We start from the raw sequence: 57,091 nt of genomic DNA, 5'->3' as shown, positions 1-57,091 counted from the left end.
TGGGCACGCAGATGCTCGCCAAGGGGCACCATTTCCCGCGCGTCACCCTGGTGGCGATTCTCGATGCCGACGGCGGGCTGTTCTCCGCCGACTTCCGCGCCAGCGAGCGCATGGCCCAGCAGATCGTCCAGGTCGCCGGCCGCGCCGGGCGCGCCGAGGAACCGGGCCGCGTGCTGATCCAGACCCACCTGGCCGACCACCCGCTACTGGTGCAGCTCACCGAGCAGGGCTACTTCGCCTTCGCCGATCAGGCCCTCACCGAGCGCCGCTCCGCCGGCCTGCCGCCCTTCTCGCACCTCGCCCTGCTGCGTGCCGAAGCGCACAAGCCGGGGCAGGCCGAAGGTTTCCTCGACGAAGCCTGCGCCGAGGCCGAGCGCCTGCAGGCCACGCTCGGCCACGAAGTGGAACTCCTTGGTCCGGTGCCGGCTCCCATGGAACGCCGCGCTGGCCGTTACCGCGCCCAGCTGCTGCTGATGAGCGCCGCCCGTGCACCACTGCACCGCCTGCTCACGCCCTGGCTGCAGACCCTCGAAGGCATGCCCAGCGGGCGCCAGGTGCGCTGGTCGCTGGACGTGGACCCGATTGACCTGTTCTGACCGATGCACCGTACGGATAAAACCCTCCGGGCTTGCGCATCCGTCCTACATTGACTTCCATCAGCCGCGACAGATGGCACAGCGGCGAGACTGAACTCGGAGCGCTCCGCGGTTGGCAAGCCATGCCCGGCCACGGATAATGCGCGGTTCTGAGCCCGATAACCGGTCGCGCGCGCCGGATGCACGCGAGCACGGAGAAAACCATGAAAGACACGATTCGCCACCTGATCCAGCAAGCCCTTGTCAGCCTCACCGAAGACGGCACCCTGCCCGCCGGCCTGACGCCCGACATCCAGGTGGAGAACACCAAGGACCGAACCCACGGTGACTTCGCCAGCAACATCGCCATGATGCTGGCCAAGCCGGCCGGCATGAAGCCGCGCGACCTCGCCACCAAGCTGGTCGAAGCGCTGCCGCAGAGCCCGGAAGTGGCCAAGGTCGAGATCGCCGGCCCCGGCTTCCTGAACTTCTTCCAGGACCAGGCCTGGCTCGCCGCCAGCCTCGACAAGGCCCTGGCCGACGGCCACATCGGCGTACGCAAGGCCGGCAGCGCCCAGCGCGTGGTGGTGGACCTGTCCTCGCCGAACCTGGCGAAGGAAATGCACGTCGGCCACCTGCGCTCGACCATCATCGGCGACGCCGTCAGCCGCGTGCTGGAGTTCCTCGGCGACACCGTGATCCGCCAGAACCACGTGGGCGACTGGGGCACCCAGTTCGGCATGCTGCTGGCCTACCTGGAAGAACAACCGGTGGACGCCCAGGCCGAACTGCACGACCTGGAAGTCTTCTACCGCGCCGCCAAGAAGCGCTTCGACGAGTCCCCCGAGTTCGCCGACCGCGCCCGTGAGCTGGTGGTGAAGCTGCAGGCCAACGATCCCAAGTGCATCGCCCTGTGGACCCGCTTCAACGACATCTCCCTGTCGCACTGCCAGAAGGTCTACGACCTGCTGGGCGTGAAGCTGACCATGGCCGACGTGAAGGGCGAGAGCGCCTACAACGACGACCTCGCCCAGGTGGTGGCCGACCTGACCGCCAAGGGCCTGCTGGTCGAGAGCGACGGCGCGCTGTGCGTGTTCCTCGACGAGTTCAAGAACGCCGAAGGCGAGCCGCTGCCGGTGATCGTGCAGAAGGCCGGCGGCGGCTACCTCTACGCCACCACCGACCTGGCCGCCATGCGCTACCGCCACAAGGTGCTGCACGCCGACCGCGTGCTGTACTTCGTCGACCAGCGTCAGGCCCTGCACTTCCAGCAGGTGTTCGAAGTGGCGCGCCGCGCCGGTTTCGTCCCGGCCAGCATGGAGCTGGAGCACATGGGCTTCGGCACCATGAACGGTGCCGACGGCAAGCCGTTCAAGACCCGCGACGGCGGCACCGTGAAGCTGATCGACCTGCTGATCGAAGCCGAAGAACGCGCCTACACCCTGGTGAAGGGCAAGAACCCCGACTTCAGCGAGCAGGACCTGCGCCAGATCGCCCACGCCGTCGGCATCGGCGCGGTGAAGTACGCCGACCTGTCCAAGCACCGCACCAGCGACTACAGCTTCAACTTCGACCTGATGCTGAGTTTCGAAGGCAACACTGCGCCGTACCTGCTGTATGCGTACACCCGCGTGGCGAGCATCTTCCGCAAGCTGGGCAAGACCTACGACGAAGTGGGCGGCAGCATCACTCTGCAGCAGCCCCAGGAAATCGCCCTGGCCGCGCAGCTGGCGCAGTTCACCGACCTGCTCAACAACGTGGCGATCAAGGGTGTCCCGCACATCCTCTGCGCCTACCTGTACGAGCTGGCCGGCCTGTTCTCCAGCTTCTACGAGCACTGCCCGATCCTCACTGCCGAAGACCCGGCGCAACAGGAAAGCCGTCTGCGCCTCGCCGCACTGACCGGCCGTACCCTCAAGCAGGGCCTGGAGCTGCTGGGCCTGGAAACCCTGGAGCGCATGTAAGCACCCATGGCGAAGAAGAAACCCGCTCCCAAGCGCGGCGCCAGCCGCTACCAGGCCCCGGCCAAGAAGACTTCGGTCCCCGGCTGGGTCTGGCTGGTCGCCGGCCTGGCCATCGGCGGCTTCATCATGTTCCTGATGAAGCTGGAGCCGGGTCGCAACGACGTCAAACGCGAGAAGCCGGAGGCGCCCAAGACCGTGGTCGGCTCCAACAAGCCCTCCGGCACCGTACAGCCGCAGCAACCGGCCGCGCCGACCGGGGTGAAGCCCAAGTACGACTTCTACACCCTGCTGCCGGGCTCGGAAGTCGCCGTGCCGCCGGAAGCCGTGCCGCCGCCGGCCAAGCCGCAGCAGCCGGCGACCGTGGTCGCAACCAAGGAAGAAGCCGAGAAGATCGACACCCAGCGCGCCCTGGCGGCGCTGAGTGGGCAGAACCCGCCGCCACCCGCGGTGGTCAAGCCGGCAACGCCCGCCACGCCGCCCGCGACCCAGGTCGCCAGCGCGCAGAAGCAGGCCCTGCCGCAGGCTCCGGCCAGCGATACCGCGCCAGCCAAGCCGACGCCACCGCCGGCCGTGGCCGCGACCCAGTACTACCTGCAGGCTGGCTCGTTCCGCAAACAGACCGACGCCGACCACCTGCGCGCGCAGATCATCATGATGGGCCAGAACGCCCGCGTGGAGTCCGGCACCGTGCGCGACGAAACCTGGTACCGCGTCATGGTCGGCCCCTACGGCGACCGCGCCAAGGCCTCCGCTGCGCAGAAACAACTGGCCAGCAACGGTTTCAGCAACCTGCTGTTACAGCAGCGCCAGACCCGCTGAACCCCGGCCTCTGCAAGGCTTGCGCCGACGGGCGGCGCGCGAAATGCGCGCTACTCGTCCGGCGCAGGACTTGAACCCCGCCTTCCTAGTCCCCATCTGACTCTGCATTCGGGCACATCGCCCCGCTAGTGTGGAGTAAGACCCTTGACCACCATCGTATCTGTCCGCCGCAATGGCAAAGTCGTCATGGGCGGCGACGGCCAGGTTTCCCTGGGCAACACCGTGATGAAAGGCAACGCGAAGAAAGTCCGTCGCCTGTACCACGGTGAAGTACTGGCCGGCTTCGCCGGAGCCACCGCCGATGCCTTCACCCTCTTCGAACGCTTCGAGCAGCAGCTGGAAAAACACCAGGGCCACCTGGTGCGCGCCGCCGTCGAGCTGGCCAAGGACTGGCGTACCGATCGCTCCCTGAGCCGTCTGGAAGCCATGCTGGCAGTCGCCAACAAGGACGCATCGCTGATCATCACCGGCAACGGTGACGTGGTCGAGCCCGAGCACGGCCTGATCGCCATGGGCTCGGGCGGCGGCTTCGCCCAGGCGGCGGCGCTGGCCCTGCTGCAGAAAGGCAGTGACGACATGAGCGCCCGCGAGATCGCCGAGACCGCACTGAACATCGCCGGCTCCATCTGCGTGTTCACCAACCAGAACCTGACCCTTGAGGAGCTCGACAGCGCCGTCTAAGCGCTGTCGCTCCGGAGTAGCACGTCAAATGTCCATGACTCCCCGCGAGATCGTCCACGAACTCAACCGTCACATCATCGGCCAGGACGACGCCAAGCGCGCCGTCGCCATCGCCCTGCGCAACCGCTGGCGGCGCATGCAGCTGCCGGCCGAACTGCGCGCCGAAGTGACGCCCAAGAACATCCTGATGATCGGCCCGACCGGCGTCGGCAAGACCGAGATCGCCCGTCGCCTGGCCAAGCTGGCCAACGCGCCCTTCATCAAGGTGGAAGCGACCAAGTTCACCGAAGTCGGCTACGTCGGCCGTGACGTCGAGTCGATCATCCGCGACCTCGCCGATGCCGCGATCAAGATGCTCCGCGAGCAGGAAGTGCAGAAGGTGAAGTACCGCGCCGAAGACGCCGCCGAAGAGCGCATCCTCGACGCCCTGCTGCCACCGGCGCGCACCACCGGCTTCGGTGACGAACCGGCGCGCGAGGACTCCAACACCCGCCAGCTGTTCCGCAAGCGCCTGCGCGAAGGCCAGCTGGACGACAAGGAAATCGACATCGAGGTCGCCGACATCCCCTCGGGCGTGGAAATCATGGCCCCGCCCGGCATGGAAGAGATGACCAACCAGCTGCAGAGCCTGTTCTCCAACATGGGCAAGGGCAAGCGCAAGAGCCGCAAGCTGAAGGTCGCCGAGGCGATGAAGCTGATCCGCGACGAGGAAGCGCAGCGCCTGGTCAACGAAGAGGACCTCAAGGCCCGCGCCCTCGAAGCCGTGGAGCAGAACGGCATCGTCTTCATCGACGAGATCGACAAGATCGCCAAGCGCGGCAACGTCGGCGGCGCCGATGTCTCCCGCGAGGGCGTGCAGCGTGACCTGCTGCCGCTGATCGAGGGCTGCACCGTAAACACCAAGCTGGGCATGGTGAAGACCGACCACATCCTGTTCATCGCCTCGGGCGCATTCCACCTGTCCAAGCCCAGCGACCTGGTGCCGGAACTGCAGGGCCGCCTGCCGATCCGCGTCGAGCTGAAAGCCCTGAGCCCGAGCGACTTCGAGCGCATCCTCAGCGAGCCGCACGCGTCGCTGACCGAGCAGTACACCGCGCTGCTGAAGACCGAAGGCCTGGACATCGAGTTCGCCGCCGACGGCATCAAGCGCCTCGCGGAGATCGCTTTCCAGGTCAACGAGAAGACCGAGAACATCGGTGCCCGCCGCCTGCACACCCTGCTCGAGCGCCTGCTCGAAGAGGTGTCCTTCGACGCCGCCGACCTCGCCAGCGAGCACAGCGACAAGGCCATCGCGATCGACGCGGCCTACGTCAACGGCCACCTGGGTGAGCTGGCCCAGGACGAAGACCTGTCCCGCTACATCCTCTAAGCGATCCACATCGCTGCGACGGGGCGCCTCAGGGCGCCCCGCTGTTTTTCCGGCGGCGCTACAATGCCGACATCGCCGCCCAGGAGCCGTCCATGCGCATCCCTTCCGCCATCAAGCTGCACAAGGCCTCGAAGAAGCTTTCGCTGACTTACGGGGAGCAGTCGTACGAACTGTCCGCCGAGTTCCTGCGGGTGCATTCGCCCTCGGCGGAGGTCCAGGGCCACGGCAACCCGGTGCTGCAGGTGGGCAAGCTGAATGTCGCCCTGAGCAACATCGAGGCGGCCGGTCAGTACGCGCTCAAGCTGACCTTCGACGACGGGCACGACAGCGGCCTGTTCACCTGGGACTACCTCTACGAGCTGTGCATGCGCCAGGATGAGATGTGGGCCGACTACCTGGCGCAGCTGGAAAAGGCCGGTAAATCGCGCGACCCGTCGGAGTCCGTGGTCAAACTCATGCTGTAGGCCGCAGCGCCGCCCTTTCCGGCCGTGCAGGAGCGGGCTCCGTCCGCGATCGACCCCAGGCCGCGCCAAACCCATCGCGGATAAATCCGCTACCTACCGGAAATATCGCGCCGGAGCATGCCCTCTCCCCCGCCCTCTCCCTGAAGGGAGAGGGCGGGGGAGAGGGAAATCCCAAGCACGAACTTTCAGGGGAAGGCAGTTGCGCCTACGAAGATCCCCAGAGTCGCAATCCCTCTTTATCCCTGTAGGAGCGCCCCATGGGCGCGATCGCGGGCATGGCCCGCTCCTACAGGGAAAATTCGGTTCGTCAGTAAACCGCGCCTCCAACTCGTTCGATCTTTGCTCTGCGCCGCCCCCTGCGCACCAACCTTCGTCGGGCAATCGCGCCAGGGCACGCCATTTGCAACATTCCCGTTGCAGACTGCTGCGTGCAGGGTGGTCACCACGGGTTTGGCGAGATGCCCCCGCTCTAGGGCGCGTTTTCTAACTTTTCCCGACATACTCCCAGGAGTTGGCCCACGCTGCACCAGCTTGCGCGGCGAAGGAAACTCGGGTAACCAAGGCAGTGCAATGTACGGAGCTACAGTGCACAGAGCGTGGTTTCCTGATCCTCCAGTGATGCCGCCAAGTAGATGAATCGCGTGGAGCCCTCTCCACGTTCCGCAACCCCGAGAAGTACTTGGCCCTACGTCACCCAGGTGAGCCCCGCCAGTATGTGTCTCAGGACAATGGAGCGTCGCCGATGACCCAGAAGAACAACAGCGATCTACCCCAGCAAGCCGCGGAAAACACCCTGAACCTCAGCCCGGTGATCGGCATTCAGGGCAAGGACCTGCTCACCTCTGCCCGCATGGTGCTGCTGCAAGCGGTCAAGCAGCCGTTCCACAGCGCCAAGCACGTCGCCCATTTCGGCCTCGAACTGAAGAACGTGCTGCTCGGCAAGTCCGACCTCAAACCCTCGGACGACGACCGCCGCTTCAACGACCCGGCCTGGAGCCAGAACCCGCTCTACCGCCGCTACCTGCAAACCTACCTGGCCTGGCGCAAGGAGCTGCACACCTGGATCGGCGACAGTGACCTGTCCAGCCAGGACATCAGCCGCGGCCAGTTCGTCATCAACCTGATGACCGAGGCCATGGCGCCGACCAACACGCTGTCCAACCCGGCAGCGGTCAAGCGCTTCTTCGAGACCGGCGGCAAGAGCCTGCTCGACGGTCTTACCCATCTGGCCAAGGACCTGGTGAACAACGGCGGCATGCCCAGCCAGGTCAACATGGAAGCCTTCGAGGTCGGCAAGAACCTGGCCCTGACCGAAGGCGCGGTGGTGTTCCGCAACGACGTGCTGGAGCTGATCCAGTACAAGCCGATCACCGAAAGCGTGCATGAGCGCCCGCTGCTGGTGGTACCGCCGCAGATCAACAAGTTCTACGTGTTCGACCTGTCGCCGGAGAAGAGCCTGGCGCGCTTCTGCCTGCGCAACCAGGTGCAGACCTTCATCGTCAGCTGGCGCAACCCGACCAAGGCGCAGCGCGAGTGGGGCCTGACCACCTACATCGAGGCGCTGAAGGAAGCCATCGACGCGGTCCTGGCCATCACCGGCGCCAAGGACCTGAACATGCTCGGCGCCTGCTCCGGCGGCATTACCACCGTCACCCTGCTCGGCCACTACGCCGCCCTGGGCGAGAAGAAGGTCCACGCCTTCACCCAGATGGTCAGCGTGCTGGACTTCGAGATGAACACCCAGATCGCCCTGTTCGCCGACGAGAAGACCCTGGAAGCCGCCAAGCGCCGCTCGTACCAGTCCGGCGTCCTCGAAGGCAAGGACATGGCCAAGGTGTTTGCCTGGATGCGCCCCAACGACCTGATCTGGAACTACTGGGTCAACAACTACCTGCTGGGCAACGAGCCGCCGGCCTTCGACATCCTGTTCTGGAACAACGACACCACGCGCCTGCCGGCCGCGCTGCACGGCGAGCTGGTGGAGATGTTCAAGACCAATCCGCTGACCCGCGCAGGCGCCCTGGAAGTCTCCGGCACGGCCATCGACCTCAAGCAGATCACCTGCGACTTCTACTGCGTGGCCGGTCTGTCCGACCACATCACACCGTGGGAGGCCTGCTACCGCTCGGCGCGTCTGCTGGGCGGCAAGTGCGAGTTCATCCTGTCCAACAGCGGCCACATCCAGAGCATCCTCAACCCGCCAGGCAACCCCAAGGCCCGCTTCATGACCGGCCCCGAACTCTCGGCCGATCCGAAGGCCTGGCAGGAAAACGCCAGCAAGCACGCCGACTCCTGGTGGCTGCACTGGCAGAACTGGCTCGCCGAGCGCTCGGGCAAGACGCGCAAGGCACCGACCGCCCTGGGCAACAAGGCCCACCCGGCCGGCGAAGCCGCCCCTGGAACCTACGTACACGAACGATGAAAACAGAACTCCTCCCGCAAGCCGGCGCCGTGGACGACGCCAACACCCCAGAAGCGTCGCAGGCCGTGGAAGTGGCCGCGCCGACGAGCCGGCGCGCACGCAGCAAACCCAGCGCGGAGGAGATCCTGCCGAGCAAGGCGCCGGCGGCACAGCCCTTCGAGTTCCGCACCATCGAGCTCGACGGGCAGACCATCCGCACCGCCGTGCGTCCGGGCAAGAGGCACATGACGCCGCTGCTGATCTTCAACGGCATCGGCGCCAACCTGGAACTGGTCTTCCCCTTCGTCGCCGCGCTGGACCCGGACCTGGAGGTGATCGCCTTCGACGTCCCCGGTGTCGGCGGCTCTTCCACCCCCAGTACGCCGTACCGCTTCCCCGGTCTGGCGAAGCTGGCTGCGCGGATGCTCGACTATCTGGACTACGGCCAGGTGACGGCCATCGGCGTGTCCTGGGGCGGCGCCCTGGCGCAGCAGTTCGCCCATGATTACCCCGAGCGCTGCAAGAAGCTGATCCTCGCCGCCACTGCCGCCGGTGCGGTGATGGTGCCGGGCAAGCCCGCGGTGCTCTGGCGCATGGCCAGCCCGCGGCGCTACATCCAGCCGTCCTACGGTGTGCACATCGCCCCGGACATCTACGGCGGCGCCTTCCGCCGCGACCCCAAGCTGGCCATGGCCTTCGCCAGCAAGGTGCGCTCGTCCGGCAAGATGGGCTACTACTGGCAGCTGTTCGCCGGCCTGGGCTGGACCAGCATCCACTGGCTGCACAAGATCCGCCAGCCGACGCTGATCCTCGCCGGCGACGATGACCCGATCATCCCGCTGATCAACATGCGCATGATCGCCTGGCGCATCCCCAATTCCGAACTGCACGTGATCGACGACGGCCACCTGTTCCTGGTGACCCGCGCGGAAACCGTGGCGCCGATCATCATGAAATTCCTCCAGGAAGAACGGCAGCGCGCGATCATTCACCCCCGGCCTTTCACTCCGAAAGCCAGCTGAGACCAGCTGCGGCATCACAGCTTCGTCACAGTCAGTGGGCATCCTGCCTTGACCGATCGCTGCGCAGGCACTTTTTTTAAAGAGCCGAACAACAAACAGGCGTGTTCACGGGTATCGACACGTAGCGCCTGACTCGGGACCCGCGCTGCGGCCACCTTCGAAAGTGACCGCAGGGCAGCCCGGCTGCTGATCCGCTGCCCTGTTTTCGGGCAGCTGCCCTCTCGCATCGATACCCGTGCACATCCCTCGAACAGGCGGCAGGCGTCTGCAACGGGAGTTTCCCGATTCTGGTACAGGCCTTGCGTCGCCATTGTCAGGTCGGACCCTTCATGGAGTGCTGTTCATGCGAGAGAAAGCTGAGCCGGGTAGCGTCCCCGTCCCCACCCAGTACATGAATGCGCAGAGTGCGATGGTCGGCCTGCGCGGCAAGGACATGCTGTCCACCCTGCGCATGCTGGCGCTGCAGGGCGTGCGCCGGCCGGTGCATTCGGCCAAGCACCTGGCGGCTTTCGGCAAGCAGGTGGGCAAGGTGCTGATCGGCGACTCGCCGCTGCAGCCCAACCCGCAGGACGCTCGATTCCAGGACCCGTCCTGGCGCCTGAATCCCTTCTACCGGCGCACGGTGCAGGCCTACCTGGCCTGGCAGAAGCAACTGCTGGCCTGGGTCGACGAGAGCGACCTGAACAGCGACGACCGCGCCCGCGCGCGCTTCCTGCTGTCGATCCTTTCCGACGCCGCCTCGCCGTCGAACACCCTGCTCAACCCGCTGGCGGTCAAGGAGCTGTTCAACACCGGCGGACAAAGTCTGCTCAAGGGCGCCCGGCACCTGCTCGACGACCTGATGCACAACGGCGGCATGCCCAGCCAGGTCAACCGCAGCGCCTTCGAGATCGGCCAGAACCTGGCCACCACGCCCGGCGCGGTGGTATTCCGCAACGAGGTGCTGGAGCTGATCCAGTACAAGCCGATGGGCGAGCACCTGCATGCCAAACCGCTGCTGGTGGTGCCGCCGCAGATCAACAAGTTCTACATCTTCGACCTGACGACCGAGAAGAGCTTTGTCCAGTACGCCCTGAAGAACAATCTGCAGCTGTTCATGGTGAGCTGGCGCAACCCCGACGCTCGCCACCGCGAGTGGGGCCTGTCGACCTACGTCACCGCGCTCGACGAGGCCATCGACGTGTGCCGTTCGATCAGCGGCAGCCGCAGCGTCAACCTGATGGGCGCCTGCTCCGGCGGCCTGACCATCGCCGCGCTGCAGGGCCACCTGCAGGCGCGCCGGCAACTGCGCAAGATCGCCAGCGCCACCTACCTGGTGAGCCTGCTGGACAGCCAGGTGGAAACTCCGGCCGCGCTGTTCGCCGACGAGCAGACCCTGGAGACCAGCAAGCGTCGCTCCTACCAGCACGGCGTGCTGGACGGCCGCGACATGGCCAAGGTATTCGCCTGGATGCGGCCCAACGACCTGATCTGGAACTACTGGGTCAACAACTACCTGCTGGGCAAGCAGCCGCCGGCCTTCGACATCCTCTACTGGAACAACGACAACACGCGGCTGCCCGCCGCGCTGCACGGCGACTTCCTCGACTTCTTCAAGCACAACCCGCTGGCCCGCCCCGGCGCCATGGAAGTCAACGGCACCGCCATCGACCTGAAGAAGGTGGCGGTGGACAACTTCCACGTCGCCGGCATCACCGACCACATCACCCCGTGGGACGCGGTGTACCGCTCGGCCCAGCTGCTGGGCGGCGAGACGCGCTTCGTGCTGTCCAACAGCGGGCACATCCAGAGCATCCTCAACCCGCCGGGCAACCCCAAGGCCTGCTACTTCGAAAACGGCAAGATCAGCTCCGACCCGCGCGCCTGGTACTACGACACCAAGCGCCAGGAAGGCAGCTGGTGGCCGCTGTGGCTGGAGTGGATCCAGGAGCGCTCGGGCGAGCGCCGGCCGGTGAACTTCGAGTTGGGCAATGCCGAATACCCGGCCAAAGAGGCCGCGCCGGGGACCTACGTGCACGTGCGCTGACGAACGCAGGGGCGGGCAACCCATTGCGGGTTGTTCGCTCCGCGCCCACCAGTGGCACTGTTCTGCTTTGTTCTTCGTAGGAGCGAGCTTGCTCGCGAACCTCGCCGAAACACTCGGTACCAGGCGGTTCGCGAGCAAGCTCGCTCCTACAGTTCCCCGAAAGTTTGTGAGCGGGCAATTGCCGGCCGCCGCTTTGCGAAGCTATCGTCGGCCCCACTGCGGCTGGAACCTGAACACGGATGAAAACGCGCGACCGGATTCTCGAATGCGCCCTGCAGCTGTTCAACGAGCAGGGCGAGCCCAACGTTTCAACCCTGGAGATCGCCACCGAACTGGGCATCAGCCCGGGCAATCTCTACTACCACTTCCATGGCAAGGAGCCGCTGGTGCTGGCGCTGTTCGAGCGTTTCCAGGACGAACTGGCGCCGCTGCTCGACCCGCCGGAAGACGTCCGCCTGGGCGCCGAGGACTACTGGCTGTTCCTGCACCTGATCGTCGAGCGCCTGGCCCACTACCGCTTCCTCTTCCAGGACCTCTCCAACCTCGCCGGGCGCCTGCCCAAGCTCGCCCGCGGTGTGCGCGCCTGGCTCAACCAGCTCAAGCGCACCCTCGCTACCCTGCTGGCGCAGCTCAAGGCGCAGGACGAACTGCTCAGCGATACCGAAGCCCTCGGCCAACTGGTGGAGCAGATCACCCTGACGCTGCTGTTCTCCCTCGACTACCAGCGCATCCTCGGCCACCAGGGCGACGTCCGCCAGGTGGTGTTCCAGGTGATGATGCTGGTGGCACCGCACCTGCGCCCGGATTCGCAACTGATCGCCGAACGACTCGCCAAGCGCTACCTCGCACCCTGACTTTCCCCAGCAAGCCTTTCTCTTGAGAGAATGAAAACGCCCGGCGCGAGGCCGGGCGTGGGTGTTGCAGCAGACCGATCAGGCCTGGGACGGCGGCGTTGCCGGAGCAGCGGCGGACGGCGCCACGGCCGGTGCGGCGGCGGGGGCCGACGGAGCCGGGGTGACGGCCGGAGCGGCAGCCGGTTTTGCAGCGGCCGGCTTGGCGGCGGCTTTCGGTGCAGCGGGCTTCTTCACGGCAGGCTTCTTCGCCGCGGCCGGCTTGGCTACAGGTTTCGCAGCGGCAGGCTTGGCGGCAGCAGCCGGTTTTGCAGCGGGTTTGGCAGCCGGCTTCGCGGCGGCTTTCGCTGCAGCGGGCTTGGCGGCCGGTTTCGCGGCGGGCTTGGCCGCAGCCTTGGCAGCCGGCTTCGCGGCAGGCTTGGCAGCGGGTTTCGCAGCAGCCTTGGCAGCCGGTTTGGCGGCGGCTTTAGCGGCAGGCTTGGCGGCCGGCTTCGCTGCAGGTTTGGCCGCAGCCTTGGCAGCCGGCTTGGACGCCGCGGTCTTCACAGCGGGTTTCGCGGCCGGTTTGGCGGCGGCTTTCGCTGCGGGTTTCGCGGCGGCCTTGGCGGCCGGCTTGGCGACGCTGACGCCGGTGAGCTTCTCGATCTGCCTGGTGAGGCTGTCGACCTTGCTGTGCAGGTCTTTCACTTCACGGCTGCTCGGTACGCCCAGGCGCGAGATCGCGCTGTTCAGACGCTTGTCGAAGGCCTCTTCCAGCTCGCCCCACTTGCCGATCGCAGCGCCTTTGACGGCATCCACGCGCGCCTTCGCGGAACGGGTGGAGGTTTTCACCGCACCCTCGACTTCGGTCTTGGCCTGTTTCTCCGCCTTCTCGCCATCCTTCACGAGGGACTCGAATACCTTGCTGCCGTCCTTGCTGACCTTCGAGTAGGCCCCCAAGCCGGCCAGCCAGATCTGCCGCGAGTATTTCTCGATCTCGCCGATCCAGCCGGACTCTTTTTTATCGGTAGTTTTTCTGCCAGCCATCCTGCTCTCCTTATTGGGTTCTCGCGACACGCTCGAGCACTGCGCTCAGCTCATCCAGCTTAGCAGAGAGCGCCTCCACATCACGCCTGGAGGGAATTCCGATGCGATTGAGGGCGGAGGAAACGCGCGCGTCGAACGCCGCTTCGATCTTGTCGAAGTTCAGCTTCGCCTTGACGCTGTGCAGGCGGCCCTTGACGGTGTCGTTGGCGGCGTCGATCTGGGTGGTCACCAGCTCGCGGCCTTTCTTCTCCACGGACTCGCCGGACTTGACCAGCTCCTTGAAGTATTCGCTGCCTTCCTGGCCGACCTTGGCGTAGGTGCCCAGGCCTGCGAGCCAGATCTGCCGGGCGTAGTGCTTGGCATCGGTATAGAGGGAGGATTCGAGTTCTACGACTTTCTTCTTGCTGACAGCCTTGGCCATGGTGGCACCTCACAGAGTCGGATTCGATGATGTCGAATAGCTGCCCGCGAAAGGCGGGACTGTGGGCCAAGGTATCGGGGAAAATTAGAAAACACATACCAGGCTTTGCGGGAAAGCCCGCGCCGTCGGGAAACGGCATGGCCCCGCAGGGAGCGGGGCCGGAAGGGATCAGGCCAGGGCCTTGTCCAGCGCGCGCTCGATCTCGCCCTTGAGCAGGCCGCCCATGGCCGAGAGCATCAGGCCCAGCTTCACGTCCACCGCGACCTTGTCCGCGCCCACTTCGATGCGCCCGTCCACGCCGCTGCGCTTGAACAGCAGGGTGTCGCCCTGCCACTCGCTGCTCACGCCGTGCTCGCGGGTGAGCTTGTCGGCGAGCTTTTCCGCCTTGGCGCGGGCGGCTTCGAGGCCGAGGGAGTGGGAACGTTCGACGTGGATACGGGACATGCTGGAACTCCGCGATTGACTGACGCTGCCGATCATACGCGCCGCGCCGTATCGCCGCACCCTGCCGCCACGGTCACCGGGGCGGCGTTTTCCGTGCTTCCTGTTAGAATGCCCGCCACTGACTTCCAGGGTACAAACGCCATGAGCGAACCGCGCAAGCCCCAAGCCGGCCAGGACGGCGCCGATCCCACCACGCACTTCGGCTACAAGACCGTGCGTGAGAGCGAGAAGGCCGAGAAGGTCGCCGAAGTATTCCACTCGGTCGCCGCCAAGTACGACCTGATGAACGACCTGATGTCCGGTGGCGTCCACCGTCTGTGGAAGCGTTTCACCATCGAGCTGTCCGGCGTGCGCGCCGGCAACCGGGTGCTGGACATCGCCGGCGGCACCGGCGACCTGACCCGCCAGTTCTCCCGCCTGGTCGGCCCGACCGGCGAAGTGGTGCTGGCCGACATCAACGCCTCGATGCTCAAGGTCGGCCGCGACAAGCTGCTCGACAGCGGCGTCGCCGGCAACGTCAACTTCGTCCAGGCCGACGCCGAGAAGCTGCCGTTCCCCGACAACTACTTCGACGCGGTGACCATCGCCTTCGGTCTGCGCAACGTCACCCACAAGGACCAGGCCATCCGCTCCATGCTGCGGGTGCTCAAGCCCGGCGGCCGCCTGCTGGTGCTGGAATTCTCCAAGCCCACCAGCAGCCTGCTGTCCAAGGCCTATGACGCGTACTCCTTCACCCTCCTGCCGCTGATGGGCAAGCTGGTGACCAACGATTCCGAGAGCTACCGCTACCTCGCCGAATCGATCCGCATGCATCCCGACCAGGAAACGCTGAAGTCGATGATGGTGGAGGCCGGCTTCGACCGCGTCACCTACCACAACATGACCGGCGGCGTGGTCGCCCTGCACCGCGGCATCAAACCCTGATGACCCTGTTCCTGCAGGCCGCCCTGGCCAGCGCCGAAGCCACCGTCAACCGCGTGCTGCGGCTCGACGGCGTGGCCCTGCGGCGTCTCGGCCGGCTCGCCGGCAAGGTGCTGGAGGTGGACTGCCAGGCGCCCGCGCTGCGGCTGTTCATCCTGCCCGACGCCGACGGCCTGCACCTGGCCGCGCACCACGAGGCGCCGGCCGACTGCACCCTGGTCGCGCCGGCTGGCAGCCTGCTGCAGCTGGCCCTGGCCAAGGACAAGACCCGCGTCCTGCACAGCCCGGAAGTGACCATGGGCGGCGACAGCGCGATGCTGCTGGAGCTGGCCGACATCCTCCAGAGCCTGGAGCTGGACTGGGAATACGAAGTCTCCCGCTGGCTCGGCCCGGTGCCCGCGCACCTGCTCGGCGCGCGCCTGCGCGGCGGCATGGCCTGGGCCGGCGACAGCCTGGAGAGCCTGCGCCTGAGCCTCGCCGACTATCTCGCCGAGGAAAGCCGCAGCCTGGTCGGCCAGCACGAAGCCGAAGCGCGCTTCGCCGAACTGGACCAGTTGAAGATGTCCCTCGACCGCCTCGACGCGCGGATCAACCGCCTGACCCAGAAGATCAAGCCTGACGCATGAAGCTGCTCGCCTTCCGCCGCCTGCTGCGCATCCAGCGCGTAGCCATCCGCTACCGCCTGGACGACATGGTCCTCGAACTGCCGTTCCTGCCCTGGTGGCTGCGCCTGCTCGGCGGGCTGCTGCCCTGGCGCTGGCTGCCGCGCAAGCCGCTGGAGCTCAGCCGCGGCGCGCGCATCCGGCTGGCGCTGGAGGACCTCGGGCCGATCTTCATCAAGTTCGGCCAGATCCTCTCCACCCGCCGCGACCTGCTGCCCGACGACATCGCCCTGGAGCTGGCCTTCCTGCAGGACAAGGTGCCGCCCTTCCCGCCGGAACAGGCCGTGGCGCTGATCGAACAGCAGCTGGGCGCGAAGATCGAGCAGGTGTTCTCCCGCTTCGAGCGCGAACCGCTGGCTTCCGCCTCGGTGGCGCAGGTGCACACCGCGCAGCTCAAGAGCGGCGAAGAAGTGGTGGTGAAGGTCATCCGGCCGAACCTGGAGCCGGTGATCCGCTCCGACATCGCCTGGCTGCACATCCTCGCCCGCACCGCCGAGCGCATCTCCGCCGACGCCCGCCGCCTGCACCCGGCCGAAGTGGTCAGCGACTACGAGAAGACCATCTACGACGAGTTGGACCTGCTCCGTGAAGCGGCCAACTCCTCGCAGCTGCGGCGCAACTTCGAGGGCTCGCCGCTGCTCTATGTGCCTCAGGTCTACTGGGACTGGTGCCGCCCGAAAGTGCTGGTGATGGAGCGCATCTACGGCATCCCGGTGACCGACCTGGACACCCTGCGCGACCAGCGCACCGACTTCAAGGCGCTGGCCGAGCGCGGCGTGGAGATCTTCTTCACCCAGGTATTCCGCGACAGCTTCTTCCACGCCGACATGCACCCCGGCAACATCTTCGTCAGCACCCGCACGCCCTGGAGCCCGCAGTACATCGCGGTGGACTGCGGCATCGTCGGCAGCCTCACCGACGAGGACCAGGACTACCTGGCGCGCAACCTGATCGCCTTCTTCAAACGCGACTACCGCAAGGTCGCCCAGCTGCACATCGACTCGGGCTGGGTACCGGCCCAAACCAAGGTGAACGATTTCGAAGCGGCGATCCGCACCGTGTGCGAGCCGATCTTCGAGAAGCCGCTCAAGGACATCTCCTTCGGCCAGGTGTTGCTGCGTCTGTTCCAGACCGCGCGGCGCTTCAACATGGAAGTGCAGCCGCAACTGGTGCTGCTGCAGAAGACCCTGCTGAACATCGAAGGCCTGGGCCGCCAGCTTTACCCGGAGCTGGACCTGTGGACCACCGCACAGCCGTTCCTGGAACGCTGGATGCGCGAGCGCGTCAGCCCCGGCACCCTGCTGCGCAACGCCCAGCAGCACATCGAACAACTGCCGCACCTGGCGCAGATGACCCGCGACACGCTGGAGCGACTGTCCCGCGAGCCGCAGCCAGAAGCGCGGCTGAGCGGCACCCCGGCCGGTATGGCCAGTGCCTGGCCGGCGCGGCTGATTGGCGCAGTGCTGGTCGCCGGCGCCGCCGAAACCGGCCTGGCCACCCACAGTCTCGCGGCCTGGCCGGCCTGGGCGATGCTGGCCGGTGGTCTGTATCTGATTCTGCGCCGATAGCCAGTCGCCGCACTGGCTGGCACACTTAACCGCTATACAAAGTGGCTCCGGGCACTGCGCGTGCCCGCTGTACGGAACCCGAGATGAAAGACTGGCTGGACGAAATCAAGTGGAATGCCGATGGACTGGTGCCGGCGATCGCCCAGGACCATCGCACCGGCCGCGTGCTGATGATGGCCTGGATGAACCGCGAGGCCCTCACCCTCACCGCCGCCGAGAACCGCGCCATCTACTGGTCGCGCTCGCGCGGCAAGCTCTGGCGCAAGGGCGAGGACTCCGGCCACGTGCAGAAGCTGCATGAGCTGCGCCTGGACTGCGACGCCGACGTGGTGATCCTGATGGTCGAACAGCTGGGCGGCATCGCCTGTCACACCGGGCGCGAGAGCTGCTTCTACCGGGTGTTCGAGAACGGCGCCTGGCAGACCGTCGACCCGGTCCTCAAGGACCCGGATGTCATCTACTCCCACGTAGGTACAGGAAAACCCCATGAGCACTGATACCCTCGCCCGTCTGGCGGAAGTCCTCGAAGCGCGCAAGAATGCGGCACCGGACAGCTCCTACGTGGCCAGCCTGTATCACAAGGGCCTGAACAAGATCCTGGAGAAGGTTGGCGAAGAGTCGGTGGAAACCATTCTCGCCGCCAAGGACGCCGCCACCAGCGGTGATTGCACGGACCTGATCTACGAAACGGCCGACCTCTGGTTCCACTCCCTGGTGATGCTCGCCGCCCTCGGCCAGCACCCGCAGGCGGTACTGGACGAGCTGGACCGCCGCTTCGGCCTTTCCGGGCACGACGAGAAAGCCGCGCGCCAGCCGTCTGCCTGAACCCGACAACTTTGCGAGGAAAACAAGATGGGCATCTTTGACTGGAAACACTGGGTCGTCATCCTGATCGTCGTGGTCCTGGTCTTCGGCACCAAGCGCCTGAAGAACCTCGGTTCGGACGTCGGCGAAGCCATCAAGGGCTTCAAGAAAGCGATGAACACCGAGGAAGACGAGAAAAAGGACCCGAGCGCCGCCGCCGGCAACCCGCCGCTGAACCAGCCGCACACCATCGACGCCCAGGCGCAGAAGGTCGAAGAGCCGGCGCGCAAGGACTGATTCATGTTCGGTATCAGCTTCAGCGAACTGCTGCTGGTGGGTCTCGTCGCCCTGCTGGTGCTCGGCCCCGACCGCCTGCCGGGTGCCGCGCGCACCGCAGGCCTGTGGATCGGCCGGCTCAAGCGCAGCTTCAACGCCATCAAGACGGAAGTGGAGCGCGAGCTGGGCGCGGATGAAATCCGTCGCCAGCTGCACAACGAACACATCCTGCAGATGGAGCAGGAAGCCAAGAAGCTGATGGCGCCGCTGACCGACCTGCAGGAGCAGGCCCGGGAAACCTTCAACCCGCAGCAGCAGCCGGCCCAGCCCGACGGCCACAGTGCGCCTGCCGAGTCGCCCGCGGCTCCGAGCATCGCGCCCAACAGCCGCCTGAACAGTCTGCCGGGCGCGGGCCTCGCGCCTGCCACCGCCGAGCCTGCGGCCACCGTGCCGCCAGCCAGCCAGCCGGCTGAACCGACTGGTGCAAGCCAGCCGCCCGCTTCGCCCGAGACGCCGCGTACCCCATGAGCGCCGACAAGCCCGACCAACCCGAACACGACCAGGAAATGCCCCTGGTCTCACACCTGACCGAACTGCGCACGCGCCTGCTGCGCTGCGTGGTCGCGATCTTCGTGATCTTCATCGGCCTGCTGTACTTCTCGCAGAAGATCTACGCGCTGGCTTCCGAGCCGCTGCGCCGCTTCCTGCCCGAAGGCGCGACCATGATCGCCATCGACCCGGCGTCGGCCTTCCTCGCGCCGCTGAAGCTGACCATGATCGTCGCCGTGCTGTTCGCCATGCCGGTGATCCTCGCCCAGGTCTGGGGCTTCATCGCACCGGGACTGTACAAGCACGAGAAGCGCGTCGCCCTGCCGCTGCTGGCCTCCAGCATCGTGCTGTTCTACGCCGGCATGGCCTTCGCCTACTTCCTGGTGTTCCCGTTGATGTTCCACTTCTTCCTCGGCTCGGCCCCGGAAGGCGTGACGCCGATGACCGACATCAACAGCTACCTGGACTTCCTCACCCTGCTGTTTGCCTTCGGCGTGGCCTTCGAGATTCCCGTGGCCACCGTGCTGCTGGTGTGGATCGGGGTGGTCAACGTGGCCTACCTGAAGAAGATCCGCCCCTACGTGATCATCGGCTGCTTCGTCGTCGGCATGATCCTCACCCCGCCGGACCCGCTGTCGCAGACCTTGCTGGCAGTACCGATGTGGTTGCTGTTCGAGGCCGGCGTGCTGTTCAGCCACCTGATCCGCAAGCGTGGCCCGGAAGAGGAAGAAGAGTCCAAGGGCGACCAGCCTCCGGCCACCCGCTCGTGAACCTGCTGCTCCTCGCCGACGCCGACTTCGTGGCGGCGGACCGCGTGATCCTGCGCGACCGCCGCCTGACCCACCTGCAGGAAGTCCACCGCGCCGAAAGCGGCGACCGGATGCGCGTCGGTCGCCTTGGCGGCCTGATGGGCGAAGGCCGTCTGCTGCGCCTGGAAGCCAACGAGGCCGAGTTGCAGGTCAGCTTCGAGCAAGCCCCGCCGGCCAAGCTGCCGCTCACCCTGCTGCTCGCCCTGCCCCGCCCGAAGATGCTCCGCCGCGTGCTGCAGACCGTCGCCGCCATGGGCGTGCCGCGCCTGGTGCTGCTCAACAGCTACCGGGTGGAAAAGAGCTTCTGGCAGACCCCCTTCCTCGAACCCGAAGCGGTGCGCGAGCAGTTGATCCTCGGCCTTGAACAGGCCCGCGACACCATGCTCCCCGAAGTGATCATCGAGAAGCGCTTCAAGCCCTTCGTCGAAGACCGCCTGCCGGCCCTGGCCGCTGGCAGCCTGGGCCTGATCGGCCACCCCGGTCCCTGGCCGGAATGCCCGCGCGCGCTGAGCGAGCCGGTGACCCTGGCCATCGGCCCGGAAGGTGGCTGGATTCCCTACGAGGTCGACAAGCTGCGCGAAGCCGGTCTGAACCCCGTGCAACTGGGCGAACGCATCCTGCGCGTCGAGACTGCCGTCACCGCGCTTCTGGCACGACTGTACTAACGGAAAATGGCTAGAGGCCAGTAACCACGCGGCCTCCAGCGTGAACCACCAGTCAGAAAAATAACTCGAAACACTTCAGTTCCAGGCGGCGAAGCCGATATCAGCGGTACCGGTCGTTCCCACTCTGCGCATTTCCTGCTCAGCCATGCGTACCGGCCCCGTACAACCCTGGAGCGCCGCCTTCATGTTTCGCTGGTTCAGCAACCTCAGTGTCAAACTCAAACTCGCGTCCGGCTTCGGCCTGGTGCTGCTGCTCACCCTGCTGATCGCCCTCACCGGCTGGATCAACCTGGGCAACGTGATCAACCGTGGCGACAAGCTCGGCGAGATTTCCGAGCTGATCTCGATCGCCAAGGACCTGCGTATCGCCCGCCTGAAATTCCAGTCCACCCGCGCTCCGGAAGACGCCAAGTCGGTGGTCGATACGCTGGACAAGCTGGACCAGCGCCATCGCTCGCTGAACGAGAAGTTCACCGAGGCCGAGGACCGCCGGGTCATCGATCAGCAGCATGAGCTGAGCGTGGAGTACCGCAAGCTGTACAACCAGCTGCTGAAGTCCTTCGAAGAGCGCGACGCCGCCAAGCAGGTACTGATCCAGGCCGCCGGCGCCGTCAGCGAGGGCATGCAGAAGGCCGAGCAGAAGCTGGTCAGCAACGGCAGCGCCGAGGGCCTGCAACACCTGCAGGACCTCGCCGGCCTCGGTCGTGGCGTCATGCAGGCGCGCCTGCAGGTGATGGCCTATACCAGCACCGACGCGCAGAACCTGGAGCAGCCGGCCTTCGCCGGCCTGCAGAAGCTGATCGACGGCGTGAAGAGTGACATGAGCACCTCGCCGGCCGAATTGAGCGGTGAATTCCGCGCCACCCTCGACGCGCTGGAGACCTACCGCAATGCGCTGACCAACTACCGCAACGAGGTCAACGACAGCCAGGCTGCCCGCGACCGCATGCGCGACGCCGGCCAGCAGATCGAGAAGCTGAGCAACGAGTTGACCGCTACCCAGACCGCCAAGCGCGACGCCGGCGTCGCCCAGGCCAAGACCCTGCTGGGCCTGGCCGCGCTGATCGCCCTGGTGCTGGGCAGCATCGCCGCCTGGATCATCACCGGGCAGATCGTCACTCCGCTGCGCGACGTCCTTGGCCATGCCGAACGCATCGCCGACGGCGACCTCAGCCGTGACATCCCGACCAACCGCCACGACGAACTGGGCCAGCTGCAGAAGAGCATGCAGCGCATGAACCTGTCCCTGCGCGAGCTGATCGGCCGCATCCACGACGGCGTGACGCAGATCGCCAGCGCTGCCGAGGAGCTGTCCGCGGTGACCGAGCAGACCAGCGCCGGGGTGAACAATCAAAAGGTCGAGACCGACCAGGTCGCTACCGCCATGAACGAGATGGCCGCCACCGTGCAGGAAGTCGCGCGTAACGCCGAGGAGGCCTCCGAGGCCGCCTCCGCCGCCGATCGCCAGGCCCGTGACGGCGAAGGCGCGGTGACCGAAGCGGTGACCCAGATGGATCGCCTGGCCGGCGAAGTCGGCCGCACCAACGAGTCGGTGCTCAAGCTCAAGCGCGAAAGCGAGAAGATCGGCAGCGTGCTGGACGTGATCAAGGCGGTCGCCGAGCAGACCAACCTGCTGGCGCTCAACGCCGCCATCGAGGCGGCGCGCGCGGGCGACGCCGGCCGCGGTTTCGCCGTGGTGGCCGATGAAGTACGCGGCCTGGCGCAGCGCACCCAATCCTCCACCGAGGAGATCGAGGAGCTGATCGCCGGCCTGCAGAGCGGCACCCAGCAGGCCGTGCAGATGATGGAAACCTCCCGCGACCTGACCGTCAGCACCGTCGACCTGACCCGCCGTGCCGGCGAGCGCCTGGGCGCCATCACCCGCACCGTGTCGACCATCCAGTCGATGAACCAGCAGATCGCCGCCGCTTCCGAGCAGCAGAGCGCCGTGGCCGAGGAGATCAACCGCAGCGTGATGAACGTCCGCGACATCTCCGAGCAAACTGCCGCCGCCAGCGAGGAAACCGCCGCCTCCAGCGTCGAGCTGGCGCGCCTGGGCAACGAGCTGCAGGTACTGGTCAGCCGCTTCCGCGTCTGATCCGCCCGCTAACGAAAAAGGCCCGCGCAATGCGGGCCTTTTTTATTCGCCCCCGAACACAGCCCGGCGGCTTTTCGCTTTTCGTAGGAGCGAGCTTGCTCGCGAACAAGCCCCGCTGCGAAGGTGGTTCGCGAGCAATAACGTTGGCGTCCCCCTCGCTCCTACAGGCTTCGCCGTGCACCGCGCCAGAAACCCCGCGACATATTCCCGCCTTCAGTTTCCCGTTTCGCCGCCGATAGCCTCTGACGCACGAAGATGCGTCCCGACAATTCCGCCTCGCCTCTGCACATTCGTTCTTGCCAGCCACGGGCCGTCGATCCCGCGGCGACGTCTGCCTGGAGTTTTCGACATGTACGATTGGCTAGTGGTACAGCTGGGCCGCCTGAACGTCAGCCTGAAGCTGGTGGTGGGCTTCGGCATCCTCCTCTTCCTCACGCTGCTGGTGCTGCTCAGCGGCCTGCACAGCCTGGACAACCAGGCCGAGCGCGGCGGGCAGATGGCGACCATCACCGAACTCAACGACCTCAGCCAGCAGGCCAACCTCGCGCGCCTGCAGTTCGAGCTGGGCGGCGACCGCAGCCAGGCCGAGCGCGTCGAGCAGCACAGCACGAAGATGCTGGAGCTGATCGAGCAGCGTCTGAAAGGCAGCGATATCGATGCCAGACAGCTGGGCGCCGCACGCCAGGCCGTCAGCGAGTACCGCGAAGCCTTCGCCGCCCTGACCCGCGCGGTGGATCAGCGTACCCAGGCCCGCGCCACCCTGGTGGGCAGCGCACAAAGCGCCCTGCAGGCCTTCGAGGCGCTGGACAAGCAGCTCTTCGAGCTGCTCGCCGAACAACCCGGCGATGCCCAGCTGCTGCAGGGAGCGCGGGCCGTTGGCCAACTGCACCAGCAACTGCTGGTGGTGCGCTACCAGGTGCGCGGCTATGTCTTCGAGCAGTCGGCCAGCGCCGAACAGGCCGCCTTCGGCGCCTTCGACCAGCTGCGCGACGCCGGTGGCGCCCTGCAGAGCCAGTTGCCGGCCAGCGCCGCCGACGGCCTGAACACGGCGCTGAAGGACCTGCAGAACTACCGCAGCGGCATCGAGCACTTCCGCGACGGCGTGAACGCCACCCAGCAGGCGCGCAAGAGCCTGAGCAGCGCCAGTGAAGCCCTGCTCGCCGCCGCCACCCGCCTCTACGACGACACCCTGGCGCGCAATGATGCCGAGACCGCTGCCGCCAAGACCCGGCAGATCCTCATCGCCGTGCTGGCCCTGGCCTTTGGCTTCCTCTCCGGCTGGGCGATCAACCGGCAGATCGTCCGTCCGCTGTACGAGGCCCTGGAACTGGCCGAACGTATCGCCCAGGGCGACCTGTCCCAGGGCCTTTCCCGCGACCTCAACCTGCAGCGCAGCGACGAGCTGGGCCAGCTGCAGCGGGTGATGCTGCGCATGCGCGAAAGCCTGGCGCAACTGCTCGGCCATATCGGCGGCAGCGTCAGCCAGCTGGCCACCGCCGCCGACGAACTCTCCGCCGTCACCGAACAGACCCGTGCCGGGGTGAACAGCCAGCGCGTGGAGACCGAACAGGTCGCCAGCGCCATCCACGAAATGGCTGCCACCGTGCAGGAAGTGGCGCGCAACGCCGAGCAGGCCTCCGCCGCCGCCCAGCAGGCCGACCTGCAGGCCCGCGAGGGCGATCAGGTGGTGCAGGACGCGGTCAACCAGATCGGCCGCCTGGCCACCGAGGTGGACCGCTCCGCCGAGGCCATGGAGCTGCTGCGCAAGGAAAGCGAGAAGATCGGCAGCGTGCTCGACGTGATCAAGTCGGTGGCCGAACAGACCAACCTGCTGGCGCTCAACGCCGCCATCGAGGCCGCCCGCGCCGGCGAGGCCGGGCGTGGTTTCGCCGTGGTGGCCGACGAGGTACGTGGCCTGGCTCAGCGTACGCAGTCTTCCACCGCCGAGATCGAGGGCCTGATCGCCGGCCTGCAGCGCGGCGCCCAGGAAGCGGTGACGCGCATGGACGACAGCCGCCGCCTGACCGGCAGCTCGGTGGAGCTGACCCGCCGCGCCGGCGAGGCGCTGGGGGTGATCGCCCGCACCGTGGCCGATATCCAGGGCATGAACCTGCAGATCGCCTCGGCCGCCGAGCAACAGAGCAGCGTCGCCGAGGAGATCAACCGCAGCGTGGTCCAGGTCCGCGAGATCGCCGACCAGTCCGCCGCCGCCAGCGAGCAGACCGCCAGCTCCAGCACCGAGCTGGCGCGGCTGGGCAACGAGCTGCAACTGCAGGTGGGCCGCTTCCGCCTGTGACGCGCCAGTCGGTCGGTGCGCCCGCGCCGACCGACATCGGCAGGACAGTTGTCATGCGCATGGCGTAGGATCGGTCACTCGCCATATAGGGAGAGTGACCATGCGCCCGCTGACCATCGACCTCGACGAACTGGCCTTCGCGCTTGATACCCAGGGTATCGATCACTACCTCGACCTGTTCAGCGGCCAGGTGCTGCTGATCCCCGAAGAAGACCCCGACCCGGAGCTGGCCGAGCTGCTGCAGCGTGAGCCGGAGCGCCTGCTGCCCATCGATCCCTTGAGCAGCGGCCAGTCGCTGGACCTGATGCGCGATTTCCTCCGCGAAGTGCCCGAACCCCACGCCTATTCCGCCCTGGCCAACGCCATCGAGGGACGCAAGCCGTTCAAGGCCTTCCGCCATGTACTGATGGGTTATCCCGAGTTGCTGCAGGCCTGGTACGTCTACCAGGGCGAGCGCCTGCGCGAATGCGCGCTGGACTGGCTGGCGGACAACCAGATCCAGCCGGCCGGGCGCAGCCCCAGCGCTTACCTGTAGGCGGCCCCGAACACCGGCGTAATCCGTAGGGCGCATAACGCCTCGGGCGTTATCCGCCGCCAACACGGCGGATAACCCGTTCCGGGTTATGCGCCCTACGTCGCTGCGCGAGTGCCGTGCTCACCGGCGCCGCAGGAGCGGACGCCGTCCGCGATCGGCCATCGCCTGCACCGGACTCGCCGCGCACGCACCAACAAAAACGCCGCCCCGAAGGGCGGCGTTGTCGTTTCCAGCCGGTGAGGCTCAGCCTTTCGGCGGCTCGCTGGAGATCGGCTTGGCTTGCGCCGCCGTGGCCTGCCAGCCGCCGCCGAGGGCCTTGTACAGGTTGACCTCGCTGGTCAGCTGGTTGAGGCGGTCGGTGATCAGCTGCTGCTGGGCACTGAACAGCGAGCGCTGCGCGTCGAGCACGGTGAGGTAGTTGTCCACGCCGGTGCGGTAGCGCTTGTCGGCCAGCCGGTAGTACTCGCTGGTGGCGTCCACCAGCGCGCGCTGCGCCTGCAACTGCTCGTTGAAGGTGCCGCGCGCGGCGAGACCGTCGGCGACCTCGGAGAAGGCCGTCTGGATGGCCTTCTCGTACTGCGCCACGTTGATGTCCTTCTGCACCCTGGCCAGGTCCAGGCTCGCCTGCAGGCTGCCGGCGTTGAAGATCGGCAAGGTGATCGAAGGCTTGAACAGCCAGCTGCCGGAGCCGCCGTCGAACAGGCCGGACAGGTCCGGACTGAGGCTGCCGGCGTTGGCGGTCAGGCTGATGTTCGGGAAGAACGCCGCCCGCGCTGCGCCGATGTTGGCGTTGGCCGCCTTGAGCTGGTGCTCCGCCTGGAGGATGTCCGGGCGACGCTGCAGCAGGTCCGATGGCAGGCCCGCCGGCACGGTGGCCAGCAACTCGTCGGACAGCTGGCGGCCCTGGGGCAGGTCGCCCGGCAGACCGGAACCGAGCAGCAGCACCAGCGCGTTCTGGTCCTGCGCGACGAGACGGGTGTACTGCGCCAGGGTCGCCCGTGCGCTTTCCACCGAGGTCTGCGACTGGCGCAGGTCCAGGGCGGAAGCGACACCCACTTCGTAGCTGCGCTTGGTCAGGTCGTAGCTCTTCTGGTAGGTGCCCAGGGTGTTGCGGGTCAGCTCCAGCTGGGCCTGATCGGCGCGCAGTGTCAGGTAGGCGTTGGCGACGTTGGCCACCAGGCTGGTCTGGGTGCTGCGCTGTGCCTCCTCGGTGGCGAAGTACTGCTCCAGCGCCTGGTCACGCAGGGCGCGCAGGCGGCCGAACAGGTCGAGTTCCCAGGAGGTAACGCCCAGGGTCGCGCCATACTGGCTGCTGATCATCGAGCTGCCGGTGGTCGACAGGTCCGCCGGCAGGCGCTGGCGCGAGCCGGTAAGGCTGGCATCCACCGCCGGGAACAGGTCGGCCCGCTGGATGCGGTACTGCGCCCGGTAGGCTTCGATGTTCAGCGCGGCGACGCGCAGGTCGCGGTTGTTTTCCAGCGACACTTCGACCAGTCGCTGCAGTTGCGGGTCCTTGAAGAACTCGCGCCAGCCGATGTCGGCGCCGGCGTTGGCCGGCTGCGCCGCATCGTAGGCATCGCCCTGCGGATAAGCCGCGGCCACGGGCGCCTCGGGGCGCTCGTAGTCGGGGATCAGCGAGCAGCCGGACAATACGACGGCTGCGACTGCCAGGGACAAAAAGGACTTTCTCATATCAATGCCCCTTCTCGGTGGTTTCCTGTTCCTTGGACGCAGCGTCCTTGAACAGGGTACTGACCACCACGTAGAACAACGGCACCCAGAAGATCGCGAGGACGGTCGCGGTGACCATGCCGCCGATCACGCCGGTACCGATCGCGTGCTGGCTGCCGGAGCCGGCACCGGTGGAAATCGCCAGCGGCACCACGCCGAGGATGAACGCCAGGGAGGTCATGACGATCGGGCGCAGACGCATCCGGCAGGCCTCGATGGCCGCCTCGACGATGCCCTTGCCCTGCTCGTGCAGTTCCTTGGCGAACTCGACGATCAGGATCGCGTTCTTCGCCGACAGGCCGATGGTGGTCAACAGCCCCACCTGGAAGAACACGTCGTTGGACAGGCCGCGCATGGACGTCGCCAGCAGCGCACCGATGACGCCCAGCGGCACCACCAGCATCACCGAGAACGGGATCGACCAGCTCTCGTACAGCGCCGCCAGACAGAGGAACACCACGATCAGCGACAGGGCATAGAGCGCAGGGGCCTGCGAGCCGGACAGGCGTTCCTCGTAGGACAGACCGGTCCAGGCATAGCCGACGCCCTTGGGCAGTTGCTTGACGATATCCTCGACCGCCGCCATGGCCTCACCGGTGGAACGGCCCGGGGCCGGTTCACCGAGGACTTCCATGGCCGGCACGCCGTTGTAGCGCGCCAGTTTCGGCGAGCCATAACTCCACTCGCCGGTGGCGAAGGCGCTGAATGGCACCATCTCGCCGGAGCTGTTGCGCACGTACCACTTGTCCAGGTCTTCCGGGCTCATCCGCGCGTTCGGGCGGCCTTGCAGGTAGACCTTCTTCACCCGACCGCGGTCGATGAAGTCATTGACGTAGTTCGAACCCCAGGCGATGGAAATGGTGCTGTTGATGTCCGCCAGCGAGACGCCCAGCGCACTGGCCTTCTCGTCGTCGATCAGCAGCTTGTACTGCGGCTCGTCGTTCAGGCCGTTGGGACGCACGCGTTGCAGCACCGGGTTCTGCGCGGCCAGGCCGAGGAACTGGTTGCGCGCCTGCATCAGCACTTCGTGACCGACGCCGGCCTGGTCCTGGAGGAAGATGTCGAAGCCCACGGCGTTACCCAGTTCGAGTACCGCCGGCGGGGCGAAGGCGAACACCATCGCGTCCTTGAAGCTGAAGAAGTGCTGCTGCGCGCGCTGGGCCAGCGCGAACACGCTGTTCTCCGCGCCCGGACGCTCTTCCCAGGGCTTGAGCATGATGAACGCCATGCCCGAGCTCTGGCCGCGGCCGGCGAAGTTGAAGCCGGTCACGGTGAACACCGAGTTCACCGAGCTGCTTTCCTTGTCCAGCAGGTATTGGCGCATCGAATCCACCACCACCTGGGTGCGCTCGGCGGACGAACCGGCCGGGGTCTGCACCTGGGCGAACAGCACGCCCTGGTCCTCGTCGGGCAGGAACGCCGTGGGGATGCGGGTGAACAGGAAGACCATGCCGCCGAGGATCAGCACGTACATCAGCAGGTACGGCAAGCGGTGCTTGAGGATCGAGGTGACGCCGCGCTCGTAGCCGTGGGTGGTGGAGAGGAACGCACGGTTGAACCAGCCGAAGAAGCCGCGCTTGTGTTCGCCGTGGTCGCCCTTCTCGATGGGCTTGAGCATGGTGGCGCAGAGCGCCGGGGTCAGCACCAGGGCCACCAGTACCGACAGGGCCATGGCCGAGACGATGGTGATGGAGAACTGGCGGTAGATCACCCCGGTGGAGCCGCCGAAGAAGGCCATCGGCAGGAACACCGCCGAGAGCACCAGGGCGATACCCACCAGCGCGCCCTGGATCTGGCCCATGGACTTGCGCGCCGCCTCGCGGGGCGACAGGCCTTCCTCGGCCATCACCCGCTCGACGTTTTCCACCACCACGATGGCGTCGTCCACCAACAGGCCGATCGCCAGCACCATGCCGAACATGGTCAGGGTGTTGATCGAGAAGCCGAAGGCGGCGAGTACGCCGAAGGTGCCGAGCAGGACCACCGGCACGGCGATCGTCGGGATCAGCGTGGCGCGGAAGTTCTGCAGGAACAGGTACATCACCAGGAACACCAGCAGGATCGCTTCGCCCAGGGTCTTCACCACCTCATGGATGGAGGCGGAGACCACCGGCGTGGTGTCGTACGGGTAGACGATCTTCATGCCCTGCGGGAAGAACGGCTCCAGCGTGGCCAGGGTGGCGCGGATCGACTTGGCGGTATCCAGCGCGTTGGCGCCGGTGGCCAGCTTGATCGCGATGCCCGAGGCCGGCTTGCCGTTGAACTGGGCGTTGATGCTGTAGTCCTGGCCGCCCAGGGCCACATCGGCGACGTCCTTCAGGCGAACCTGGGAGCCGTCGGCGTTGACCTTGAGCAGGATGTCCTTGAATTGCTCGGCGCTCTGCAGGCGGGTCTTGCCGATGATGGTGGCGTTGAGCTGCTGGCCCTTCACCGCGGGCAGGCCGCCCAGCTGGCCGGAGGAGATCTGCACGTTCTGCGCCTGGATCGCTGTCTTCACGTCGCCCGGGGTCATCTGGAAGCTGTTGAGCTTCGCCGGGTCCAGCCAGATGCGCATGGCGTACTGCGAACCGAACACCTGGAAGTCACCCACACCAGCGGTCCGCGACAGCGGGTCCTGGATGTTGGAGACGATGTAGTTCGACAGGTCTTCCTTGGTCATGCTGCCGTCTTCGGAGACGACGCCGACCACCATCAGGAAGTTCTTCACCGCCTTGGTCACGCGGATGCCCTGCTGCTGCACTTCCTGCGGCAGGAGCGGCGTGGCCAGCTGCAGCTTGTTCTGCACCTGGACCTGGGCGATGTCAGGGCTGGTGCCCTGGTCGAAGGTCACGGTGATGGTCATGCTGCCGTCGGAGTTGGACTCCGAGGAGATATAGCGCAGATGGTCGAGACCGTTCATCTGCTGCTCGATGACCTGCACCACGGTGTCCTGCACCGTCTCGGCGGAGGCGCCCGGGTAGCTCACCTGGATGGCGATGGCCGGCGGCGCAATGGCCGGGTACTGGTTCACCGGCAACTTGAGGATCGACAGACCGCCCGCCAGCATGATCACCAGGGCGATCACCCAGGCGAAGATGGGCCGGTCAATGAAAAACTTCGACATTACGAATCCCCTTGATTAACCCTGCTTGGCCGGTTGAGCGGCGGCGGGCTTGTCCGCGGCACCCGCGGTGGGCGCCACGTTCTTCGCGGGTACGGCCTTGGCCTGGGCGCCCGGCTGGACGTACTGCAGGCCTTCGGTGATCAGGCGGTCGCCGGCCTTCAGGCCATCGCTGACCAGCCAATAGGCACCGACGGTGCGGTCGGCCTTGATGGTGCGCAGCTCGACCTTGTCCTCGGCGTTGAGCACCAGTGCGGTGGCCATGCCACGGAAGTCACGGGTCACGCCCTGCTGCGGCGCCAGGATGGCCTGCTTCTTGATGCCCTCTTCCAGCTGCGCATGGACGAACATCCCCGGCAGCAGCTCCTTGTTCGGGTTGGGGAAGATGGCGCGCACGGTCACCGAGCCGGTGCCCTGGTCAACCGAGACCTCGGAGAACTCCAGCTTGCCCTCGACGGGGTATTCGGAGCCGTCTTCCAGGTACAGCTTGACCTTGGCGGCGTTGTCGCCGGCCTTCTCCAGCTGCCCGGCGGCCAGCTCGCGGCGCAGACGGATCAGCGCGGTGGAGGACTGGGTAACGTCGACGTAGATCGGGTCCAGCTGCTGCACGGTGGCCAGCGCGGTGCTCTGGCCGTTCTGCACCAGGGCGCCTTCGGTGACGCTGGAGCGGCCGATGCGGCCGGAGATCGGCGAGTAGACCTTGGTGTAGCGCACGTTGATCTGCGCGCTGTCGACGGTGGCCTTGGCCTGCAGGTAGGCGGCCTGGGCGTCGGCGTACTGCTGCTTGCTCACCGCCTCGTCCTTGACCAGCTCCTTGTAGCGCTCGGCCTGCTGCTGGGTGGACACCAGATTGGCCTGGGCACTCTGCAGAGTCGCCTGGTAGGTGGCCGGGTCGATCTGGTACAGCTGCTGGCCTTCCTTGACGTCGCTGCCTTCCTTGAACAGGCGCTTGAGGATGATGCCGTTCACCTGCGGGCGAACTTCGGCGATGCGATACGCGGTGGTACGGCCGGGCAGTTCGGTGCTCAGGGTCACTTCCTGCGGTTGCAGGGTCACCACACCGACCTCGGGAACCGGTTTCTCCTGCGGGGCCTGGGCCTTGTCGCAGCCGGCAAGGGTGGCCATGGCGACGAGCAGGGCCGGAACCAGGGCGCGCATGGCTGGCTTTCGTTGCATATCGTTATCCTCGTGAGCAAAGCATCCGGGTTGGCTGTGGGCTTGCCGGTCCGGAAAAGCTGGCAAAAATACTTACATTCAGCTGTGTTTGTAAACGTCCGAAAGCCCTGAGGGAAACCTACTGAAACGATTTAGCCAATGGCTGATATCACAGTAGGTTTCCCGCAAGGCAGTCGCGGCGACGAACAAAGTTGATAACATCAACTAAAATACGAAAAAATGGTTGATCCGATCAACCTGATTTACACAAGACTTACCGTGACCGAGCCGATGACCCACAACGTGAATCCCGAGCTGCCACAGACCCTGATGAAGGTCCTCGACCACTTGCGCGAGAGCCTCCAGGACCAACTGTGTGCGGAGGGCATCGACCTCACGCCGCCGGACATCCGCCTGCTCGAACTGATCGGCGCCGATGCCGGCCAGAGCCTGCAGAGCCTGGGTCGCAAGATGTGCCGCGACAAGGCGCTGGTAACCCGCAAGATCCGCGAAATGGAGACTCTCGGCCTGGTGCGGCGCGAGCGCAACCCTGGCGATCAGCGCAGCTTCCAGCTGTTCCTGACCGAGGCCGGGTGCCGTGTCGACGAGCGCACCCAGGCCATCCTCGCACGGACCCATGACAGTCTGTTCGCGCCGCTGGACGACGAGGAGCAACGCACCCTCACCCAGCTCCTGCGGCAGTGCCTGCAGGGCCATGCAGACTGACTGCACAAACGAAAACGCCGGCATCCGCCGGCGTTTTCGCATCCTTGCGTCTTACTGACGCACCCCTTCGACCGACAGGGTCAGCTCGACTTCCTGGGAAGCCGGGCCGAGATCGCGCTGGATGTTGAAGTCCTTCAGCTTGAGGGTGGTGGTGCCGAGGAAGCCGGCACGGTAGCCGCCCCACGGGTCATCGCCCTGGCCAATCAGTTCAGCCTTGATGGTGACCGGCTTGGTCACGCCGTTCAGGGTCAGGTTGCCGGTGATCTCGGCATTCTTGCCGTCGGCCTTCACGCCGGTGGATTCGAAGGTCGCGGTCGGGTTCTTCGAAACGTTGAGGAAGTCCGCGCTGCGCAGGTGCTTGTCACGCTCGGCGTGGTTGGAGTTCACGCTGTTGGTGTTGATGGTCACCTTGACCTTGTCGGCGGACGGGTTCTTCTCGTCGAAGGTGAAGGCACCATCGAAGTCATCGAAGCGGCCATACAGCCAGCTGTAACCCAGGTGCTTGATGCGGAACTCGATGAAGGCGTGCTGGCCTTCCTTGTCGATCTTGTAGTCCGCGGCCATGGCCTGGCCAGCGGAGAACAGGGCGGTACCCAGCGCCAGAGCGGCGAACGTCTTCTTCAGCATTGAAGCAATCTCCCTTTGGGGTGAGGTGTTATTTCGCGGCACGACCGAGCATGCGCACCAGGGTCGCATCGTGGTCGAGGAAATGGTGTTTGAACGCCGCCAGGGCGTGCAGCACGGCCAGCACCACCAGGGTCCAGGCCAGGTACAGGTGGATCACGCCGGCGATGTCGGCCTGGTCGGTGATGCCGCTCAGGGTGGCGGGCACGTCGAACCAGCCGAACACGCTGATGGGTTTGCCTTCGGCGGTGGAGATCAGGTAGCCGGCGATGATCACGGCGAACAGCAGGGCGTAGAGCGCCAGGTGACCGACCTTGGTGGCCAGGCGGGTCAGGTTGCCGTGGTTGGCCGGAGTCGGCGGCGCCGGGCTGATGAAGCGCCACAGCACACGCACGATCAGGGCGATGGCCAGGAGGATGCCGATGCTCTTGTGGATTTCCGGGGCGCGGTGGTACCAGGTGTCGTAGTAGTCCAGCTCGCGCATCCACAGGCCCAGGCCGAACAGGCCGAAGACCACCAGCGCACTGCCCCAGTGCAGGAGCAGGCTGACCAGTCCGTAGCGAGCGGGGGAATTACGCCATTGCATCGATCGACATCCTTGAAAACGGGAATTCAAGACTAGCGGTTAATCCATCGAATAAAAGCAGAAAAATCTGCTTTGAAACATCGACTGACAAGATAGATCCCGGTCTGAAACGCCCGTCCCAGAGCCAGAAACGACAATGCCGGCTTTCGCCGGCATTGTCTGGGTAGAGCAGGTTCGATCAGAACGGCAGCCAGGACATGATGCCCTTCTTCTCGCCCTTGGCATCGGCCGGCTTGTCGCTGGCAGCCGGGGCCGGAGCCTTGGCTTCCAGTACCGGGGCCTTGCCCGACTGCAGGTCGCGCACCTGGCTTGCCGCGCGCTTGCCGCTGCGCAGGGCGCCTTCGATGGTGCCCGGGTACAGCGCATCGGTGTGCTCGCCGGCGAACACCACGCGGCCCACCGGGCGCTCCCAGACGCGCCAGAAGTTGGTGACGTCGCCCGGGCCGTAGGTCACGTAGGAGCCACCGGTACCGGCGTCGGTGCTGTAGCGGCGCATTTCATAGCCGGAATAGGCGCCGCGCATCTTCGGGTAGAACTTGTTCATGCGGATCAGCACCTGCTCCAGCACCTGACGGTCGCCGAAAGCCTGCATGACGCGGGCATTGTCGCCGGACAGGTTGATCAGCACGTTGGCGCCGCCCTTCACCGCCGGTTCTACCCAGATCATGCCCAGGCCCTGGTCACTGAAGATCTCGCCGGACAGGCGCGACTTGTCGTCCCATACCGGGCTCTTGAACTTCATCAGGATCTGGTCGCGCCAGGCGTACGGCATGTTGGTGATCGAGGACTGCTGCGGCGCGGTCAGGCCGGGGGTCATCGGGATCTTGCCAACAGCCGCCAGCGGGACGCTCAGCACCACGTAGTCGGCGGTGTAGCCGGTGGCGCCGACCTTGACGGTCACGCCGTCCTTGTCCTGGGTGATGCCGGTGACCTTGGCGTTGGTCTTGATGGTCTTGAGCTGCTTGGCGAAGGCCTGGGCCAGCACCTGACTGCCACCGGGCAGGCGCGAGGCACGCATGTCGCGGTCATCGACGTTGCGGTAGACCCGACCCTGCTGGGCGAAGTACAGCAGCGACAGGCGCGAGGGCTCTTCGTAGTGCGAGCGGATGCGCTGGTTGACCAGCAGGCGCGCGACCGGCGACAGGTTCAGCTTGTCCAGCCAGCGGGCCACGGTCAGCGCGTCCAGGGCCTGGGTGGTCTTGGTCGCCAGCGGATTGAGCGGATCGTCGATGGATGCCGAGAGGTCGTCCAGGGACTTCTCGAAGCGCTCCAGGTCAGCGGCGACGGCGGGCATCTTGGCCTTCAGGTCGGCGCTGGTGTAGTAGAGGCCGTCGATCAGGTAGCTCGGGGTACGGACGAAATCAGGAGCCGGCACCGAGGTCACCTTGAGGGTGCTCAGGTAGCCATTGAGCGTCGGCTGGACCTTGTTGTTGCCGATCCACTCGCTGGTGGCCAGGCCCGAACGCCCACCCACCTGCGGCTTGGCTTCCAGCAGGGTGACCTGCCAGCCCGCCTGCTGCAGCTCATAGGCCGAGGAGAGGCCGGCGAGACCGCCACCGATCACGATGGCCGTCGGTTGTTTGTCCTTGCCCAGCGCCACTGCGCTGAACGCCCCCAGAGCGACCAACGCGGCAGCGCGCAGCCATCCCATCTTCATCGACCAGATCCCCAGAAAAGTGCAAAGGCGCGAAGCATACGTGAGCGCCCGAATGCCGAATAGCCGTGTTGGTCGGCTGCGTACGGCATGTGTCGTAGGACGTGTCCTTGTTCATCTCAGGTGCATTGCATAGGCTTGCCCGACCTGAGCGAGCGACAGTGACGAAGAGGAGTACCGCCATGGGCCTGAATGCCGAGTGGATGCAGCGCGATCTCGAGGTGCTGTGGCACCCCTGCACCCAGATGAAAGACCACGAACGCCTGCCGGTGATCCCGATCCGCCGTGGCGAGGGCATCTGGCTGGAGGACTTCGAAGGCAAGCGCTACATGGACGCGGTCAGCTCCTGGTGGGTCAACGTCTTCGGCCACGCCAACCCGCGCATCAACCAGCGCATCAAGGACCAGGTGGACCAGCTGGAGCACGTGATCCTCGCCGGCTTCAGCCACCAACCGGTGATCGAGCTGTCCGAGCGCCTGCTGCGCCTGGCGCCGGCCGGCTTCTCCCGCGTGTTCTACGCCGACAGCGGCTCGGCCGGCATCGAAGTGGCGCTGAAGATGAGCTACCACTACTGGCACAACCTCGGCCAGCCGGAGAAGAAGCGCTTCATCACCCTGACCAACAGCTACCACGGCGAAACCGTGGCGGCGATGTCGGTGGGCGACGTGGCGCTGTTCACCGAGACCTACAAGTCGCTGCTGATGGACACCATCAAGGTGCCGACCCCCGACTGCTACCTGCGCCCCGAAGGCGTGAGCTGGGAGGAACACTCGCGGACGATGTTCGCCGCCATGGAGCAGGCACTGGAGCAGCACCATAAAGAAGTGGCGGCAGTGATTGTCGAGCCGCTGGTGCAGGGCGCCGGCGGCATGCGCATGTACCACCCGGTCTACCTCAAGCTGTTGCGCGAGGCCTGCGACCGCTACGGCGTACACCTGATCCACGACGAGATCGCCGTCGGCTTCGGCCGTACCGGCACGATGTTCGCCTGCGAACAGGCTGGCATCACCCCGGACTTCCTCGTCCTGTCCAAGGCGCTGACCGGCGGCTACCTGGCGATGAGCGCGGTGCTCACCACCGACAAGGTCTACCAGGCCTTCTACGACGACTACGCCACCCTGCGCGCCTTCCTCCATTCGCACACCTACACCGGCAACCCGCTGGCCTGCGCCGCCGCGCTGGCGACCCTGGACATCTTCGAGCAGGACAACGTCATCGAGGCCAACAAGGCCCTGGCGGCGAGGATGGCCAGCGCCACCGCGCACCTGGCCGACCACCCGCACGTCTCGGAAATCCGCCAGACCGGCATGATCCTCGCCATCGAGATGGTCCAGGACAAGGCCAGCAGGACGCCCTACCCGTGGCAGGAACGTCGCGGCCTGAAGGTCTTCCAGCACGGCCTGGAGCGCGGCGCGCTGCTGCGCCCGCTGGGCAGCGTGGTGTACTTCCTGCCGCCGTACATCATCACCCCCGAGCAGATCGACTTCCTCGCCGAGGTCGCCAGCGAAGGCATCGACATCGCCACCCGCGACAGCGTGAGCGTGAGCGTGGCGGTCAGCGAGCGCTTCCCCGAGCATCGCGATCCGGGCTGATAGCCGCGGCAGGCTTCAGGCGACAGGCTGCAGGCGATACACTGGCCAGCCTGTCGCCTGCTGCCTGAATCCTTGACCATGCGCCTCTCCCGCTTTTTCATCGACGCCCCGCTCTCCCTCGGCCAGCACGAGCTGCCCGAAGCCCAGGCCCACTACATCGGCCGCGTGCTGCGGCACACGGCCGGCGACGCCGTGCAGCTGTTCGACGGCTCGGGCCGCGAGTACCTGGGCGAGCTGATCGAAGTGGGCAAGAAGAACGTCCGCGTGGAATTGCGCGAAGCCTTCGACGGCCAGGCCGAATCGCCGCTGCACACCCATCTGGGACAGGGCCTGTCCCGTGGCGAGCGCATGGACTGGGCAATCCAGAAGGCCACCGAACTGGGCGCCAGCGAGATCACCCCGGTCGTCAGCGAACGCTGCGAAGTGCGCCTGAAGGACGAACGCGCCGACAAGCGCATGGCCCACTGGCGCCAGGTGGCGATCAGCGCCTGCGAACAATGCGGCCGCTCGGTGCTGCCGGTGCTCAACGCGCCGGTCACCCTCGGCGAATGGCTGGCGAGCTGCGAGGCGCAACTCAAGCTGGTGCTGCACCCGGTAGCCGAACCGCTGACCAGCCATGACAAGCCGTCCAGCCTGGCTTTCCTGATCGGCCCGGAAGGCGGCTTGAGCGATGCGGAAGTGGAGCAGGCCAAGAGCGCCGGATTCCACGCTGCTCGCCTCGGCCCGCGCGTGCTGCGCACCGAGACTGCTCCGGTGGTGGCGCTGAGTGTGGCGCAGCAGCTTTGGGGCGATTTCTAAGCGCTTCGGCGTAGGGCGGGTTCGCGAGCAAGAACCAGGCGTCCCCCTCGGCCCTACGAAAAGCGCACCGAGCCCTCCGGCTGGCTGTAGGAGCGAGCTTGCTCGCGAACCGCCTGTGCTCTGAAGCATCCGGCGGATCAGATCCCCCGCAATGCCAACCCCGCCAGCACCAGCAGGACCACACCGCACAGCGCATGGCTGACCCGGTGCCAGCGCGGCGAGGCATTGCGCCGCAGCCAGTCCACCAGTGCCGCGCAAAGGAAGCAGCAGAGCACCGAGGCGGTCATGAAGCCGGCGAAGAACACCAGCGAATCCGCCAGCGACGGCACGCCGTCCACCAGGCCGGCCATGGCGCCGCCCAGCGCGCCCCAGTAGACGATGTTCTTCGGGTTCGACAGCGACAGCATGGCCCCGGAAGCAAAGGCCCCGGCGTGATGCTCGCCGCTGTCGCCCTCCTCCATTACGCCGACCTCACGGGCATCGCGCAGGCTCTGTACGCCGAGCCAGGCCAGGTAGGCCGCGCTGGCCAGGGTCAGCGGCAGGCGCAGGGTCTCGTGCCCCAGCAGCAGCGCGAGCCCGGTGAGGCCGATCAGCGCCCATACCGCGTCACCGATCAGCGAGCCGAACTGCACCAGCAGCGCCGGGCGGAAACCGCCCTTCAGGCCGCGGCGCAGGGTTTCCGCGAGGACTGCGCCGGGGGACAGGCAAAAGACGATGCCGAACAGCAGCGCGGCAAAGAACAGGGTCATGGGTCAGCTCTCGATCAACCAAGCGATGGCGTGATTGTGCCTGGGCCAAAGCGGCTGCACTTGAACCGGATTGCTCAGCGCAGGGCGCGCTGGAAGTGGCCCGGCGACACACCGTAGGCCGCGCGGAAGTGCCGGTTCAGGTGACTCTGGTCGGCAAAGCCCAGTTCATGCGCCACTTCGGTGGCCGGCAGGCCCACGCGCAGCAAGGCCTGGGCGCGCCGGGTGCGCAGCTGCATGGCCCACTGCCGCGGGCTCAGGCCCACCCGCTTCTGGAAGCTGCGCAGCAGGTGGAAGCGCGACAGGCCAATGTAGGCCGCCATTTCGTCGAGGCTGGGTTGTCGCGCCAGATCGGCGGCCAGCCAGTCCTGCAGATCGGCAATCCGACCGCCGTTCTCGCTGGCTTCTTGCGGCAGGCGTACGCCCATGGCGCGTGCGATCTCGGCCAGCAGCAGCGTCAGGCGCTCCTCGCCGCGTTGGCGAACGAAAGAGTCATCACCCAGCACACGCTCGACGGCGTCGGCCATGGCAGCAGCCAGCATCGGCTGGCGGTCGCTGGGGCGCTCGAATTCCAGGCGCTGCAGGCCGAGCATCGCGGCCAGCTGCTCTGGCGCGACGTAGAGGCTGACGAATTGCCACGGCTGGCCTTCGGCAACACCACCGCCCTGGATCTGTCCGGGGTTGTAGGTGGTGATGGCGCCAGGGCCGGCGTCGAAGGTGCGGCCATCCAACCACACGCTTTCCTCGCCGCGCAGGTTGGCGCTGATGACGAATTCGTCGTGGCTGTGGCGCTCGAAACGGTGGCCGCCGAGGGTGGCGCCGGCGACCTCGAAGCCGGGCTGCTCCCCCAACTGGACAAGGCGCAGGCCAGCGCTCATGGCGGACTCAGATCAGGCCGGAGTCGGCCAGCTTCTGCTCCAGCGCGGCCAGGTCGGGGATGCGCGCCTGGGCGTCGCCCAGGTCCACCGCGTCCAGCTCCAGCGGCGCCAGCGACACATCGGCGCGCTTGAGGTCGCTGCCGACCTTTACCGAGCGCGGGATGCCCTGCACCAGCAGGGCAAAGAACTTCACGTTGGGCCGTCCGCCCAGGGCGTTGACCACGATCACCCGCGCGCCGGGGCTGACTTCGGCCTGGCCGTCGGAGGCCGCCTCGAAGGACAGCAACGGCAGCCGCAGGTCACGCCAGGCCACCTGGCCCAGGTACCAGGACGGCAGGCCGTCCACCGGGTGCGGGGCACGGTAGGTGATCAGCTCGGCCACCGCCACGTTGGGCAGCAGCAGGTTGCGGTCGGCCAGCGGCACCAGCAGCGCGGTCAGGCTGCTGGGGGCGGTGTTGGCCGCGGCACCATGGGCAACAGCGCCAGTGGCAACGCCGGCATTGGCGACGGGAAGATCACTCATCGGTCCGATCTCACTGCGTGACTACGCCGACGCATTGTTCGGCGAGATGATTGACCAGCGCCGCCGCGAGTTCGCGCGGGTCGCCGGAAAGGGTGCTGTAGCCGCCTTCGCGCAGGCTGTCGGGCATGCTGGAACAGGCGCAGCTGTCGGCGCGCTGGGTCCAGATCGGCGCGCCCTGGCGGCGCACGTAGGCCGCGGCGGCGCTGCCATCGCTGCACATGCCGCTGAACACGATCACGCCACAACGATCGCCGTACTGCTGGGCGAGGTTGAGCATCATCTGGTCGATGGACGGGCTGTAGGGCTCCGGCCAGCTGCGATCCTCCACGCGCATGCGTGCCGAGCCGTCGAAGCCCAGTTCGCGGGAGATCGGCACCACCACCACTTCGCCGCAGCGCACCGGGTCGCCGTCGCGCACGCTGTTGACGTGCCACTGGCTGTGGCGGCCAACCGCTTGCGGCAGGTTGGCCTCGAAGGAAGCGTCGATGTGCTGGGCATACAGGAAGCCCACCGGCAGGCCGCCGGGCAGTGCATCGAGGAAAGTCTTCACGGCCGCCGGACCACCCAGCGAGGCGGCCAGCAGCCAGACCTGCGCCGCCGGTTCACCGGCCTTGAGCGGCGAGGCCGCGAGGTCGTCGGGCAGCGCCACGCGGGTCGGACGCTGTGCTTCGTCGAGCAGCGCAGCCAGGCTGCGGCCAACGCCAGCGCTGGGGTCGCCCACCAGCTTGCGCAACTTGGACACCAGACGGCGTTCCCAGCGCGGGTAATGTTCGGAGTGCCGCTCCGGAGCATGGCCTTCGCCGAACAGCACGGGGACCCGCGACTGTTCCAGCAGGTTGTCCACCAGCGGCGAATCTTCCTGTTGCGCCAGGTCGACCAGCCACAGGTCGGTCTCGCAGGCGTCCAGCTGCTCGCTTTCAAGGCGTGCCGGGTCGGCGTTGAGTACCACCTGGTAGCCATGGCCGGCCAGGGCCTGCGCCAGCACATGACGCTGCAGCGAGGTATCGGCGATCACCGCGATCCGCGGCGTGCTCTGCTCAGACATGGGCCTGCACCAGCTTGTGGATGTTCTCCAGCAGCTCGGATTCCTGGTACGGCTTGCCCAGGTACTGGTTGACGCCGATGGCCAGGGCACGGTCACGGTGCTTCTCGCCGGTACGGGAGGTAATCATGATGATCGGCAGGTCCTTCAGCTGTTCATCGTGGCGCACCAGGGTGGCCACCTCGAAGCCGTCCATGCGCGGCATCTCGATGTCCAGCAGCATGATGTCGGGCTTGTGTTCCTGCAGCTGGGCGATGGCGTCCACCCCGTCCTTGGCGGTGAGCACGTTCATGCCGTTGCGCTCCAGCAGGCGGCTGGTGACCTTGCGCACGGTGACCGAGTCGTCCACCACCATGACCAGGGTCGGGCGCTGGTGCTCGATTTCCGCGGCGGCCGGGCCGGCCAGCTGGCGGCGCGGGGCGTGCTGGACATGCTGCGCATGGAGCACGCGGATGGTCGCCAGCAGGTCGAGAATCACCACCACGCGCCCGTCACCGAGGATGGTCGCGCCGGAGATGCCGCTGACGCCGGCGAACTGCGCACCGAGGCTCTTCACCACGATTTCCCGCGAGCCTGCCAGGGCATCCACCTGCACTGCCACGGCGTGGTCCGCCGAGCGCACGAGGATCACCGGCAACGGCAGCGACTGCCCGACCAGCTTGGGATGCTGGCCGTTGTTGAGCAGGTCGCCCAGGTATTTCAGTTCATAGCTCTGGCCCGCGTATTCGAAGCTCGGCGCGGCGCCGGTCTCGTCGGCGGCAGCCTGCTCGTAGAGGGCTTCCAGCTCGTACGGGGAGACCCGCACGATACCTTCGATGGTGTTCAGCGGCAGGGCGTAGAGGTCCTCGCCGGAGAGCACCATCAGCGCACGGTTCACCGACACGGTGAACGGCAGGCGGATGTCGAACCGGGTGCCTTCGCCGACGCTGGAGTGAATGCTCATGGAACCGCCGAGCTGTTTCACCTCGGAGTTCACCACGTCCATGCCCACGCCACGGCCGGAAATCTGCGTGACCTTCTCGGCGGTACTGAAGCCGGCCTCGAGGATGAACTGCAGCACTTCGTGGTCGTTCAGCTCGCTGTCGTCGGCCATCAGGCCGCGTTCGATGGCCTTGCGGCGCACTGCTTCGAGGCGGATGCCGGCGCCATCGTCGGCGAGGGTCAGGAGGATGTCGCCACCCTCGCGGCCCAGGGTCAGGCGGATGGTGCCCTGCTCGGCCTTGCCGGCGATGCGGCGCGCCTCGCCGGACTCGATGCCGTGGTCGACCGCGTTGCGCAGCATGTGCTCCAGCGGCGCGACGATGCGTTCGAGCACGGTACGGTCCATCTCGCCTTCGGCGTTGCTGACCACGAACTCGACCTGCTTGCCCAGCTCACCCGCCACCTGGCGGACGATCCGGCGCAGGCGCGGCACCAGGCGGTCGAACGGCACCATGCGGGTGCGCATCAGGCCTTCCTGCAGCTCGGTATTGACCCGCGCCTGTTGCAGCAGCAGGGTCTCGGCGTCGCGGTTCTTGGCTGCGAGGGTTTCTTTCAGGTCGAACAAGTCGGAAGCGGACTCGAACAGTGCACGCGAAAGCTGCTGCAGCTGCGAGTAGCGGTCCATTTCCAGCGGGTCGAATTCTTCGTAGCCGGCGCGCTCGGCGTCGGCTTGGTGGCGCGAAAGGATCTGCGCCTGGGTTTCGGTGTCGAGGCGGCGCAGCTGGTCGCGTACCCGCTCGATGGTGGCGTCCATCTCGCCGAGGGTCGAACCGACGTCGCTCACCTGCTGCTCGACGCGACCGCGGAAGATCGAGGTCTCACCGGCCAGGTTGACCAGGCCTTCGAGCAGTTGCGCGGGCACCTTCACCAGTTCCTGCGGCGCGCGGCGCGCGGCGGCTTCCTGGGCGGCTTCCTGGGCACGGCGGACGAAGGGCAGCACCACCGGCGCATCGATGCGCTGCGGCACGGCCGCGGCCATGATGGCTTCGGGCAGTACCGGCAGGTTGACCGGGGCTGGCTGTTCGGCCACCGGTTCCTCGGCGATATCTTCCTGCTGGCTTTCGGCGCTCTCGACTTCACCCAGGTGCAGACGCAGCTGGTCGACTTCGGCCTGCAGGCCTTCGAAGCCGGACTGCGCGTCCATCAACAGGCTTTCCGGCCAGGGCGCGCCCTGCTGCTGGGCTTCGCTCAGGTGCTGCTCGAGGTCATGGGCCAGGTCGCCGAGGCTGGTCTGGCCAGCCAGGCGCGCACCGCCCTTGAGGGTGTGGAGGATGCGCAGCAGTTCGTCGAGCGCACCGTTCTCGCGTTCGGCGTCCCAGCGGCCCAGGGCCTGCTCCATGGCCTCGAGCAGGTCGTCGGCCTCTTCCAGGAAGATATCCAGGATGTCGGCTTCCGGGCCTTCCGGCGCGGCATGGGCGGAACTGATCGCGTGCAGGCTGACGCTGCTGGGGATACTCAGTTGTTCTTCGGGATTGGCACGAAATCGGTGGATCGCGTCGATCAGCGATTCACCTCCCGGAATCCGGCGATGCTGCTGGACCGCCTCGAGCATCTCGGCGAGACGGTCATGGCAGCGCTGCAGCAGCTCGAAGAGTGTCGGGCTGGCGCGCAGGCGCCCGCCACAGAGGCCTTCGTAGAGGAATTCCAGTTCGTGGGAGAGATCGCCGATGGGGCGGATCTCGGCCATCCGCGCGCCGCCCTTGAGGGTGTGCAGGTCGCGTTGCAGCGCTTCCAGCTCGACGCTGTTGTCGGGATTTTCCATCCAGCGGTGCAGGGCACCGGAGGAGCTTTCGAGGATGTCGAAACCTTCCTCGAGGAAGATTTCCACCAGTTCCTGGTCGCGGTCTTCGTCCAGCTCGTACTCGCTGTCCTGGACGCCCGAGGCCACAGGAGCAGCAGCGAGCGGTTCGACGAGGTCCGGCCCGGCTGGCTGCGGCTCATCCTGCGACAGCTCGGCAGCCTCGGCTTCGGCAGCTTCGAGGAAGGTCTGCAGATCGAGGTCCTGCGCCGAGGCCTCCAGCTCCTGCTCTGTCTCGACGGCAGAATCATTTTCTTCCGGCTCGAGGGCGCCCAGGTCAGCTACCTCGAGTTCCTCCGCCACTTCAGCTTGCGGTTCTGCCTCGGCGGGCAGCTCCAGCTCGATGTCGTCCTCGATGACGGGCGGCAGCTCGAGGGTTTCGTCCTGCTCGGCCACGGCGTCCTGCTGCGCAGCCAGGGCTTGCGGCAGGTTCAGGCCGGCGGCCGGGTTCTGGCGGAAGGTGCGGATGGTCTGCACCAGGTCGGCCGGGTCGGCCAGCACCTGGCTGGCCTGCAGCTGATCGAGCTGGGTCGCCAGACGGTCGTGGCAGGTGCGCAGCAGGTCGCCCAGCGGCTGGCTGTGCTGGAAGCGATGGTCCAGCAGGCCTTCGTAGAGCGATTCGAGTTCATGGGAGAGATCGCCAATCTCGCGGATTTCCGCCATGCGCGCGCCACCCTTGAGGGTGTGCAGGTCGCGTTGCAGGGTCGAGAGTGCAGCGAGGCCTTCGGGCGAGGCCAGCCACTGGTCCAGCGCCTGGCCGGCGTTGTCCAGGATGTCCACCGCCTCTTCGAGGAAGATCGCCACCATTTCCTCGTCCAATGCCCGCGGCGGTTGCTGCGGAGCCTGGTGCGCATGCGGGGTCTCGGCGGTGATGACGTCATCGTCATCATCGTCAGCGGCGCCGCGCGGGGCGCCGTCATTGTCGTTGCGCGGCGACCAGCTCAGGCCGTCGGGCAGGTTGTCGTCGTCCACCGGGCGGCCGCCCAGGAGGAACTCCTCGTCCTCGGCCGGGAAGTCTTCGGAGGTGAGGCTCTCCAGGTCGACGAACTCGATCTCCGGGGCGTCCTGCAGAGCGCTAGCGGGCTCTTCCGCTGTGGCGGCGGGTGCATCCAGCAGGCGATGCAGCGCTTCGACCTGCTCCGGGCGGGCGCTGACCTGCAGGGCCGCAGCCACCTGGTCCATCATGCCGATCAGCGCCTCGTGGGCGGTTTCGGCGGCGGAGAAGAAGGCATCGCCGGTTTCCAGGCGACCCTGGCGCACAGCGCCGTAGACCGCCAGCAGCGCGTCGGCGAGTTCCGCCATCTGCGGCAGCTCGGCCATCTGCGCGCCACGGCTGAGGGTTTCCAGCTCGTCGTAGAGGGCGCCCAGCTCGTGGCGCTCCTGCGGGTGCTCGCGCCAGCGGCGCAGCAGGTCTTCGGCGTCGAGCAGGATGTCCATGCCCTCGGCGAGGAACATGCCGATCAGGTGCGGGTCGTTGCCGCTGCCCTCGCCGCTGTCGCCGCGACGCTTGGCTTCGGCAGCCTCCAGGCGCTCCTGGTGGATCTGCGCGATGCGCGCCAGCAGTTCCGGGCTGCCCTCGATGGGCGCCAGCGGGCGGCCCTGGACGAGCTGGTCGAGACCGACGCGGAACAGGCCTTCAGCGGCATGCAGCAGCTCGGCCTCGCGCAGGTCGACCTGCAGCAGGTTGGTCTTGAATTCCTTCACCAGCCGCTCCAGCGGCGTGGCGATTTCGGCGATCGGCAGGATGCCGGCCATGTGCGCGCTGCCCTTGAGCGTGTGCAGGGCGCGCTGCAGGTCATCGGTCACCGGCTGCGGCAGCTGCTGCGCACAGTCGGCGAGGAAGCCGACCAGGGTTTCCAGATGGGCTTCGGCTTCGTTGCGGAAGATCTCCAGCAGTTGCGGGTCGAGGCTTCCGTCGAGGCCCTCGTTGGCCGCTTGCGCTGCAATCTCCTCGACATCCGCCAGTTCAGGGGTGATGTCCTCGACCTGCGGCGCCGACTCCGGCAGCCCGCCACCGGGCGGCGGCACCGGCTGACCCTTGGCCAGGGCGTGGGCGGTGGCAGCCAGGCGGTCGACGTCGTCGCGCTGGCGCTGGGCGCTGGCGGCGTATTCCTCGACCAGTTCGGGCATCAGCGCGACCACGTCCTGGACCACCTGCAGCACGGCAGGCGAGGCGGCAATGCTGCGGTCGAGCACGCGGTTGAGCAGGTTCTCGATGGACCAGGCGAGCTCGCCGATCACCAGCGCACGGACCATCCGGCCACTGCCCTTGAGGGTGTGGAAGGCGCGGCGGATTTCGGTCAGCGAGTCACGGTCGTCGGTGCTGGCCAGCCAGGTCGGCAGGTGCTCACCGATGGTTTCCAGCACTTCACCGGCTTCTTCGATGAAGACTTCGCGCAGCTCTTCGTCGATCGGCTCTTCGTCGGCGGGCGGCGGCAGCAGGCTGGGCGGAACGTCCTGGGCAGGCGGGTTGATCGCCTGGACCGGAGCCGCCATGACTTCGGCCAGGGACAGCGGCCTGGCCGGTGCCTCGGCGACCGGCTCGGGCTCGACCGGCGGGCTGGGCAGCTCGACTTCCGGCAGGTCCAGGTCGGCGATGTTTTCGTCGCTCCAGGCTTCGGCCTGGAAAGCAGGGGTTTCGACTTCGGCCAGGGACTCCAGCGGTTCGAGCTGCAGCGGTGCATCGAGGCTGAAGTCGACACCGGCCTCCAGCGCGGTGGGTTCGCTCAGCTCACCCAGGGTCCAGTTGTCGTCGCTGACCAGCGAGGCTTCCGGCGCTGGCTGCTCGCCAGTGGCCGGCGGGGCATCGAAGCTCAGCTCATCCAGGGATTCCAGCGGCGCGGGTTCGAGCGTTTCCAGGCTGGCGAAGTGCTCGTCCAGCTCCAGGGAAGGCGCGGGCGATTCGGCGGCCGGCTGGCTCAGGTCGACGCTGAACCAGTCTTCCTCGGCGGGCTTCTCGCCGGCCGGGGTAAGCGCTTCCATGTCCCAGGTCAGCTCGTCCACCGGGGCCGCAGCGACCTCCAGCGACGGCAGGCTGGCAAAGTCTTCGAGCAGTTCCGGGGTTGCCGGGGCTTCACTCGGCGCGCCGGTCAGGTCCAGGGTTTCCCAGGACTGTTCGGCTGCGGCAGGCTCCGCCTGGGCCGGCTCGTCGAGGCGCGGCGCTTCGGCCAGCGGGGCGGCGTCGTCCAGGCTCCAGCTGAGCTCGTCGGCCAGCGGTTGCGCGGGCGCCTGCTCCAGCGTGTCGAGGCTGAACTCGATGCTGTCGGCCTTGTGGCTGTCATCCAGCGACCAGCCTTCGTCGGCCAGGGTGGTGTCGGTGATCGGTGCCGCCGGCTCCAGTTCGATGTCCCAGCTGAGGCTTTCCGGCTCCAGGGTGGCAGTCGGTGCGGTCAGTTCGGCCGAAACGGGCTCGACGTCCGGCGCCGCGCTTTCGTCCAGGCTCCAGGCGCTCGGCTCGGCCGCAGGCACGCCGGAGTCCAGCTCCAGGGCTTCGAAGGTGAAGCTGGCTTCGGTTTCGCCGGCGGGCTGGGCTTCGGGCTCCAGCGGGAGGTCGAAGTCGGCCAGCAGCGCGGGTTCTTCCACGGCAGCCGGCTCGGTGACCGGCGCCAGGGATTCGAAGGTGAAGCTCTCATCGCTTTCAGCGACGGATTGCGGCGCGTCTAAATCGGCCAGCTCGACAGTCGATTCCTCGACCGATGCCGGCGCTTGAGTGGCGGCCAGCGCGGAATGCAGTTCGGGCGAGGGCTCTTCCAGCGGCGCGGCCTCGAAGCTCTGCGGCTCGAAGCTGTCGGCGATTTCCAGCGGCGCAGCCAGTTCCGGGACGTCTTCCACCGGCACCGATTCGGTCGGCTCGGCCAGCGGCTGGGCGGCCAGCACGTCGATCTCGTCGAGCGGATTATCCAGAGGTGCAGGCGCGAAGGCGCTCGGCTCGGTGTCGAGGATCGACGGGCGCGGCTTGAGCGAGTAGCCCAGGCTGTCCAGGCTCTCCTCGGCCACGTCGAGAATCATGTCGCCCTGGGTGTTGTGGTCTTCCGACAGGCGCTCGAGGTAGTACTCGACGCTGGTGATGGCGTCGGCCAGGGTGTCCAGGCTGTGCCAGTCCGGCACGGCCTGGCGCACCAGCAGCTGTTCCTGGATGTAGCGATTGCAGTTTTCCAGCAGTTTCGCCGCACGTTCCTGGGAGATCATCGCCAGGCCGCCGCGAACCTGCGTCAGCAGCTCCGGCACGCGGGCCAGGTGCTCATGGTTCCACTGCGAGGCGATGAACTCGATGATCGCGTCTTTGGCCAGCTCCAGGCCATTGCGCGCTTCCTTGATCACCACCTGGTGGATCTGCTCGACGTCGGTGGTCGGCAGTACGTTCTCTTCGCTGCCCGGCTCTTCGCTCGGGCCGACCATGCCGGCCAGGGTGGCCTCGACATACAGCAGCGCGCCGGCGACATCCATCAGGGTCGCGTCGTTGGGCTGGCGCTGGCCATGGGCAAGCGCGCTGACCACGTCGATCTGGTCGAGGATGACCTTGCGCGGCTGGCCGAAGCCCAGCACGGCAAGGGTGTCGGCAATCTGCTTGAGCGGCGCCAGCAGGCTGCCCAGTTCGCTGAAGCCGCTGCGGTCGCTGCGCACGAAGAGGTCGAGGCTGTCCTTGACCCGCACCAGTTCCTCGCACAGCGCGCCAACCACCGAGCGCATGGCGTCGCGGTCGGGGCCGGCGAGACGGGCACGTTCCTCGTCCACCAGGGCCGCGCCCGGCAGGGCGTCGTCCAGGCGGTACTCGTCCTTCACCGCACGCACGCGCGGCGACTGGTCGGAGGCCTTGGCCACGTAGAACAGCAGGTTCTTGATCAGCTCGTCCGGCGCCGGCTGGTTCATGGCGTCGGCGCCCTGGTCGACCAGGCGCTTGAACTCGCGGTCGACCTGGCGCAGCAGGTTACGTACCGAGGTGCCGTTGGCGATGCTGCCGTTGGCCAGGCCTTCGATCATCGCCGAGGCGATCACCCACAGGCGGCCCAGCGGGGCGTCCTTGCACAGGGATTCGAGGCGGGCGAAGACGCGCGCCAGGTAGCCCAGATTGGTCGGCAGGTCCTGGTTGCGGATGACCCCGACCAGGGCCACCTGCAGCATCTGCCGCAGCTTGCGCAGCAGCGCCGGCAGTTCGGCGGTGCGCAGACGCGCCAGGGCGTCCACCGGCAATACCGGGGATTCGCGGGACAGGTCGGGGGAGAACAGGCTGGTTTCCGACAGCAGCTTCTCGCCACGGGCGGTGCGCAGGTCGTTGAGCAGCGGCAGGACCACCAGCGGCAGGTCGCGGCGGGCGCTCTGGATGCGCTCGAGGTACGCCGGCAGTTGCAGGATGGCCTGCATCAGCACTTCCAGCGCTTCGCTCTGGCTGGAGGTCGTGCCGTCGATCAGCGCCTGGGTCAGGTACTCCATCTCTTCGGCGAGCAGGGCCGCGCCGTAGAATTCCACCATCTGCAGCGTGCCGCGTACCTGGTGGATATAGGCCAGGCAAAAGCCCATCCGCGTCGGGTCCTGGGGATTCTCGACGTAGGATTCGAGGGCTTGCCGCGCCTGCTTGAGCGTTTCGGCAATCTCGCCTTTTACCCATTCCAGGGCGACATAATCGTGCCGATCACCCATAGCCACTCCACTCATGTGTCTGTGTCATCCCTTCCGGGTAAAGGCCAGAACGCGCTCATCGGCGACCGGTTCGAGCAGCGGGTGGTGCCAATCGGCGACCTCGCCCACTCCGATCACCAGCAGTCCCCCAGGCGCCAGCCGCTCGGCCAGGCGATTGAGGATTTCCCGCCGCCGCCAGCGGCGGAAATAGATCAGCAGGTTCTGGCAAAAAATCACGTCCATGCCGGACATTGGCGCCTTGGCCAGTTCCAGCACATTCAGCCGCGCGCAACAGACGCGCCCGGCGAGATCGGGTATCACACGGTATCGACCGTCATCCTGCGCGCTGAAGTAGCGCGTGGCCAGTTCCGGGTCGATATCCTCCAGCTTGCGTGCCGCATACGTGGCCTCGCGCGCCCGGTTGAGGGCATTGAGGCTGATGTCGGTGCCGGTCACGCCATACAGCGGCGCAAGACCTGCGTCTTCCAGTACCTTGGCGGCCACCATGGCGAGGGAGTAAGGCTCCTCGCCGCTGGAACAGCCGACACTCCACAAGGCCAGCGGCCGGCTCGGGCCGACCTGTCCGAGGCGCTGGAGCAGGAAGCTTTCCAGCACGTCGAAGGATGCCTTGTGGCGAAAGAAACGGGTTTCCTGAACGGTGAGACGATCCAGCAGGTTCGACCACTCGACGGCGCCACGCGGGCCATCGGTGACCTGACGGTAGTAGGTGCCGTAGTCGGCAATGCCCAGCTCGCGCATCCGCGCGCCCAGACTGGTCTGCAGGAAGGCACGGCGCTGCTCGTTGACGACAACGCCGGTGCGGTCTTCCAACAGTGCCTGCCAGTCGCGGAAGTCCGCGGCCGACATGTCGGCCAACGGCTGCAACGACCAGACGCCACTTGCCTGCATGTCGCGCCCCTCGCTCAAGATTGTCGTGCGCTACCCGGCAAAGAGCAGCGCACCTCCTCTGCTCAGGCCTGTTCGGCGGTGTCCGGCAGTTTGAAGCCGGATACGGAGTGGCGCATCTCGCCGGCCATCTTGGCCAGGTTACCAATGCTGCGCGCGGTAGCGGTGGTACCAGCGGAGGTCTGCGAGGTGATCTCCTGGATCACGTTCATGGTGTTGGAAATGTGGCCGGCGGAGGAGGCCTGCTGACGGGCGGCGTTGGAAATGTTCTGGATCAACGCTGCCAGGGTCTTGGATACCTTCTCGATCTCTTCCAGCGACACACCGGCGTCCTGCGCCAGGCGGGCACCGCGCACCACCTCGGAGGTGGTCTGTTCCATCGAGATCACCGCTTCGTTGGTGTCGGTCTGAATGGTCTTCACCAGCGCCTCGATCTGCTTGGTCGCAGCGGAGGAACGTTCCGCCAGGCGCTGTACTTCGTCCGCTACCACGGCGAAGCCGCGGCCCGCGTCGCCCGCCATGGACGCCTGGATCGCGGCGTTCAGTGCAAGGATGTTGGTCTGGTCGGCAATGTCGTTGATCAGGCTTACGATGTCACCGATCTCCTGGGACGATTCACCGAGGCGTTTGATCCGCTTCGAGGTGTCCTGGATCTGCTCACGGATGTTGTCCATGCCGGTGATGGTGTTGTGCACCACTTCGTTGCCCTTGTTGGCGATGGCTACGGAACGTTCCGCTACCGCCGAGGACTCGGAGGCGTTCGCCGATACCTGGTCAATGGACACGGCCATTTCGTTGATCGCGGCGGAGGCGCCGGCGATTTCCTGGGCCTGGTGCTCGGAAGCCTCGGCCAGGTGCATGGCGGTGGCCTGGGTTTCCTGGGCGGCGGCGGCCACCTGCACGGCTGTCAGGTTGATGGTTTCCACCAGCTCTCGGAGCTGGTCGATGGAGTAGTTGATGGAGTCCGCGATCGCACCGGTGAAGTCCTCGGTTACCGTCGCGGCCACCGTCAGGTCACCGTCGGCGAGGTCGGCGATTTCGTCGAGCAGTCGCAGAATCGCCGCCTGGTTACGCTCGTTCTTCTCGGCGGTCTCGGCCAGCCGGCGGTTGGTTTCACGCACCATCACCAGGCCGATGAGGATGATCGCGCCCAGGGCGATGATGCCCAGCATGGCGCTGGCGACCTGGTTGAACACACGGCCTTCGGCCAGGTTCTCGAAGCCGCTGGCCAGGCTGGAAGCCTTGTCCAGCAGGGTCTGCGAACCACCGAAGATGGTGTTGGCGGCCTCACGGACCTGGAACAGTTCCGGGGAGGTCTCGAGGATCTCGTCCACCGAGCCGGAAACGAACTCGAAGAGCTCGGCGATCTCGTTGAGGCGATCCACCGCTTCAGCGTTGGTCACCTTGGAGATACTCATCGCCGCGTTGCCTTCCTTCATGCCCTTGAGTACGCGGCCGAAGAGGCTGGCGTCACGACCGAAGCTGTCGGCGGCCTGCACGGAGTTCTCGTCACCGGCGAGCACCTTGTTCACCGAGCCGAGGATACGTTCGGCCAGCAGCGACTGGCGCTGGGCTACCGCGACCTGGTCGGCCGGGGCGCCGTTTTCCAGCAGGATATCGACGACCTCCTCGTACTCCACCTGCAGCTGCGGGATGGTTTCGGCGAGGGTCGCAGCTACCTGGTGCAGGGACAGTACAGTCTGTTCGCTGGCGAGGATGGAGTCGGCATTCTTGCGCAGGGTGTCCCAGTCCTTCTGTACATCCGCCATCTGCGGTTGCACCGAATCCGGGCTCGGCGGCAGGCCGGTGGTCTCGTCACCCTTGGAGAGGATGTTCCAGCGCTTCTCGAAGTCGTTGCGCGCTTCTTTCAGCAGCTTGAACGCCTCCGCCTTGCCCGCCGCGGCTTCCGTGGCGTTCTTGGCGATACGCTGGGACAGCACGCGCAGTTCGCCGGCGTGGCCGATGTACTGCTTGTCGTGGTTCGCCTGGGTGTTGAGGTAAGCGAAGTTGGCGAACAGCAAGACGATCGCCACGATCAGGACCACGAAGAGTCCGAGGATCAGCGAGCTGCTACGCGCACCCGAAAAAAGACTGCCTGCCTTTATATTTTTCATATTCGGCCCCCGCCTGGACCCACCACGATTACGGTTTCCATGTCACAACAAGGGCCGGCAATGCCGGCCCAACCGGTCAAACTCTAGCTGGCGACGTCGAGGAACCCGGGGTGCTGAGCCAGCGCATGCGGGCTGAACACGAGCCAGGGTTGCTCCCGATGGAAGACGCCATGGATAAAGGGCTGCAGGACCGCTTCGAGGGGCGGCAGCTGCTCGGAGAAGGTGTCCACCGGGAAGTGCTGCATGCCGAACACCTCATCGACGATGAGGCCGGCGAAGACTTCCTGGTATTCCACGACGAGCACGCGCCGTTGCTTGCGCAGAGGCGAAAGCTCCGCGCCGAGGAAACCGCACAGGTCCATGATCGGCAGCAGGCGGCCGCGCACGTTGGCGACCCCCTTCACCCAGTCACGGACGCCGGGCAGCAGTGTGTAGCGTGGCTCGTGAAGAACCTCGCCGACCTCCCCCATGGGCGCCACAAACAGGCGCCCAGCCATGCGAAAGCCGATGCCGTTCCAGCTCTGCACCACCTCGCGCTGGGCGGGCAGACCCGCGGCCAGCTGACGACAGCGCTGATCGATCTGGACGAGAACCTCGAAAGGACTCTGGACTTCCGCCATGCCGGCCCTGGCCTTCTCTAATAATTATGTTCAGGTGTGCAGGTACGGCTGTATCAGCCGGCCAGCACCGAATTGATGGTCTTGAGCAGTGTTTCTTCGTCCACCGGCTTGGTCAGGTAGTCGCGAGCGCCCTGGCGCTTGCCCCAGACCTTGTCGGTCTCCTGGTCCTTGGTGGTGACGATGATCACCGGAATCGCGCTGGTTTCCGGATCCTTGGACAGCTGACGGGTCGCCTGGAAGCCGTTCAGGCCGGGCATGACGATGTCCATCAGGACGACGTCGGGTTTTTCCTGGCGAGCCAGGGCCACGCCATCGGCGCCGTTTTCGGCCTTGAGTACCTGGTGCGAGTGCTTTTCCAGCATCGCGGTCAGCTTGTACATCTCGGTCGGCGAGTCATCAACAATCAGAATTCGAGCCATTGTGGTCCCCATACGGAATAGGCGTCACCGGCACTCGGGCCGGACTTCAGGAAGCGTGCTCCACCGGGGTGAAGTCGGGCACATGGGTCTTGATCGCGCCGAGCAGTTCTTCCTTGCTGAAGGGCTTGGTGAGGTACTGATCGGAACCGACGATGCGACCCTTGGCCTTGTCGAACAGGCCGTCCTTGGAGGACAGCATGATCACCGGCGTGGATTTGAATGCACTGTTGTTCTTGATCAGGGCGCAGGTCTGATAGCCATCCAGGCGCGGCATCATGATGTCGACGAAGATGATGCTCGGATGGGTATCGGCGATCTTGGCCAGCGCGTCGAAGCCGTCGATGGCTGTAATGACATCGCAGCCGACTTTCTTCAGCAGGGTTTCAGCCGTGCGACGAATCGTCTTGGAATCGTCGATCACCATTACTTTCAAACCGTCGGAATGCTGTTCCATGTTCGCCCTTACCATCTCGGTGAGTCGTTTTTCCGCTTTTTATTTCAGTGCGCGAGCGCCCTGCCACCGTCGGGCTGCGACCCAATCGTGGGAACCTTTTACCACAATCGTCAGAATCTTTACCACGCCCAGCAAATTCAGGCCATAAGACCCCGAACGCGCAGGCTTTTTCCTTGACCGAGCGCACATCCAGCGCCACCCTGAGCGTCCATTTTCAGCCTTTGCGGCGCGGCTCCGAGTCGCAGCCCCAAGCCGACGAATTCCCCCAGGAGGACATCCCATGAGCGTACGCCTCGGGATCGTGATGGACCCCATCGCGCAGATCAGTTTCAAGAAGGACAGCTCGCTGGCCATGTTGCTGGCCGCCCAGGCCCGTGGCTGGCAGCTCTTCTATATGGAACAGCAGGATCTTTACCAGAAAGAGAACGTCGCCCGCGGTCGCATGCGCCCGCTCAAGGTGTTCTACGACCCGGCCCACTGGTTCGAACTGGAGGACGAAGTCGACCAGCCGCTGTCGGACCTGGACGTGATCCTGATGCGCAAGGACCCGCCCTTCGACAACGAATTCGTCTACTCCACCTACCTGCTGGAACAGGCCGAAACCGCCGGCACGCTCATCGTCAACAAGCCGCAGAGCCTGCGTGACTGCAACGAGAAGTACTTTGCCACCCTCTTCCCGCAGTGCGCGCCGCCGACGGTGGTGAGCCGCCGGTCCGACATTCTCCGCGAATTCGCCGCGGAGCATCGTGACATCATTCTCAAACCCCTGGATGGCATGGGCGGATCGATGATCTTCCGCCACCGCGAGGGCGACCCGAACCTCTCGGTGATCCTCGAGACCCTGACCCGCCACGGCCAGGAGCAGGTCATGGCGCAGCGCTACCTGCCGGCCATCAAGGACGGCGACAAGCGCATCCTGATGATCGACGGCGAACCGGTGGAATACTGCCTGGCGCGCATCCCCGCCCGGGGCGAGACCCGCGGCAACCTGGCTGCCGGCGGTCGTGGCGTGGCCCAGCCGCTGACTGAACGCGACCGCTGGATCGCCGCCCAGGTCGGCCCGGAGCTGCGCAAGCGCGGCCTGCTGTTCGTCGGCCTCGACGTGATCGGCGAGAACCTCACCGAGATCAACGTCACCAGCCCGACCTGCATCCGCGAGATCGATGCGGCCTACGACACACGCATCGGTGAGAGACTGATGGCAGTCATCGACGAAAAGCTCAAGGCGCGCAGTGCGTCATAGACTTTTATAAGCCTCGTCGGCAGACTTCCGCCCCACCCTGGCCCGTGCGACCCGCAATGAACGCTGCAACCCATCAAGACTTCCCCGTGTCCTCCGGCGTACGTCCGGCGGACCGTCTGGGTTTCACCCTGTTCATTGCGGCCATCCTGCACGTCGCCGTGCTGCTCGGCGTGGGCTTCACCATGCCCATGCCCAGCCAGCTGAGCAAGACGCTGGAAATCACCCTGGCCAGCTTCAAGAGCGACAAGGCGCCCGAGAAGGCGGACTACCTCGCGCAGATGAACCAGCAGGGCAGCGGCACCCTGGAACACAAGGCGATCCCCAAGACCACCGAGCAGGCGCCGTTCCAGGACACCGAAGTCAAGAAGGTCTCCCCGCCGGCCACCCCGCGTCAGGCCAAGAGCCCGGAAGCGCCCAAGGCCGCCGTCGCCACCCGCACCCCGCGCCCGGACAAGGTGCAGACCAAGCAGCAGACGCCCAAGGCCGAGACCGTCGCCAAGCCGGCGCCGCAGTTCGACTCCAGCCAGTTGTCGGCGGAAATCTCCAGCCTCGAGGCCGACCTCGCCCGCGAGCAGCAGGCCTACGCCAAGCGCCCGCGCATCCACCGCCTGAGCGCCGCCTCGACCATGCGCGACAAGGGCGCCTGGTACAAGGAAGAGTGGCGCAAGAAGATCGAGCGCATCGGTAACCTCAACTACCCCGACGAAGCCCGCCGTCAGCGCATCTACGGCAGCCTGCGGCTGCTGGTGTCGATCAACCGCGACGGCTCGCTGTACGAAGTGCAGGTGCTGGAATCCTCCGGCCAGCCCACGCTCGACCAGGCCGCCCAGCGCATCGTGCGCCTGGCCGCGCCCTTCGCGCCGTTCTCCGGCGACCTGAACGACATCGACCGCCTGGAAATCATCCGCACCTGGCGCTTCGAGCGCGGCGACCGCCTGTCCAGCAACTGAGCCGGCGCCCGAAGCGTCTACTCACGCTTTCAAGTCTTGTCCCTTTGGCCCCCAGGCCTGAAACTAGCCGGCATGAAAAGCACAGCCGCCAGCTACCTCAAGCACCATTTCCTGATCGCCATGCCGCACATGGCGGACTCCAACTTTGCCCAGACAGTCACCTACCTCGTGGAACACAACGAGCAAGGCGCCATGGGCCTGATCATCAATCGCCCCAGCGGCCTGAGCCTCGCCGACGTACTCGAACAACTGCGTCCGGACGAACTGCCGCCGGTACGCTGCCAGGGCATGACCATCTATAACGGCGGCCCGGTGCAGACCGACCGCGGCTTCGTCCTGCACCCCGCCGGGCGCAGCTTCCAGGCCACCCTGGAACTGGGCGAACTGTCGCTGTCCACCTCCCAGGACGTGCTGTTCGCCATCGCCGATGGCAGCGGTCCCGCGCAGCACCTGATCACCCTCGGCTACGCCGGCTGGGAAGCCGGCCAGCTGGAAGCCGAACTGGCCGACAACGCCTGGCTGACCTGCCCCGCCGACCCGGCGGTGCTCTTCGAGGTACCGGCCGAGCAGCGCCTGTCGGCGGCCGCCGAGCGCCTGGGGGTCAACCTCAGCCTGCTCACCGCCCAGGCCGGGCACGCCTGATGAGCAGCAAACCCCTGCGCCTGCTCCTGGGCTTCGACTACGGCACCAAGCAGATCGGCGTCGCCGTCGGCCAGGCCATCACCGGCCAGGCCCGCGAACTGTGCGTGCTCAAGGCACAGAACGGCGTGCCGGACTGGAACCGCGTCGAAGCGCTGATCAAGGAATGGCAGCCCGACGCCATCGTCGTCGGCCTGCCGCTGAACATGGACGGCACCCCCAGCGACATGAGCGAGCGCGCCGAGAAATTCGCCCGCCGCCTGCACGGCCGCTACAACCTGCCGGTGCACACCCACGACGAACGCCTGACCACTTACGCCGCCAAGGGCGAGCGCCTGGCCCAGGGCCAGCGCGACGGTTACCGCGAGCGCCCGGTGGACGCCCTGGCCGCCGCCCTGCTGCTGGAGGGCTGGCTGGCCGACAACGCCCCCGCCTGAACCCTGGCCCCTGCCTGCCGTGGCCGCAGCGTCCTTGACCTGAGGCAGCGCCAGCGCGGCGAAAGCCACTAAGCTTGGCGGACCACTCCTCGCGGAAGCGGTCCGCCCCGATGGCCGCCCGCCCCGGGTGGCCTCGCCAACCGAACCGGAGACGTCATGACCCTGCCCAGCCCCGCCGAACTCATCCCCCGCATGGCTACCGACCTGCGCAACTACCTGGCGCAGCGCGGGATCGATTCGCCACGCTTCGTCGGCATCCATACCGGCGGCATCTGGGTCGCCCAGGAACTGCTCAAGGCACTGGGCAGCGACGAGATCCTCGGCATCCTCGACGTGTCCTTCTACCGCGACGATTTCAGCCGCAACGGGCTGCACCCGCAGGTCCGTCCGTCGGAACTGCCCTTCGAGATCGACGGCCAGCACCTGGTCCTGGTGGACGACGTGCTGATGAGCGGCCGGACCATCCGCGCCGCGCTCAATGAGCTGTTCGACTACGGTCGCCCGGCCAGCGTG

49 protein-coding genes and 2 pseudogenes (2 of these 51 cut by a window edge) are annotated in these 57,091 nt (G+C 66.4%); 32 read left to right on the top strand and 19 right to left on the bottom strand.

Annotation, left to right across the window (positions count from 1 at the left end):
* The 10 genes from J2T47_RS03635 to J2T47_RS03590 all read left to right on the top strand — a co-directional run.
* Positions 1-596: the 3' end of a primosomal protein N' gene (locus J2T47_RS03635; RefSeq protein WP_253442480.1), read on the top strand. 1,666 nt of this gene lie to the left of the window's left edge; only the last 596 of its 2,262 coding nucleotides appear in the window; the start codon falls outside the window, past its left edge; the stop codon is at positions 594-596.
* Between the two features lie 203 nt (positions 597-799).
* Positions 800-2,539 (top strand): arginine--tRNA ligase, encoded by a 1,740-nt coding sequence (gene argS / locus J2T47_RS03630; RefSeq protein WP_253442478.1) that lies wholly within the window; start codon positions 800-802, stop codon positions 2,537-2,539.
* Positions 2,540-2,545: 6 nt separating this feature from the next.
* The gene (locus J2T47_RS03625) at positions 2,546-3,358 is read left to right on the top strand and encodes an SPOR domain-containing protein (RefSeq protein WP_253442476.1); all 813 of its coding nucleotides are present in this window, start codon (positions 2,546-2,548) and stop codon (positions 3,356-3,358) included.
* A 144-nt stretch (positions 3,359-3,502) separates the two neighbouring features.
* Entirely contained in the window at positions 3,503-4,039 is a 537-nt protein-coding gene (gene hslV / locus J2T47_RS03620) for an ATP-dependent protease subunit HslV (protein WP_017520170.1), read from the top strand.
* Between the two features lie 28 nt (positions 4,040-4,067).
* Positions 4,068-5,408, top strand: coding sequence for an ATP-dependent protease ATPase subunit HslU (gene hslU / locus J2T47_RS03615; protein ID WP_253442474.1), 1,341 nt, complete (start codon positions 4,068-4,070; stop codon positions 5,406-5,408).
* Positions 5,409-5,500: 92 nt separating this feature from the next.
* Positions 5,501-5,872, top strand: a complete 372-nt coding sequence (locus J2T47_RS03610) for a gamma-butyrobetaine hydroxylase-like domain-containing protein (protein WP_253442472.1) — start codon at positions 5,501-5,503, stop codon at positions 5,870-5,872.
* 742 nt (positions 5,873-6,614) lie between these two features.
* Positions 6,615-8,294, top strand: coding sequence for a class II poly(R)-hydroxyalkanoic acid synthase (phaC, locus tag J2T47_RS03605; protein WP_253442470.1), 1,680 nt, complete (start codon positions 6,615-6,617; stop codon positions 8,292-8,294).
* Complete coding sequence (phaZ, locus tag J2T47_RS03600; protein ID WP_253442468.1) at positions 8,291-9,295, top strand: poly(3-hydroxyalkanoate) depolymerase; 1,005 nt, start codon at positions 8,291-8,293, stop codon at positions 9,293-9,295. Before phaC (J2T47_RS03605) ends, phaZ begins: the two co-directional genes overlap by 4 nt.
* 343 nt (positions 9,296-9,638) lie before the next feature.
* On the top strand, positions 9,639-11,321 hold the full coding sequence (phaC, locus tag J2T47_RS03595) for a class II poly(R)-hydroxyalkanoic acid synthase (protein ID WP_253442466.1): 1,683 nt from the start codon (positions 9,639-9,641) through the stop codon (positions 11,319-11,321).
* A gap of 239 nt (positions 11,322-11,560) precedes the next feature.
* Positions 11,561-12,175, top strand: a complete 615-nt coding sequence (locus J2T47_RS03590; RefSeq protein WP_253442465.1) for a TetR/AcrR family transcriptional regulator — start codon at positions 11,561-11,563, stop codon at positions 12,173-12,175.
* A 78-nt stretch (positions 12,176-12,253) separates the two neighbouring features.
* On the opposite strand, the gene J2T47_RS03585 is transcribed toward J2T47_RS03590, so the two are convergent.
* The 3 genes from J2T47_RS03585 to J2T47_RS03575 form a co-directional block, all read right to left on the bottom strand.
* Positions 12,254-13,198: a phasin family protein gene (locus tag J2T47_RS03585; RefSeq protein ID WP_253442463.1), complete on the bottom strand. Its 945-nt coding sequence runs from the start codon at positions 13,196-13,198 to the stop codon at positions 12,254-12,256.
* Between the two features lie 10 nt (positions 13,199-13,208).
* Positions 13,209-13,619: a phasin family protein gene (locus J2T47_RS03580; protein WP_253442461.1), complete on the bottom strand. Its 411-nt coding sequence runs from the start codon at positions 13,617-13,619 to the stop codon at positions 13,209-13,211.
* 168 nt (positions 13,620-13,787) lie between these two features.
* Entirely contained in the window at positions 13,788-14,063 is a 276-nt protein-coding gene (locus tag J2T47_RS03575; RefSeq protein ID WP_138213081.1) for a polyhydroxyalkanoic acid system family protein, read from the bottom strand.
* Between the two features lie 141 nt (positions 14,064-14,204).
* Here J2T47_RS03575 and ubiE point away from each other — a divergent pair, with 141 nt between their 5' ends.
* From ubiE to J2T47_RS03515, 14 genes and pseudogenes are all read left to right on the top strand, one after another.
* The gene (gene ubiE / locus J2T47_RS03570; RefSeq protein ID WP_253442459.1) at positions 14,205-14,987 is read left to right on the top strand and encodes a bifunctional demethylmenaquinone methyltransferase/2-methoxy-6-polyprenyl-1,4-benzoquinol methylase UbiE; all 783 of its coding nucleotides are present in this window, start codon (positions 14,205-14,207) and stop codon (positions 14,985-14,987) included.
* Complete coding sequence (locus tag J2T47_RS03565) at positions 14,987-15,610, top strand: ubiquinone biosynthesis accessory factor UbiJ (RefSeq protein WP_253442457.1); 624 nt, start codon at positions 14,987-14,989, stop codon at positions 15,608-15,610. The genes ubiE and J2T47_RS03565 overlap by 1 nt, the downstream gene beginning before the upstream one ends.
* Positions 15,607-17,214 (top strand): ubiquinone biosynthesis regulatory protein kinase UbiB, encoded by a 1,608-nt coding sequence (ubiB, locus tag J2T47_RS03560; protein ID WP_253442455.1) that lies wholly within the window; start codon positions 15,607-15,609, stop codon positions 17,212-17,214. The genes J2T47_RS03565 and ubiB overlap by 4 nt, the downstream gene beginning before the upstream one ends.
* Before the next feature lie 83 nt (positions 17,215-17,297).
* Entirely contained in the window at positions 17,298-17,711 is a 414-nt protein-coding gene (hisI, locus tag J2T47_RS03555; RefSeq protein ID WP_253442453.1) for a phosphoribosyl-AMP cyclohydrolase, read from the top strand.
* A complete protein-coding gene (locus J2T47_RS03550; RefSeq protein WP_065086256.1) occupies positions 17,701-18,039 on the top strand; it encodes a phosphoribosyl-ATP diphosphatase in 339 nt (112 codons plus the stop codon). The genes hisI and J2T47_RS03550 overlap by 11 nt, the downstream gene beginning before the upstream one ends.
* A 27-nt stretch (positions 18,040-18,066) precedes the next feature.
* On the top strand, positions 18,067-18,315 hold the full coding sequence (locus tag J2T47_RS03545; RefSeq protein WP_045212903.1) for a twin-arginine translocase TatA/TatE family subunit: 249 nt from the start codon (positions 18,067-18,069) through the stop codon (positions 18,313-18,315).
* A 3-nt stretch (positions 18,316-18,318) separates the two neighbouring features.
* A complete protein-coding gene (tatB, locus tag J2T47_RS03540; protein ID WP_253442451.1) occupies positions 18,319-18,822 on the top strand; it encodes a Sec-independent protein translocase protein TatB in 504 nt (167 codons plus the stop codon).
* Entirely contained in the window at positions 18,819-19,613 is a 795-nt protein-coding gene (gene tatC / locus J2T47_RS03535) for a twin-arginine translocase subunit TatC (RefSeq protein WP_253442449.1), read from the top strand. Before tatB ends, tatC begins: the two co-directional genes overlap by 4 nt.
* Positions 19,610-20,317 (top strand): 16S rRNA (uracil(1498)-N(3))-methyltransferase, encoded by a 708-nt coding sequence (locus J2T47_RS03530; RefSeq protein ID WP_253442447.1) that lies wholly within the window; start codon positions 19,610-19,612, stop codon positions 20,315-20,317. Before tatC ends, J2T47_RS03530 begins: the two co-directional genes overlap by 4 nt.
* Before the next feature lie 145 nt (positions 20,318-20,462).
* Positions 20,463-21,542, top strand: a pseudogene (locus tag J2T47_RS29405) (methyl-accepting chemotaxis protein); the annotation flags it as partial.
* Complete coding sequence (locus J2T47_RS29400; protein WP_405307715.1) at positions 21,543-22,415, top strand: methyl-accepting chemotaxis protein; 873 nt, start codon at positions 21,543-21,545, stop codon at positions 22,413-22,415. It abuts the pseudogene before it with no gap.
* Positions 22,416-22,764: 349 nt separating this feature from the next.
* Positions 22,765-23,853: pseudogene (locus J2T47_RS29395) on the top strand (methyl-accepting chemotaxis protein); the annotation flags it as partial.
* Positions 23,839-24,711, top strand: coding sequence for a methyl-accepting chemotaxis protein (locus J2T47_RS29390; protein WP_437180950.1), 873 nt, complete (start codon positions 23,839-23,841; stop codon positions 24,709-24,711). The pseudogene J2T47_RS29395 and the gene J2T47_RS29390, both read left to right, overlap by 15 nt.
* 100 nt (positions 24,712-24,811) lie before the next feature.
* Complete coding sequence (locus J2T47_RS03515) at positions 24,812-25,246, top strand: UPF0158 family protein (RefSeq protein ID WP_253442441.1); 435 nt, start codon at positions 24,812-24,814, stop codon at positions 25,244-25,246.
* A gap of 243 nt (positions 25,247-25,489) precedes the next feature.
* Here J2T47_RS03515 and J2T47_RS03510 read toward each other — a convergent pair whose 3' ends face one another.
* The 3 genes from J2T47_RS03510 to mexA are packed head-to-tail and all read right to left on the bottom strand — an operon-like array spanning position 25,490 to position 31,253.
* Positions 25,490-26,938, bottom strand: a complete 1,449-nt coding sequence (locus J2T47_RS03510; protein WP_253442439.1) for an AdeC/AdeK/OprM family multidrug efflux complex outer membrane factor — start codon at positions 26,936-26,938, stop codon at positions 25,490-25,492.
* Between the two features lies 1 nt (position 26,939).
* The gene (locus tag J2T47_RS03505) at positions 26,940-30,080 is read right to left on the bottom strand and encodes an efflux RND transporter permease subunit (RefSeq protein ID WP_253442436.1); all 3,141 of its coding nucleotides are present in this window, start codon (positions 30,078-30,080) and stop codon (positions 26,940-26,942) included.
* A 15-nt stretch (positions 30,081-30,095) separates the two neighbouring features.
* Positions 30,096-31,253 (bottom strand): multidrug efflux RND transporter periplasmic adaptor subunit MexA, encoded by a 1,158-nt coding sequence (gene mexA / locus J2T47_RS03500; protein ID WP_253442434.1) that lies wholly within the window; start codon positions 31,251-31,253, stop codon positions 30,096-30,098.
* 270 nt (positions 31,254-31,523) lie between these two features.
* Between mexA and J2T47_RS03495 the strand changes: the two genes are divergently transcribed.
* Positions 31,524-31,958 (top strand): MarR family winged helix-turn-helix transcriptional regulator, encoded by a 435-nt coding sequence (locus tag J2T47_RS03495; protein ID WP_253442716.1) that lies wholly within the window; start codon positions 31,524-31,526, stop codon positions 31,956-31,958.
* 51 nt (positions 31,959-32,009) lie between these two features.
* On the opposite strand, the gene J2T47_RS03490 is transcribed toward J2T47_RS03495, so the two are convergent.
* The 3 genes from J2T47_RS03490 to J2T47_RS03480 form a co-directional block, all read right to left on the bottom strand.
* The gene (locus tag J2T47_RS03490; protein WP_081519614.1) at positions 32,010-32,585 is read right to left on the bottom strand and encodes a YceI family protein; all 576 of its coding nucleotides are present in this window, start codon (positions 32,583-32,585) and stop codon (positions 32,010-32,012) included.
* Between the two features lie 28 nt (positions 32,586-32,613).
* A complete protein-coding gene (locus J2T47_RS03485) occupies positions 32,614-33,168 on the bottom strand; it encodes a cytochrome b (protein ID WP_253442432.1) in 555 nt (184 codons plus the stop codon).
* Between the two features lie 178 nt (positions 33,169-33,346).
* Positions 33,347-34,825, bottom strand: coding sequence for a flavin monoamine oxidase family protein (locus tag J2T47_RS03480; protein ID WP_253442429.1), 1,479 nt, complete (start codon positions 34,823-34,825; stop codon positions 33,347-33,349).
* 179 nt (positions 34,826-35,004) lie between these two features.
* On the opposite strand from J2T47_RS03480, the gene J2T47_RS03475 reads away from it, so the two are divergent.
* Both J2T47_RS03475 and J2T47_RS03470 read left to right on the top strand, forming a co-directional pair.
* Positions 35,005-36,414 carry an adenosylmethionine--8-amino-7-oxononanoate transaminase gene (locus tag J2T47_RS03475; RefSeq protein WP_253442427.1) on the top strand — a complete coding sequence of 470 codons (1,410 nt, stop codon included), beginning with the start codon at positions 35,005-35,007 and terminating at the stop codon, positions 36,412-36,414.
* A 78-nt stretch (positions 36,415-36,492) separates the two neighbouring features.
* Positions 36,493-37,212 (top strand): 16S rRNA (uracil(1498)-N(3))-methyltransferase, encoded by a 720-nt coding sequence (locus tag J2T47_RS03470; protein WP_253442420.1) that lies wholly within the window; start codon positions 36,493-36,495, stop codon positions 37,210-37,212.
* A 137-nt stretch (positions 37,213-37,349) separates the two neighbouring features.
* Here J2T47_RS03470 and J2T47_RS03465 read toward each other — a convergent pair whose 3' ends face one another.
* The 10 genes from J2T47_RS03465 to pilG form a co-directional block, all read right to left on the bottom strand.
* Complete coding sequence (locus J2T47_RS03465) at positions 37,350-37,961, bottom strand: LysE family transporter (protein WP_253442418.1); 612 nt, start codon at positions 37,959-37,961, stop codon at positions 37,350-37,352.
* 74 nt (positions 37,962-38,035) lie between these two features.
* Complete coding sequence (locus tag J2T47_RS03460) at positions 38,036-38,836, bottom strand: AraC family transcriptional regulator (protein WP_253442416.1); 801 nt, start codon at positions 38,834-38,836, stop codon at positions 38,036-38,038.
* Between the two features lie 7 nt (positions 38,837-38,843).
* A complete protein-coding gene (locus J2T47_RS03455; RefSeq protein ID WP_253442414.1) occupies positions 38,844-39,359 on the bottom strand; it encodes a chemotaxis protein CheW in 516 nt (171 codons plus the stop codon).
* Positions 39,360-39,369: 10 nt separating this feature from the next.
* On the bottom strand, positions 39,370-40,404 hold the full coding sequence (locus tag J2T47_RS03450; RefSeq protein WP_253442412.1) for a chemotaxis protein CheB: 1,035 nt from the start codon (positions 40,402-40,404) through the stop codon (positions 39,370-39,372).
* Positions 40,397-48,817 (bottom strand): Hpt domain-containing protein, encoded by an 8,421-nt coding sequence (locus J2T47_RS03445; protein ID WP_253442410.1) that lies wholly within the window; start codon positions 48,815-48,817, stop codon positions 40,397-40,399. Before J2T47_RS03445 ends, J2T47_RS03450 begins: the two co-directional genes overlap by 8 nt.
* A gap of 24 nt (positions 48,818-48,841) precedes the next feature.
* Positions 48,842-49,705: a protein-glutamate O-methyltransferase gene (locus tag J2T47_RS03440; protein ID WP_253442407.1), complete on the bottom strand. Its 864-nt coding sequence runs from the start codon at positions 49,703-49,705 to the stop codon at positions 48,842-48,844.
* 62 nt (positions 49,706-49,767) lie between these two features.
* Entirely contained in the window at positions 49,768-51,816 is a 2,049-nt protein-coding gene (locus tag J2T47_RS03435) for a methyl-accepting chemotaxis protein (RefSeq protein ID WP_138213109.1), read from the bottom strand.
* Between the two features lie 83 nt (positions 51,817-51,899).
* Complete coding sequence (locus J2T47_RS03430; RefSeq protein WP_081519603.1) at positions 51,900-52,436, bottom strand: chemotaxis protein CheW; 537 nt, start codon at positions 52,434-52,436, stop codon at positions 51,900-51,902.
* A 53-nt stretch (positions 52,437-52,489) separates the two neighbouring features.
* Positions 52,490-52,855: a twitching motility response regulator PilH gene (gene pilH, locus J2T47_RS03425; RefSeq protein WP_024766237.1), complete on the bottom strand. Its 366-nt coding sequence runs from the start codon at positions 52,853-52,855 to the stop codon at positions 52,490-52,492.
* Between the two features lie 46 nt (positions 52,856-52,901).
* Positions 52,902-53,309: a twitching motility response regulator PilG gene (gene pilG / locus J2T47_RS03420; RefSeq protein WP_015475142.1), complete on the bottom strand. Its 408-nt coding sequence runs from the start codon at positions 53,307-53,309 to the stop codon at positions 52,902-52,904.
* A gap of 280 nt (positions 53,310-53,589) precedes the next feature.
* On the opposite strand from pilG, the gene gshB reads away from it, so the two are divergent.
* From gshB to pyrR, 5 genes are all read left to right on the top strand, one after another.
* Positions 53,590-54,552 carry a glutathione synthase gene (gene gshB / locus J2T47_RS03415; protein ID WP_253442405.1) on the top strand — a complete coding sequence of 321 codons (963 nt, stop codon included), beginning with the start codon at positions 53,590-53,592 and terminating at the stop codon, positions 54,550-54,552.
* 56 nt (positions 54,553-54,608) lie between these two features.
* Complete coding sequence (locus J2T47_RS03410) at positions 54,609-55,502, top strand: energy transducer TonB (protein ID WP_253442393.1); 894 nt, start codon at positions 54,609-54,611, stop codon at positions 55,500-55,502.
* Between the two features lie 72 nt (positions 55,503-55,574).
* Complete coding sequence (locus tag J2T47_RS03405) at positions 55,575-56,144, top strand: YqgE/AlgH family protein (RefSeq protein WP_253442389.1); 570 nt, start codon at positions 55,575-55,577, stop codon at positions 56,142-56,144.
* Entirely contained in the window at positions 56,141-56,578 is a 438-nt protein-coding gene (gene ruvX / locus J2T47_RS03400) for a Holliday junction resolvase RuvX (protein WP_253442713.1), read from the top strand. Before J2T47_RS03405 ends, ruvX begins: the two co-directional genes overlap by 4 nt.
* Positions 56,579-56,734: 156 nt before the next feature.
* On the top strand, positions 56,735-57,091 hold the 5' portion of the coding sequence (pyrR, locus tag J2T47_RS03395) for a bifunctional pyr operon transcriptional regulator/uracil phosphoribosyltransferase PyrR (protein WP_253442387.1). Its footprint extends 156 nt past the window's final position; 357 of the gene's 513 nt are visible here — the first part of the coding sequence; its start codon is at positions 56,735-56,737; the stop codon falls past the right edge of the window.

The organism is Pseudomonas nitroreducens, assembly GCF_024170165.1.
Lineage (GTDB): Bacteria > Pseudomonadota > Gammaproteobacteria > Pseudomonadales > Pseudomonadaceae > Pseudomonas > Pseudomonas nitroreducens_C.
This window is presented reverse-complemented; position numbering and strand designations above follow the sequence as displayed.

Coding starts and splice junctions, on each gene's coding strand:
- J2T47_RS03495 (WP_253442716.1), top strand. CDS start 31,524: ATGACCCACAACGTGAATCCCGAGCTGCCACAGACCCTGATGAAGGTC.
- ubiB (WP_253442455.1), top strand. CDS start 15,607: ATGAAGCTGCTCGCCTTCCGCCGCCTGCTGCGCATCCAGCGCGTAGCC.
- J2T47_RS03450 (WP_253442412.1), bottom strand. CDS start 40,404: ATGTCTGAGCAGAGCACGCCGCGGATCGCGGTGATCGCCGATACCTCG.
- J2T47_RS03505 (WP_253442436.1), bottom strand. CDS start 30,080: ATGTCGAAGTTTTTCATTGACCGGCCCATCTTCGCCTGGGTGATCGCC.
- J2T47_RS03445 (WP_253442410.1), bottom strand. CDS start 48,817: ATGGGTGATCGGCACGATTATGTCGCCCTGGAATGGGTAAAAGGCGAG.
- tatB (WP_253442451.1), top strand. CDS start 18,319: ATGTTCGGTATCAGCTTCAGCGAACTGCTGCTGGTGGGTCTCGTCGCC.
- phaZ (WP_253442468.1), top strand. CDS start 8,291: ATGAAAACAGAACTCCTCCCGCAAGCCGGCGCCGTGGACGACGCCAAC.
- J2T47_RS03435 (WP_138213109.1), bottom strand. CDS start 51,816: ATGAAAAATATAAAGGCAGGCAGTCTTTTTTCGGGTGCGCGTAGCAGC.
- J2T47_RS03465 (WP_253442418.1), bottom strand. CDS start 37,961: ATGACCCTGTTCTTTGCCGCGCTGCTGTTCGGCATCGTCTTTTGCCTG.
- J2T47_RS03410 (WP_253442393.1), top strand. CDS start 54,609: ATGAACGCTGCAACCCATCAAGACTTCCCCGTGTCCTCCGGCGTACGT.
- hisI (WP_253442453.1), top strand. CDS start 17,298: ATGAAAGACTGGCTGGACGAAATCAAGTGGAATGCCGATGGACTGGTG.
- J2T47_RS03625 (WP_253442476.1), top strand. CDS start 2,546: ATGGCGAAGAAGAAACCCGCTCCCAAGCGCGGCGCCAGCCGCTACCAG.
- J2T47_RS03470 (WP_253442420.1), top strand. CDS start 36,493: ATGCGCCTCTCCCGCTTTTTCATCGACGCCCCGCTCTCCCTCGGCCAG.
- J2T47_RS29390 (WP_437180950.1), top strand. CDS start 23,839: ATGCTGCGCATGCGCGAAAGCCTGGCGCAACTGCTCGGCCATATCGGC.
- J2T47_RS03455 (WP_253442414.1), bottom strand. CDS start 39,359: ATGAGTGATCTTCCCGTCGCCAATGCCGGCGTTGCCACTGGCGCTGTT.
- J2T47_RS03610 (WP_253442472.1), top strand. CDS start 5,501: ATGCGCATCCCTTCCGCCATCAAGCTGCACAAGGCCTCGAAGAAGCTT.
- pilH (WP_024766237.1), bottom strand. CDS start 52,855: ATGGCTCGAATTCTGATTGTTGATGACTCGCCGACCGAGATGTACAAG.
- J2T47_RS03590 (WP_253442465.1), top strand. CDS start 11,561: ATGAAAACGCGCGACCGGATTCTCGAATGCGCCCTGCAGCTGTTCAAC.
- J2T47_RS03565 (WP_253442457.1), top strand. CDS start 14,987: ATGACCCTGTTCCTGCAGGCCGCCCTGGCCAGCGCCGAAGCCACCGTC.
- J2T47_RS03550 (WP_065086256.1), top strand. CDS start 17,701: ATGAGCACTGATACCCTCGCCCGTCTGGCGGAAGTCCTCGAAGCGCGC.
- J2T47_RS03480 (WP_253442429.1), bottom strand. CDS start 34,825: ATGAAGATGGGATGGCTGCGCGCTGCCGCGTTGGTCGCTCTGGGGGCG.
- J2T47_RS03475 (WP_253442427.1), top strand. CDS start 35,005: ATGGGCCTGAATGCCGAGTGGATGCAGCGCGATCTCGAGGTGCTGTGG.
- J2T47_RS03510 (WP_253442439.1), bottom strand. CDS start 26,938: ATGAGAAAGTCCTTTTTGTCCCTGGCAGTCGCAGCCGTCGTATTGTCC.
- J2T47_RS03490 (WP_081519614.1), bottom strand. CDS start 32,585: ATGCTGAAGAAGACGTTCGCCGCTCTGGCGCTGGGTACCGCCCTGTTC.
- J2T47_RS03515 (WP_253442441.1), top strand. CDS start 24,812: ATGCGCCCGCTGACCATCGACCTCGACGAACTGGCCTTCGCGCTTGAT.
- tatC (WP_253442449.1), top strand. CDS start 18,819: ATGAGCGCCGACAAGCCCGACCAACCCGAACACGACCAGGAAATGCCC.
- J2T47_RS29400 (WP_405307715.1), top strand. CDS start 21,543: ATGCAGCGCATGAACCTGTCCCTGCGCGAGCTGATCGGCCGCATCCAC.
- J2T47_RS03575 (WP_138213081.1), bottom strand. CDS start 14,063: ATGTCCCGTATCCACGTCGAACGTTCCCACTCCCTCGGCCTCGAAGCC.
- J2T47_RS03585 (WP_253442463.1), bottom strand. CDS start 13,198: ATGGCTGGCAGAAAAACTACCGATAAAAAAGAGTCCGGCTGGATCGGC.
- J2T47_RS03405 (WP_253442389.1), top strand. CDS start 55,575: ATGAAAAGCACAGCCGCCAGCTACCTCAAGCACCATTTCCTGATCGCC.
- J2T47_RS03460 (WP_253442416.1), bottom strand. CDS start 38,836: ATGAGCGCTGGCCTGCGCCTTGTCCAGTTGGGGGAGCAGCCCGGCTTC.
- pilG (WP_015475142.1), bottom strand. CDS start 53,309: ATGGAACAGCATTCCGACGGTTTGAAAGTAATGGTGATCGACGATTCC.
- gshB (WP_253442405.1), top strand. CDS start 53,590: ATGAGCGTACGCCTCGGGATCGTGATGGACCCCATCGCGCAGATCAGT.
- argS (WP_253442478.1), top strand. CDS start 800: ATGAAAGACACGATTCGCCACCTGATCCAGCAAGCCCTTGTCAGCCTC.
- phaC (WP_253442466.1), top strand. CDS start 9,639: ATGCGAGAGAAAGCTGAGCCGGGTAGCGTCCCCGTCCCCACCCAGTAC.
- hslU (WP_253442474.1), top strand. CDS start 4,068: ATGTCCATGACTCCCCGCGAGATCGTCCACGAACTCAACCGTCACATC.
- J2T47_RS03430 (WP_081519603.1), bottom strand. CDS start 52,436: ATGGCGGAAGTCCAGAGTCCTTTCGAGGTTCTCGTCCAGATCGATCAG.
- J2T47_RS03545 (WP_045212903.1), top strand. CDS start 18,067: ATGGGCATCTTTGACTGGAAACACTGGGTCGTCATCCTGATCGTCGTG.
- ubiE (WP_253442459.1), top strand. CDS start 14,205: ATGAGCGAACCGCGCAAGCCCCAAGCCGGCCAGGACGGCGCCGATCCC.
- mexA (WP_253442434.1), bottom strand. CDS start 31,253: ATGCAACGAAAGCCAGCCATGCGCGCCCTGGTTCCGGCCCTGCTCGTC.
- J2T47_RS03485 (WP_253442432.1), bottom strand. CDS start 33,168: ATGCAATGGCGTAATTCCCCCGCTCGCTACGGACTGGTCAGCCTGCTC.
- J2T47_RS03580 (WP_253442461.1), bottom strand. CDS start 13,619: ATGGCCAAGGCTGTCAGCAAGAAGAAAGTCGTAGAACTCGAATCCTCC.
- phaC (WP_253442470.1), top strand. CDS start 6,615: ATGACCCAGAAGAACAACAGCGATCTACCCCAGCAAGCCGCGGAAAAC.
- J2T47_RS03440 (WP_253442407.1), bottom strand. CDS start 49,705: ATGCAGGCAAGTGGCGTCTGGTCGTTGCAGCCGTTGGCCGACATGTCG.